Source organism: Streptomyces sp. NBC_00250, from assembly GCF_036192275.1.
In the GTDB taxonomy this organism is placed as follows: Bacteria; Actinomycetota; Actinomycetes; order Streptomycetales; family Streptomycetaceae; genus Streptomyces.
Genome location: NZ_CP108088.1, coordinates 3,640,090 through 3,695,036, shown reverse-complemented (window position 1 = coordinate 3,695,036; position 54,947 = coordinate 3,640,090). Strand labels below are relative to the sequence as shown.

Annotated in this window: 58 protein-coding genes and 1 pseudogene (2 of these 59 only partly in view); 30 read left to right on the top strand and 29 right to left on the bottom strand. The window is 71.0% G+C overall.

Annotation, left to right across the window (positions count from 1 at the left end):
• Window positions 1-790, bottom strand: partial view of a helix-turn-helix domain-containing protein gene (locus OG259_RS16445; protein ID WP_328942966.1) — the 5' portion only. Its footprint begins 314 nt before the window's first position; only the first 790 of its 1,104 coding nucleotides appear in the window; the start codon lies at window positions 788-790; its stop codon lies beyond the left edge, outside the window.
• 111 nt (window positions 791-901) lie between these two features.
• On the opposite strand from OG259_RS16445, the gene OG259_RS41775 reads away from it, so the two are divergent.
• Window positions 902-1,375, top strand: a complete 474-nt coding sequence (locus OG259_RS41775; RefSeq protein WP_443051976.1) for a DUF7848 domain-containing protein — start codon at window positions 902-904, stop codon at window positions 1,373-1,375.
• 256 nt (window positions 1,376-1,631) lie between these two features.
• Complete coding sequence (locus tag OG259_RS16440) at window positions 1,632-1,841, top strand: DUF397 domain-containing protein (protein ID WP_328942965.1); 210 nt, start codon at window positions 1,632-1,634, stop codon at window positions 1,839-1,841.
• A gap of 241 nt (window positions 1,842-2,082) precedes the next feature.
• Here the strand turns inward: OG259_RS16440 and OG259_RS16435 are convergent, their stop codons facing one another.
• On the bottom strand, window positions 2,083-2,316 hold the full coding sequence (locus OG259_RS16435; protein ID WP_328942964.1) for an SCO4848 family membrane protein: 234 nt from the start codon (window positions 2,314-2,316) through the stop codon (window positions 2,083-2,085).
• 61 nt (window positions 2,317-2,377) lie between these two features.
• On the opposite strand from OG259_RS16435, the gene OG259_RS16430 reads away from it, so the two are divergent.
• From OG259_RS16430 to OG259_RS16420, 3 genes are all read left to right on the top strand, one after another.
• Window positions 2,378-2,599, top strand: coding sequence for an SCO4848 family membrane protein (locus tag OG259_RS16430; RefSeq protein ID WP_328947101.1), 222 nt, complete (start codon window positions 2,378-2,380; stop codon window positions 2,597-2,599).
• Between the two features lie 35 nt (window positions 2,600-2,634).
• Complete coding sequence (locus OG259_RS16425) at window positions 2,635-3,927, top strand: metallophosphoesterase (protein WP_328942963.1); 1,293 nt, start codon at window positions 2,635-2,637, stop codon at window positions 3,925-3,927.
• A 193-nt stretch (window positions 3,928-4,120) separates the two neighbouring features.
• Complete coding sequence (locus tag OG259_RS16420; protein WP_328942962.1) at window positions 4,121-5,674, top strand: ABC transporter substrate-binding protein; 1,554 nt, start codon at window positions 4,121-4,123, stop codon at window positions 5,672-5,674.
• A 39-nt stretch (window positions 5,675-5,713) separates the two neighbouring features.
• Here the strand turns inward: OG259_RS16420 and OG259_RS16415 are convergent, their stop codons facing one another.
• The 3 genes from OG259_RS16415 to OG259_RS16405 are packed head-to-tail and all read right to left on the bottom strand — an operon-like array spanning window position 5,714 to window position 7,359.
• Window positions 5,714-6,487, bottom strand: a complete 774-nt coding sequence (locus OG259_RS16415) for a TetR/AcrR family transcriptional regulator (protein WP_328942961.1) — start codon at window positions 6,485-6,487, stop codon at window positions 5,714-5,716.
• A gap of 10 nt (window positions 6,488-6,497) precedes the next feature.
• Window positions 6,498-6,917, bottom strand: a complete 420-nt coding sequence (locus tag OG259_RS16410; protein ID WP_328942960.1) for a thiol-disulfide oxidoreductase DCC family protein — start codon at window positions 6,915-6,917, stop codon at window positions 6,498-6,500.
• Between the two features lie 7 nt (window positions 6,918-6,924).
• Window positions 6,925-7,359 carry a hypothetical protein gene (locus OG259_RS16405; RefSeq protein ID WP_328942959.1) on the bottom strand — a complete coding sequence of 145 codons (435 nt, stop codon included), beginning with the start codon at window positions 7,357-7,359 and terminating at the stop codon, window positions 6,925-6,927.
• Between the two features lie 137 nt (window positions 7,360-7,496).
• Between OG259_RS16405 and OG259_RS16400 the strand changes: the two genes are divergently transcribed.
• A complete protein-coding gene (locus tag OG259_RS16400; protein ID WP_328942958.1) occupies window positions 7,497-8,267 on the top strand; it encodes an alpha/beta fold hydrolase in 771 nt (256 codons plus the stop codon).
• A 109-nt stretch (window positions 8,268-8,376) separates the two neighbouring features.
• Here the strand turns inward: OG259_RS16400 and OG259_RS16395 are convergent, their stop codons facing one another.
• Both OG259_RS16395 and OG259_RS16390 read right to left on the bottom strand, forming a co-directional pair.
• Complete coding sequence (locus tag OG259_RS16395; protein ID WP_328942957.1) at window positions 8,377-9,408, bottom strand: hypothetical protein; 1,032 nt, start codon at window positions 9,406-9,408, stop codon at window positions 8,377-8,379.
• A gap of 36 nt (window positions 9,409-9,444) precedes the next feature.
• On the bottom strand, window positions 9,445-10,662 hold the full coding sequence (locus OG259_RS16390) for an MFS transporter (RefSeq protein ID WP_328942956.1): 1,218 nt from the start codon (window positions 10,660-10,662) through the stop codon (window positions 9,445-9,447).
• A gap of 101 nt (window positions 10,663-10,763) precedes the next feature.
• On the opposite strand from OG259_RS16390, the gene OG259_RS16385 reads away from it, so the two are divergent.
• The gene (locus tag OG259_RS16385) at window positions 10,764-11,303 is read left to right on the top strand and encodes a MarR family winged helix-turn-helix transcriptional regulator (protein ID WP_328942955.1); all 540 of its coding nucleotides are present in this window, start codon (window positions 10,764-10,766) and stop codon (window positions 11,301-11,303) included.
• Window positions 11,304-11,374: 71 nt separating this feature from the next.
• Here the strand turns inward: OG259_RS16385 and OG259_RS16380 are convergent, their stop codons facing one another.
• From OG259_RS16380 to OG259_RS16355, 6 genes are all read right to left on the bottom strand, one after another.
• Window positions 11,375-11,905: a hypothetical protein gene (locus OG259_RS16380; RefSeq protein WP_266895707.1), complete on the bottom strand. Its 531-nt coding sequence runs from the start codon at window positions 11,903-11,905 to the stop codon at window positions 11,375-11,377.
• 84 nt (window positions 11,906-11,989) lie between these two features.
• Complete coding sequence (locus OG259_RS16375; protein ID WP_147980872.1) at window positions 11,990-12,748, bottom strand: succinate dehydrogenase iron-sulfur subunit; 759 nt, start codon at window positions 12,746-12,748, stop codon at window positions 11,990-11,992.
• A complete protein-coding gene (sdhA, locus tag OG259_RS16370) occupies window positions 12,748-14,502 on the bottom strand; it encodes a succinate dehydrogenase flavoprotein subunit (protein WP_328942954.1) in 1,755 nt (584 codons plus the stop codon). Before sdhA ends, OG259_RS16375 begins: the two co-directional genes overlap by 1 nt.
• 25 nt (window positions 14,503-14,527) lie before the next feature.
• Window positions 14,528-15,007 (bottom strand): succinate dehydrogenase hydrophobic membrane anchor subunit, encoded by a 480-nt coding sequence (locus OG259_RS16365; protein WP_266895711.1) that lies wholly within the window; start codon window positions 15,005-15,007, stop codon window positions 14,528-14,530.
• A gap of 8 nt (window positions 15,008-15,015) precedes the next feature.
• The gene (gene sdhC / locus OG259_RS16360) at window positions 15,016-15,396 is read right to left on the bottom strand and encodes a succinate dehydrogenase, cytochrome b556 subunit (protein ID WP_015035721.1); all 381 of its coding nucleotides are present in this window, start codon (window positions 15,394-15,396) and stop codon (window positions 15,016-15,018) included.
• Window positions 15,397-15,588: 192 nt separating this feature from the next.
• Window positions 15,589-16,158 (bottom strand): 2-oxo-4-hydroxy-4-carboxy-5-ureidoimidazoline decarboxylase, encoded by a 570-nt coding sequence (locus tag OG259_RS16355; RefSeq protein WP_443052130.1) that lies wholly within the window; start codon window positions 16,156-16,158, stop codon window positions 15,589-15,591.
• A 237-nt stretch (window positions 16,159-16,395) separates the two neighbouring features.
• On the opposite strand from OG259_RS16355, the gene OG259_RS16350 reads away from it, so the two are divergent.
• From OG259_RS16350 to OG259_RS16340, 3 genes are all read left to right on the top strand, one after another.
• Window positions 16,396-18,030 (top strand): beta-N-acetylhexosaminidase, encoded by a 1,635-nt coding sequence (locus OG259_RS16350; RefSeq protein ID WP_328942953.1) that lies wholly within the window; start codon window positions 16,396-16,398, stop codon window positions 18,028-18,030.
• 87 nt (window positions 18,031-18,117) lie between these two features.
• Entirely contained in the window at window positions 18,118-18,759 is a 642-nt protein-coding gene (locus tag OG259_RS16345) for a DUF4328 domain-containing protein (RefSeq protein WP_328942952.1), read from the top strand.
• A gap of 66 nt (window positions 18,760-18,825) precedes the next feature.
• On the top strand, window positions 18,826-19,386 hold the full coding sequence (locus OG259_RS16340; protein ID WP_328942951.1) for a hypothetical protein: 561 nt from the start codon (window positions 18,826-18,828) through the stop codon (window positions 19,384-19,386).
• 7 nt (window positions 19,387-19,393) lie between these two features.
• Here the strand turns inward: OG259_RS16340 and OG259_RS16335 are convergent, their stop codons facing one another.
• The gene (locus OG259_RS16335) at window positions 19,394-20,137 is read right to left on the bottom strand and encodes a Clp protease N-terminal domain-containing protein (RefSeq protein WP_328942950.1); all 744 of its coding nucleotides are present in this window, start codon (window positions 20,135-20,137) and stop codon (window positions 19,394-19,396) included.
• A 379-nt stretch (window positions 20,138-20,516) separates the two neighbouring features.
• On the opposite strand from OG259_RS16335, the gene OG259_RS16330 reads away from it, so the two are divergent.
• The gene (locus OG259_RS16330) at window positions 20,517-21,206 is read left to right on the top strand and encodes an RNA polymerase sigma factor (protein WP_328942949.1); all 690 of its coding nucleotides are present in this window, start codon (window positions 20,517-20,519) and stop codon (window positions 21,204-21,206) included.
• Window positions 21,206-22,363: a hypothetical protein gene (locus OG259_RS16325; RefSeq protein ID WP_328942948.1), complete on the top strand. Its 1,158-nt coding sequence runs from the start codon at window positions 21,206-21,208 to the stop codon at window positions 22,361-22,363. Before OG259_RS16330 ends, OG259_RS16325 begins: the two co-directional genes overlap by 1 nt.
• A 197-nt stretch (window positions 22,364-22,560) precedes the next feature.
• Here the strand turns inward: OG259_RS16325 and OG259_RS16320 are convergent, their stop codons facing one another.
• Entirely contained in the window at window positions 22,561-23,457 is an 897-nt protein-coding gene (locus OG259_RS16320) for a L,D-transpeptidase family protein (RefSeq protein WP_328942947.1), read from the bottom strand.
• 194 nt (window positions 23,458-23,651) lie between these two features.
• On the opposite strand from OG259_RS16320, the gene OG259_RS16315 reads away from it, so the two are divergent.
• From OG259_RS16315 to OG259_RS16305, 3 genes are read left to right on the top strand one after another with little or no spacing between them, the layout of a single operon-like run.
• On the top strand, window positions 23,652-25,232 hold the full coding sequence (locus OG259_RS16315) for an acyl-CoA mutase large subunit family protein (protein WP_328942946.1): 1,581 nt from the start codon (window positions 23,652-23,654) through the stop codon (window positions 25,230-25,232).
• Between the two features lie 59 nt (window positions 25,233-25,291).
• Window positions 25,292-25,948: a leucine efflux protein LeuE gene (gene leuE, locus OG259_RS16310; protein WP_328942945.1), complete on the top strand. Its 657-nt coding sequence runs from the start codon at window positions 25,292-25,294 to the stop codon at window positions 25,946-25,948.
• A 37-nt stretch (window positions 25,949-25,985) separates the two neighbouring features.
• Window positions 25,986-26,807 carry a MerR family transcriptional regulator gene (locus tag OG259_RS16305; RefSeq protein ID WP_328942944.1) on the top strand — a complete coding sequence of 274 codons (822 nt, stop codon included), beginning with the start codon at window positions 25,986-25,988 and terminating at the stop codon, window positions 26,805-26,807.
• Window positions 26,808-26,890: 83 nt separating this feature from the next.
• Here the strand turns inward: OG259_RS16305 and OG259_RS16300 are convergent, their stop codons facing one another.
• Complete coding sequence (locus tag OG259_RS16300; protein WP_328942943.1) at window positions 26,891-28,231, bottom strand: polysialyltransferase family glycosyltransferase; 1,341 nt, start codon at window positions 28,229-28,231, stop codon at window positions 26,891-26,893.
• Window positions 28,228-29,256 (bottom strand): glycosyltransferase family 2 protein, encoded by a 1,029-nt coding sequence (locus tag OG259_RS16295; RefSeq protein WP_328942942.1) that lies wholly within the window; start codon window positions 29,254-29,256, stop codon window positions 28,228-28,230. The genes OG259_RS16300 and OG259_RS16295 overlap by 4 nt, the downstream gene beginning before the upstream one ends.
• A gap of 219 nt (window positions 29,257-29,475) precedes the next feature.
• Here OG259_RS16295 and OG259_RS16290 point away from each other — a divergent pair, with 219 nt between their 5' ends.
• From OG259_RS16290 to OG259_RS16240, 11 genes are all read left to right on the top strand, one after another.
• Window positions 29,476-30,765, top strand: a complete 1,290-nt coding sequence (locus OG259_RS16290) for a DUF6716 putative glycosyltransferase (protein ID WP_328942941.1) — start codon at window positions 29,476-29,478, stop codon at window positions 30,763-30,765.
• A complete protein-coding gene (locus OG259_RS16285; protein ID WP_328942940.1) occupies window positions 30,765-31,988 on the top strand; it encodes an acylneuraminate cytidylyltransferase in 1,224 nt (407 codons plus the stop codon). The genes OG259_RS16290 and OG259_RS16285 overlap by 1 nt, the downstream gene beginning before the upstream one ends.
• Before the next feature lie 11 nt (window positions 31,989-31,999).
• Window positions 32,000-32,893, top strand: a complete 894-nt coding sequence (locus OG259_RS16280) for an N-acetylneuraminate synthase family protein (protein ID WP_030318398.1) — start codon at window positions 32,000-32,002, stop codon at window positions 32,891-32,893.
• Window positions 32,890-34,110 carry a hypothetical protein gene (locus OG259_RS16275; RefSeq protein WP_328942939.1) on the top strand — a complete coding sequence of 407 codons (1,221 nt, stop codon included), beginning with the start codon at window positions 32,890-32,892 and terminating at the stop codon, window positions 34,108-34,110. The genes OG259_RS16280 and OG259_RS16275 overlap by 4 nt, the downstream gene beginning before the upstream one ends.
• A 116-nt stretch (window positions 34,111-34,226) precedes the next feature.
• Window positions 34,227-35,450, top strand: a complete 1,224-nt coding sequence (locus tag OG259_RS16270) for an amidohydrolase (RefSeq protein WP_328942938.1) — start codon at window positions 34,227-34,229, stop codon at window positions 35,448-35,450.
• Window positions 35,451-35,723: 273 nt separating this feature from the next.
• Window positions 35,724-36,764 carry a BMP family lipoprotein gene (locus OG259_RS16265; RefSeq protein ID WP_328942937.1) on the top strand — a complete coding sequence of 347 codons (1,041 nt, stop codon included), beginning with the start codon at window positions 35,724-35,726 and terminating at the stop codon, window positions 36,762-36,764.
• A 197-nt stretch (window positions 36,765-36,961) separates the two neighbouring features.
• Complete coding sequence (locus tag OG259_RS16260; RefSeq protein ID WP_328947099.1) at window positions 36,962-38,554, top strand: ABC transporter ATP-binding protein; 1,593 nt, start codon at window positions 36,962-36,964, stop codon at window positions 38,552-38,554.
• Window positions 38,551-39,663 carry an ABC transporter permease gene (locus tag OG259_RS16255; protein ID WP_328942936.1) on the top strand — a complete coding sequence of 371 codons (1,113 nt, stop codon included), beginning with the start codon at window positions 38,551-38,553 and terminating at the stop codon, window positions 39,661-39,663. Before OG259_RS16260 ends, OG259_RS16255 begins: the two co-directional genes overlap by 4 nt.
• The gene (locus tag OG259_RS16250) at window positions 39,660-40,949 is read left to right on the top strand and encodes an ABC transporter permease (protein ID WP_328942935.1); all 1,290 of its coding nucleotides are present in this window, start codon (window positions 39,660-39,662) and stop codon (window positions 40,947-40,949) included. Before OG259_RS16255 ends, OG259_RS16250 begins: the two co-directional genes overlap by 4 nt.
• Complete coding sequence (locus tag OG259_RS16245) at window positions 40,946-41,350, top strand: cytidine deaminase (RefSeq protein WP_328942934.1); 405 nt, start codon at window positions 40,946-40,948, stop codon at window positions 41,348-41,350. The genes OG259_RS16250 and OG259_RS16245 overlap by 4 nt, the downstream gene beginning before the upstream one ends.
• An 80-nt stretch (window positions 41,351-41,430) precedes the next feature.
• On the top strand, window positions 41,431-42,708 hold the full coding sequence (locus tag OG259_RS16240; RefSeq protein WP_328942933.1) for a thymidine phosphorylase: 1,278 nt from the start codon (window positions 41,431-41,433) through the stop codon (window positions 42,706-42,708).
• A 98-nt stretch (window positions 42,709-42,806) separates the two neighbouring features.
• Here OG259_RS16240 and OG259_RS16235 read toward each other — a convergent pair whose 3' ends face one another.
• Window positions 42,807-43,463 (bottom strand): HAD family hydrolase, encoded by a 657-nt coding sequence (locus OG259_RS16235; RefSeq protein ID WP_328942932.1) that lies wholly within the window; start codon window positions 43,461-43,463, stop codon window positions 42,807-42,809.
• A gap of 89 nt (window positions 43,464-43,552) precedes the next feature.
• Between OG259_RS16235 and OG259_RS16230 the strand changes: the two genes are divergently transcribed.
• Complete coding sequence (locus OG259_RS16230) at window positions 43,553-43,804, top strand: STAS domain-containing protein (protein WP_328942931.1); 252 nt, start codon at window positions 43,553-43,555, stop codon at window positions 43,802-43,804.
• On the opposite strand, the gene OG259_RS16225 is transcribed toward OG259_RS16230, so the two are convergent.
• From OG259_RS16225 to OG259_RS16215, 3 genes are all read right to left on the bottom strand, one after another.
• Window positions 43,793-44,767, bottom strand: a complete 975-nt coding sequence (locus OG259_RS16225; protein WP_328942930.1) for a sigma-70 family RNA polymerase sigma factor — start codon at window positions 44,765-44,767, stop codon at window positions 43,793-43,795. The two genes, OG259_RS16230 and OG259_RS16225, sit on opposite strands and share 12 nt — an antisense overlap.
• 84 nt (window positions 44,768-44,851) lie before the next feature.
• On the bottom strand, window positions 44,852-45,559 hold the full coding sequence (locus OG259_RS16220; RefSeq protein WP_328942929.1) for a L,D-transpeptidase family protein: 708 nt from the start codon (window positions 45,557-45,559) through the stop codon (window positions 44,852-44,854).
• A 77-nt stretch (window positions 45,560-45,636) separates the two neighbouring features.
• Window positions 45,637-46,929, bottom strand: a complete 1,293-nt coding sequence (locus OG259_RS16215) for an MFS transporter (protein ID WP_328942928.1) — start codon at window positions 46,927-46,929, stop codon at window positions 45,637-45,639.
• A gap of 62 nt (window positions 46,930-46,991) precedes the next feature.
• Here OG259_RS16215 and OG259_RS16210 point away from each other — a divergent pair, with 62 nt between their 5' ends.
• Window positions 46,992-47,990: a LysR family transcriptional regulator gene (locus tag OG259_RS16210; protein WP_328942927.1), complete on the top strand. Its 999-nt coding sequence runs from the start codon at window positions 46,992-46,994 to the stop codon at window positions 47,988-47,990.
• Here the strand turns inward: OG259_RS16210 and OG259_RS16205 are convergent.
• The 4 genes and pseudogenes from OG259_RS16205 to OG259_RS16190 form a co-directional block, all read right to left on the bottom strand.
• Entirely contained in the window at window positions 47,976-48,752 is a 777-nt protein-coding gene (locus OG259_RS16205) for an alpha/beta hydrolase (protein WP_328942926.1), read from the bottom strand. The two genes, OG259_RS16210 and OG259_RS16205, sit on opposite strands and share 15 nt — an antisense overlap.
• Window positions 48,753-48,845: 93 nt before the next feature.
• Window positions 48,846-49,094, bottom strand: a pseudogene (locus OG259_RS16200) (LD-carboxypeptidase); the annotation flags it as partial.
• Between the two features lie 51 nt (window positions 49,095-49,145).
• Window positions 49,146-49,919 carry a GNAT family N-acetyltransferase gene (locus tag OG259_RS16195; RefSeq protein ID WP_328942925.1) on the bottom strand — a complete coding sequence of 258 codons (774 nt, stop codon included), beginning with the start codon at window positions 49,917-49,919 and terminating at the stop codon, window positions 49,146-49,148.
• Window positions 49,920-50,160: 241 nt separating this feature from the next.
• The gene (locus tag OG259_RS16190; protein WP_328942924.1) at window positions 50,161-50,538 is read right to left on the bottom strand and encodes a hypothetical protein; all 378 of its coding nucleotides are present in this window, start codon (window positions 50,536-50,538) and stop codon (window positions 50,161-50,163) included.
• 302 nt (window positions 50,539-50,840) lie between these two features.
• Here OG259_RS16190 and OG259_RS16185 point away from each other — a divergent pair, with 302 nt between their 5' ends.
• Together OG259_RS16185 and OG259_RS16180 are read left to right on the top strand one after the other, a co-directional pair.
• Window positions 50,841-51,995, top strand: coding sequence for an adenosine deaminase (locus OG259_RS16185; protein WP_328942923.1), 1,155 nt, complete (start codon window positions 50,841-50,843; stop codon window positions 51,993-51,995).
• Window positions 51,996-52,168: 173 nt separating this feature from the next.
• On the top strand, window positions 52,169-52,534 hold the full coding sequence (locus OG259_RS16180; RefSeq protein ID WP_328942922.1) for a hypothetical protein: 366 nt from the start codon (window positions 52,169-52,171) through the stop codon (window positions 52,532-52,534).
• An 84-nt stretch (window positions 52,535-52,618) separates the two neighbouring features.
• On the opposite strand, the gene OG259_RS16175 is transcribed toward OG259_RS16180, so the two are convergent.
• The 4 genes from OG259_RS16175 to OG259_RS16160 form a co-directional block, all read right to left on the bottom strand.
• On the bottom strand, window positions 52,619-52,819 hold the full coding sequence (locus OG259_RS16175) for a PspC domain-containing protein (RefSeq protein ID WP_055600943.1): 201 nt from the start codon (window positions 52,817-52,819) through the stop codon (window positions 52,619-52,621).
• Between the two features lie 90 nt (window positions 52,820-52,909).
• Window positions 52,910-53,491 carry a VanZ family protein gene (locus OG259_RS16170; RefSeq protein ID WP_328942921.1) on the bottom strand — a complete coding sequence of 194 codons (582 nt, stop codon included), beginning with the start codon at window positions 53,489-53,491 and terminating at the stop codon, window positions 52,910-52,912.
• An 84-nt stretch (window positions 53,492-53,575) separates the two neighbouring features.
• A complete protein-coding gene (locus tag OG259_RS16165) occupies window positions 53,576-54,187 on the bottom strand; it encodes a hypothetical protein (RefSeq protein WP_328942920.1) in 612 nt (203 codons plus the stop codon).
• Window positions 54,184-54,947: the 3' end of a HAMP domain-containing sensor histidine kinase gene (locus OG259_RS16160; protein ID WP_328942919.1), read on the bottom strand. 766 nt of this gene lie beyond the right edge of the window; the window shows 764 of its 1,530 coding nt (coding positions 767-1,530); its start codon lies off the right edge, out of view — the gene reads right to left on this strand; it ends in the stop codon at window positions 54,184-54,186. Before OG259_RS16160 ends, OG259_RS16165 begins: the two co-directional genes overlap by 4 nt.

Sequence of the window (54,947 nt, the reverse complement as noted above, 5' to 3'; positions counted from 1 at the left end):
CGAAGACGCTGCGTCCCAGGTCAAGCAACTTCCGCGCTCCGTCGGCGTCGCCCCGGATTGCTGCCGCGTGTGCCTTGCCGAAGATGGCGTTCAGAAGCCCGAGTGAAGGCTTGTCGCTGATGGCTAGTGCCTGGTCGGCAAGGATGTCAGCGACGCCAAGGGACGCGCCTTCATACCCAAGAGCGATAGCAGCACGGCCCCGGACCCAGACGCGCGCGTCGTCGTCGCCGGATTGGTCGGCCGCCTGAGCCGCCATGCGGTACCAATGAACCGCCTTCGCCCCATCGGAGCCGGGGAACGTCTTCGCGTACAGAGTCATCAGTCGACTCGCCACCGACCACAGCCGTGGGTTGTCCAACTGCTGCTGTACTAGCACGAGTTCACCGCTGACGCGCCGCTGAATGTCAGCGGCTCCAAGAGACATGTACTCGGTGCCATACGTGGAGAGCTTGGCCTCCCACGCGTCGACCGACGGACCGCCCGTAAGGCGTGCGGCGAACCCTGCGCTAAGCAGGTCGGAGGCGACCACGGGCGCTATCGCTGCGCCGGCGGCGTCAGTCAGGAAGTCGCGACGCTTCACTTCACCCTCTAAAACGGCTAGGGGCACGTCCAGGACGGCCGACAGGCACCGGAGATAGAACGGCCCCGGTGACGCCTTGCAACGCTCCCAGCGGCTGATGTACTCCCGCTCCAGGTTCGTCCCGAAGACGTCGTTGATCGCCGACGCTAGTCGCCCTTGGCTCCATCCGCGAGCCTCGCGAAGATCCTTGATCAGTGCCCCGATCGCCATGAATCCATCTTGCCCCTACAGGTGCCCCTAGACAGCGGCAAACGGGTGACGAGAGCGGCTTGCCCCTAAGGACGCCCCTAGTCCGGCCAGGGTGCCGAGACGAACCTGACAGTGGAAGAGGGGACGGTGCGCAATGCCGGAAGAGCAGTGGCAGCCGACCAAAAGTCGGTACGCGGTCGATGCAGAGGGCCGTATTGGGCGGGTGGTCGAACGGTACGCGGGCAGTGTGTATCTCCGCCCACCGGGCGGCGGACGCGAGTGGACGTCCCCGCCGGAGGAGTTGCGCGCGCCGACGCAGGCGGAGATGAGGCGCGTTCAGATCTTCACCACCCCCGTACCCGCGGCGGAATCGTGAGCGCCGTCAGAGCCGTTCTACGGTTCGCCACGCACCGGATCACCCGTCACCCCGACTCTGAACCGACTGCAACCGCGGAATGTCTGAGTCCTGGCTGTGGCTGGTCCGTTGCCCCGACGTCAGATGTGAAGCATGCCGACGTCGAATGCATGGCTCACACGGGAGCGACGGGGCACGCCATCTTCGCGCGGCGGTATGAGGACGTAGCCGTCGTAGTGCGCGACGAATGAGAGGCGCCGTCGCCGTCACTGTCAGCGCTGCGTCGTGGGTATGCACTGTGGCGCTGCTGGTACTCCGGCTCTAGATTTCCGCCCCTCGTCCCGGCCTCATCTGCGGGGACTGTCCCGGGATGGGGGAGCGGAGCCAGGCCCGTGCTGTCGGTCCTCGCGAAACCTTCGGCACGGAGAGCGGACGGGGGCGTCCGGTGAGGTCGGTTCGTCCCCGTCCGTGCACCACCCCTGATGTTCCGACGAGAGGAGTTCCACCATGGCCAAGCGGCCGGAGTTCGCGTTCGTTAAGACGCAGGCGTGCCGAGACCCGCAGGTGAACAACTGCCCTGAGGTGGCGACCAACGTCCCCGGTATCGTGGCGATCCGCGACAGTCAGAATCCGGACCACGTCCTCACGATGTCCGCGGAGGACTGGACGACGCTGGCGGTCGCCGTCAAGGCCGGCGAGTACGACCTCACCATCTGAGAGGCTCCCATGTCCGAGTGCCCCCGATGCGCCCAAACGGGCCTACAGGACCCGGTGTCGGGGGCGCTTTGGTGCGCGACGTGTGGCAGCTTCTTTGGCCTCCAGCGGCCCGCCTGTGAGGGTCTCAGGAGTGCCCGACTGCACGCTACCCGTACCCCCACTCGTCGACGAGAGCACTGACCCCGACGAGCCCCTGACTGCCCCGGTCGTCCTTCTCCCCCGTGGAGGACGGTCGGGGCTTCTACTTGTTTGCGCGGACCCCCCGCAGCCCAAGAACGCCGATCACGGTCCCTAGGATGAACGACGTGACAGCGAGGGTGAGGTGGACCCAGAAGTACGCGGTCGGGTCGCCGGCGTCGTCGAACGCGAGGCCGCTCCCGTCCTTCCAAAGGTTCTTTGCGAAGGTCACCCAGATCACCCAAGACCACACCCCGAACGCCAGCAGGAACCAGGAGACGCGACGGCTGAGCTTCATGGGCAGTCCTTCGGGGTGGGCATGTCGTTCCCTGCCAGTATCAAACCGTCACCGTGGCGGACTGGAGCCGGGTCTCTGTACGCTAGTGGTTAGTTGCGTATGGATCACTTTCGTCAAGAACCTGTGGAACGACGGGAGTGGCCTCGCGTTCGACGACGCCGGCGACCCGACGGCCTACTTCTGGGTTCATCTGCTGCTTGCCGTCACGTCCTTTGTCCTGGGGACGGTGATCGGAGTGCTCGGGTTGCGTGGGGTGCGTGCCGCGCGCCGCGAAAACGGTTAGAACCGCGCGAGCGGTCTGAAGAGGGGGTCCGGGGCGTGGTCGTCTTCCTGCTGGTCCTGATCGTGGTCCTCGCGCTGCTCGGCGCGGTCCACTGGTACGTGTGGCGGCGCCTCGTGCGCGACGTCACGACGCGCGGGAGCCTGCCGCGCCGCCTCGGCACGGCCGCCGTCGTGGTGCTGCCGCTGCTGTCGTTCGCGGCCCTCGCCTCGTCACGTGCCGGAGCCCCGTTCGCGCTCCAGCAGGTGGTCGCCTGGCCCGGCTTCCTGTGGCTCGCGCTGCTGCTGTACGTGACGCTCGCCCTGGCCGTCGGCGAGGTCGTCCGGCCCCTCCTGCTCCGTCGGCTCACCCGCCGGGCGCAGACGGCGGCTCCGGCTGCCGTCACGGCTCCGGCTCCCGTCACGGCACCGGAGCCGGTCCCGGTCCCGGAGCGCGCGCCCGCCGCTCCCGAGGAGCCGGCCGGACCGGCACCGCGGACGGACCCCGCGCCCACCCCCGCCGACGTCTCCCGTCGGCTGTTCGTCTCCCGGGTCGTCGGCGGCGCCGCGGCCGCCGCCGCCGTCGGAACCGTCGGCTACGGCACGTACGGCGTCCTGCGCGGTCCCCGGATCAAGCGGGTCGCCGTCCCGCTCGCCAAGATCCCGCGCGCCGCGCACGGCTACCGGATCGCCGTCGTCTCCGACATCCACCTCGGCCCGATCCTCGGCCGCGCCCACACCCGGCGCATCGTGGACACGATCAACTCCGCCCAGCCCGATCTGATCGCGATCGTCGGCGACCTCGTCGACGGCACCGTCGAGAACCTCGGCCCCGCCGCCGAGCCGCTCGCCGAGCTGCGTGCCCGGCACGGCTCCTTCTTCGTGACCGGCAACCACGAGTACTTCTCGGGCGCCGACGCCTGGGTCGACCACGTCCGGGAGCTCGGCCTGCGCCCGCTGCGCAACGAGCGGGTGGAGATCGCCGCCGGCTTCGACCTGGCCGGCGTCGACGACGTCGCGGGCGAGAGCGAGGGGCAGGGCCCCGACTTCGCACGGGCCCTCGGCGACCGCGACCGGGCCCGCGCCTCGGTCCTCCTCGCGCACCAGCCGATCGTCGTCCATGACGCCGTACGCCACGGCGTGGACCTCCAGCTCTCCGGCCACACCCACGGCGGTCAGCTCTGGCCCGGCAACTACCTCGCCGAACTGGCCAATCCGACGGTCGCCGGGCTCGAACGGTACGGAGACACCCAGCTGTACGTCTCGCGCGGCGCGGGCGCCTGGGGACCGCCGGTCCGGGTCGGGGCCCCCTCGGACATCACCATCGTCGAACTCGCTTCGAAACAGGCGTAATCGGGGCGAGGTCACTCCCCGCACCGAGCCCGATACGTGCTGCTCATCGACTTAAATTCGCATTTCCCGGACATATACCTGTGGTGTGAAAGTTTTCTCTTCCACTTGTGAAAACGGTGTGATGGGATGACGTCCATCGCGACGTTTCCGGGGGCCGTCGCAGCTGGGGTGGACGAATAAAGGAAGCACGGCAATGCGGTCGACGGTCCGTCTGCGGATCCTCATCACTTGTGGAGTACTGGTGGCCGCCGGAGTGGGGGGCTGGCAACTCCTGCCCTCCGACGGCGGCCGGACCGATCCGATCAGTGTCGGCACAACCGACGCGGTTACTTCACTGGACCCGGCCGGCGCGTACGACGCCGGTTCCTGGGCCATGTACAGCAACGTCTTCCAGTCGTTGCTGACGTTCAAGCCGGGGTTCACGACTCCCGTTCCGGACGCTGCGGAGAACTGCAAGTTCGTGGGCATCAAGCTCACGACGTACCAGTGCACGCTCCGCGACGACCTCTCGTTCTCCAGTGGGCGGAAGATCACCGCCGAGGACGTCAAGTACTCCTTCGAGCGCATGCTGCGCATCAAGACGGACGTCGGCCCGAAGGCCCTGTTCCCGACCCTGGAGAGCGTCTCGGCCGAGGGCCGTACCGTCACCTTCCAGCTGAGCGGCCGCGACGCCACGTTCCCGCTGAAGGTGGCCACGGGCGCCGGTTCGATCGTCGACAAGGACCAGTACCCGGCCGATTCGCTGCGCGCGGGCTCCGCCGTCGACGGCTCGGGGCCGTACGTCCTCAAGGAGTACAAGGAGGGCGAGTCCGCCCTCCTTGAGCCCAACCCGAACTACCGGGGCGCCGTCACCAAGGTCGGCGGACCCGTCCTGGTGAAGTACTTCGCCCAGTCCGCGGACCTCGCCAACGCCTGGAAGGCGAAGGACGTCGAGGTGACGCACCGGCAGCTCCCGCCGGAGTTCGTCTCGAACCTGGACGCCAACGACGGGACGCGGGTCACCGAGGCGGAGAGCGCCGAGATCCGCAACCTCAACTTCAACGTCCGGCCCGGCTCGCCCATGGCCGACAAGGCCGTACGGCAGGCCGTCGCCGCGGTCCTCGACCGGCCGGCGATCACCACCGGCGCCTACAAGGGCACGGTCGAGCCGCTGTACTCCCTCATCCCGCAGGGCTTCGTCGGGCACAGCACCGCGTTCTACGACGCCGATCCCGAGCCGAACGCCAAGAAGGCGAAGAAGCTCCTGAAGGAAGCCGGCATCAAGACCCCGGTCAAGTTCAGCTTCGGCTACCGCGCGGACGCCACCTACGGCGCCGAGACCGCCGAGATCAAGCGACAGCTGGAGGAGACCGGCCTCTTCGATGTCGAGGCCGTCGAGGTCAAGTGGACGGAGTTCCAGAAGGCGTACGCGAAGGGCACCTACGACGCGTACACCGTCGGCTGGCTCCCCGACTTCCCCGACTCCGACAGCTTCACCGCGCCGCTCGTCGGCACCGAGAACACGCTGCACAACGGGTTCTCCAGCAAGCGGATCGACTCCCTGATCGCCTCGACGCAGCAGTTCAGCGACCGCTCCCGGGCGACCTCCGACTTCAAGGAGATCCAGAGCGAGGTCGCGCACGACGTGCCGCTCGTCCCGCTGTGGCAGAAGAAGGACTACGTCCTCGCGACGGAGGCGGTCGCCGGCTCCCAGTACCTGACGGACGGTACGGGCATCTGGCGCCTGTGGGAGCTGAGCTGGATCTAGACCTCGCCGTTACGAGGTCTCCGGCTCCTGCTCCTGCTTCTACTCCGAATCCGACTCCGGCGGCTTCGGGTTGGCCCTCTTCTTGGGCTTGCCGGAGGCCGCCATTCCCGCTGCCGTCGGCATGAAGTCGGAGAGCAGCTCGTGCGTCTCCTTGACCAGCGGGCGCAGGATCCGGAAGCGGGACAGTGAGATCGCGCGGGCCGTGACCGGTGCGAGCCGCTCGACCAGGCGGCGGCTGTTGGCCGCGCCCTCCGAGCGGTCGTACACCCAGAAGAGGACCAGGCCCATCTGCTGGAGCCACAGCAACTGCGGGAGCGCCTCGGCCAGTTCGGGGTCGACCTTCACCGAGGCGCCGGAGATGACCCGCCGGTGGACCTCGATCGCCGCCTCGCGCGGGCCCTCCGATTCGGGCGAGAAGGGGCTGAGCGGGCTGTCCGGGTCGGCGGCGTTCTTGAAGAACTGGGACGCGAACTCGTGGTACGGCCCCGCGATGTCGAGCCAGCCGAGGTAGACCCCCTTGATCCGGGCCGTGAGGTCCTTCTCGCCGCCGGTCAGGATGGGCTCGACGGCCGCCTGGTGTTCCTCGGCGATCCGGTCGTAGAAGCCCTGGACGAGGTGCTCCTTGGACGAGAAGTAGTAGTACGCGTTCCCGACGGAGACCCCGGCCTCCTGGGCGATGGCCCGCATCGTCGTCTTGTCGTAACCGCGCTCCTTGAACAGCCGGAGCGCGGTTTCGAGGATGAGCGTGCGGGTCTGCTCGCTCTTGGGGGCCTTCTTCTCGTCGGCCTTCGTCTCTTCCTTCACGTCCTTCACAGAGCCGAGCCTAACCGGGCGGACCGGGCACCTCGCAGCGCCCGTCCGCGCAGGACCCGTCCTCCTGCCCCGGTCCCTTGAGGGCCGCGCGCCACTTCGCCGCCGTGAGCACGGTCATCCGGGCGAAGGGCTGCCCGGCGGGCGTGGCCAGCCAGTGGGCCTTGGCCCGGTGGTCGGCCAGCGCCCAGAGGCAGGCGATCCAGGCGGAGGTCTCCCGGTAGACCTGGCCCCGGTCCCCGACCACGGTGATCTCCCGCAGGGTCGCGGCGTGGTCGAGGGCCGGGAAGCGGCGCCTGGCCTCCTGGGACCCGGCCGGTACGAGGTCGAGCGGGACGAGCTGCCGCTGGCGCAGCAGCCAGTGCCTGAGGTGCACGCAGAGCGGGCAGTCGGCGTCGTACAGCACGGTCAGTCGTCCCACGGGGGTCGGCACGGCGGGCTCAGCCCTGGGGTGCGGGCGGGGCCCAGGGCCCGGCCTTCGGGGTCTGCGTCCAGCCCTGCGGGCCGACCGGCGGCACCTGCTCGCGCTCCATGACGCCGCGGCGTCGGATCTTGTTGAGGACGTAGACGTTGCCCAGGTGCATCACGCCGAGGACGAGCAGCACGACGCCGAGCTTCACCGAGAGCGCCTCGAAGAGTGCGCGGGCGTCGAGGACGGTGTCGTCCTGGCCCAGGTAGAGGGCGACGAAGCCGAAGTTGACGAGGTAGAAGCCGACCACCAGGAGGTGGTTGACCGCTTCGGCGAGCTTCTCGTTCCCGTGCAGGACGTCCGCGAGGAAGATCCTTCCGTTGCGGCTGAGGGTGCGTGCGACCCAGATGGTCAGGGCCACGCTGATCAGCAGATAGACGATGTACGCGACGACAGTGAGGTCCATGCCCCACCCTCCCTTGAACGCGTTCAAAAGCTGGCGGTCATGACTGTAGACCTCTCTTTGAACGTGTTCAAGTCGCTTGTGGAGGTCCGACGGAAACCGGCTGGCCACCACCCGCCCCGCCGCCTAGGGTCGGGCGGATGACGCTCTCCCACGACGTGGCCGGCAACGGCCCCTCGACCGTCCTCCTGCTGCACTCCGGGGTCTGCGACCGCCGGATGTGGGAGGGGCAGTTCCACGCCCTCGCCGAGGCCGGACACCGGGTCGTCCGCTGCGACCTCCGAGGCTTCGGGGACACCCCCGTCGACGCCCCGCACACCCACGCCGACGACGTCCGCGACCTCCTCGACCACCTCGGCGTCGAGCGGGCCGCCGTCGTCGGTTCCTCCTTCGGCGGCGAGGTCGCCCTCGAACTCGCCGTCCGCCACCCCGGTCATGTCTCCGCCCTCGCCCTGCTCGCCTCCGGCATCCCCGACTTCGAGCCCGGCGAGGAACTGCGGGCCTGGGGCGCGCGCGAGGACGACATGCTCGACGGGGGCGACCTCGACGCCGCCGTCGAGCTCAACGTCGACACCTGGCTCGGCCCCGAGGCCGGACCCGAGGCCCGCGCCCTCGTCCGGGAGATGCAGCGGCGCGCCTTCGACGTCCAGCTCCCCGCCCCCGAGGAGTTCGCCCCCGTCGACGCCGGGGTCACCACGGACGACCTCGCCGGGATCGAGGTCCCGGCCCTCGTCGCCGTCGGAGCCCACGACCTCCCCGACTTCCGGGCGATCGCCGACACCCTCACCCGCGTCCTGCCCGCCGCCCACCGCGTCGACCTCGACTGGGCCGGGCACCTCCCGGCCCTGGAACGCCCGGAGGAGACCGCCCGCCTGCTCGTCACCTTCCTGACGGAGACGGCGAGCCGCTAGGCCGCGTCCGGAAGGTCCCGCCCGGCGGTGTCTTGTCGATCAGGCCGGGCTCGACAAGACACCCCCCTGGCTGGTGACAGGGCCGGGGCCGCTGTGGGTGTCCGGGCGATCAGTCGGGGGAGGCGGCGAGGCTCTCCAGGGCCTCGGTGATCTCCTTGACGACCGGGCGGTTGCGTACCGTCCCCGACAGCCGGCCGAGCCATCGCGCGGCCTCCTCGCCCCGGGCACCCCCGCACGCGTCACCGAGGGCCGCGACGGCCGCGGTGGCCAGGGGCCTGCTGCGGCAGGACCCTCCGGAGCCGTCCGGGCCGGTGCCCGCGTGCAGTGCGACGGCCCCCACGAGCGGGACGACCCAGTCGGCGTCGATGTCGGGCGCCGTCCGGAGCAGGCCGCGCACGAGGGACGTGTTGGTGCTCCCCGCGATGCCCCGGGTGGCCATGACCAAGGGGTCGAGGTCGCTCATACGGTGCTCGGGCTGCGTGGAGATGCCTTCGAGGAGGCGCCGCACCACCTCGTCCCCCCGCGCGGCCTCCGTGAGCAGGACCGCCGCCCGCCGGCGCCACGTCCGCGTGGGACGCGTCCTGTCGAGGAGGGCGCAGTGCCCGAGGAAGGGCGGTACGCCCGCACCCGTGAGCAGCTCCGCGTGCGCGGCGCGCATCGCCGGGCCGTACGCGTCGAGCCCGTCGAGGAGATGGTGGGGGAGTCTGCCGGGCACGAACGGCGGCTCCCGCCGCAGCAGGGCGTCCATCCGGTCCCGTAGCGCCGCGCCCGCGTCACCCCGCAGGGCGGGCGACGACTCGGCCGTCCGTCGCAGCGAGCCCAGCCGGGCCCGGTCGAACTCCTCGGCCTGCTCGGCCGCCGCGAGCGCGATCGGCACCAAGGTCCGGAAAGCGGCCTGGAGTTCGTGCGGTGCGACCTTCGCGTCCTTCCCCACGAGCCGTGCGAGGAGCACGTCCGATTCCTCGGTGCTCCAGTCCAACTCCTGCGCCGACAGCTCGGCGAGGGCCGCGTCCACCCCGCGCTCCGTGCCGCGGCACGCCCGCAGGTGGAGTGCGAGCGCCCGCTCCCGGCGGCCCCGCGCGTCCAGGGTGCCGAGCGGCTCCATGGCCGCTCCAGGGTCTTCCGTCGTGTTCCCCGCCATGCCCACGACGGTAGAGGACCCCACCGACAGCGACGCTCACCTCTGGCGCCGGACCCCCGGCACGAGCGCCGTCGCGGCGCAGCAGCCGCCCACGAGCACGGCCGCCACGAGGAGCGGCACCTCGGGGCCCCAGGTCGAGGCCGCGAGCGGGGCCAGTGTGTAGCCCAGGGGCATGGCGGCGAGGGAGAGCAGCCAGTCGTACGAGGTGACCCGGGCCAGCGCGTGGGCGGGGACCGCTCGTTGGACGGCGGTGTCCCACACGGGGGAGAGGAAGCCGAGCCCGGCCTGTGCGAGCCCGTAGGCCGCGATCGTCAGGGGCGCGGGCGCGGCGACCGCGAGCAGGATCAGCGGCAGGGCGTACGTGGCGAGCCCGAGGTTCGCCGTGAGGACCGGGCGCCGGGGGGTGACCCGGTCGGCGAGCAGGGCCCCGAGGAGGTAGCCGACGGCGCCGACCTGGAGCAGGACGACCCAGGTGGTGCCGCCGCCGAGCCGCTGCACGGCGACGGCGGGGCCGAGGGTCATCAGGACGGCCGCGGCGCCGTTCCAGGCGCTGTGGCCGATCAGGCTGGTCCAGTACCAGTCCCGGGAGCGGACCTCCTGCCAGCCCTCGGCGAGGTCGGCGCGGAGCGAGCGGCGCGGGATCGGCACCCGCTTCACCCGTACCGCCGTCAGGATCAGCGCGCTGACGGCGAAGGTCGCCGCGTCGAGGACGAACGCCCAGCCCGGCCCCACGGTCAGGACCAGGGTGCCCGCGAGTGCGGGACCGCCGAGCCGGGTGGCGCTGCGGGCGACGCTCATCGCCGCGTTGGCCCGGTGCAGCGACTCGGCCGCCACCGTTCCCTTCACCAGGGGGGAGTCGGTCGGCATCGCGAAGGCCCCGGCGGCGCCGCCGAGTGCCTCGGCGACGGCGAGGACGGCCAGGCTCGGTGTACCGCCGAGGAGTTGGATCCCGACGAGCAGCTGGGTGCCGCAGCGCACGAGATCGGTGGTGAGGGCGACCGTGCGGGCGTCGAAGCGGTCGCCGACCACGCCGCCGAGGGGCAGCAGGAGCAGCTTGGGGACCATTGCGCAGCCGAGGACCAGGGCGAGTGCCGTGGTGGAGCCGGTGGCCTCCAGGACGGCGAGGGCGAGGGCGGCGGGGATCGCCGCGTCGCCGAGGAGGGAGAGGGTGCGGCCGGTGAAGAGCAGCCGGAAGGAGCGGGTGCGCAGGGGGTGCGGGGCAGGTGGGGGCGCCGGGGCTGTGGCAGTGGTCATGACACGCAAGGTAGTTCGGTACCGAATGATTCGTCAACGAAATATTAGGGCCCGAAAGAACTCGGGATGGGGGAACGGGGGTGGCGACGTACGATCACCCCATGGCGCAACCCGAGGAACCGCGTACGCCGAGCGAGCCGCGCGACTGGACCGACGACCACGTCGCCCGCTGGCAGCCCGTCCTGCCCGACCTCGACCCCGTCGTCGAAGGCGCCGTCACCCGGATGAAGAAGCTCTCCGTCCACCTCCGCCGGGTCCGGGAGCAGTCCCTCGTCGACTTCGACCTGGAACGCCACGAGTTCGACACCCTGCACAAGATCGCCGGCCGCGGCGGCAGTGCCGCCCCCTCCGAGCTGGCCCAGGACCTCGATCTGGCCCCGGCCTCCGTCTCCGGCCGCCTGGAGGCCCTGGAGAAGCGCGGATTCGTCCGCCGCACCCAGTCCACCACCGACCGGCGCCGGGTCGTCGTCGAGCTCACCGCGGCCGGCCACGAGACCTGGCTCGGCGCGATGGACGTCCTCGGCCACGAGGAGTACCGGCTGCTCGGCGTCCTCACCCCCGAGGAGCGCGACCTCCTCAACGACATGCTGCGCCGCGTCATGGTCGAGGCGGAGTCGACGGAGCCGACCCGCCACTGGTAGCACCGGCCCCTGAGGGCGCCCGGAAACGCCGAAAGGGCGCCCTCGGGCGCCCCCTCGTCGATGACGACCGCTCACATGCTCAGCGACCGCGCGTAGTTGAGCTGACCCATCACCCAGTTGAAGGTGTCCGGGCCGCGTGCCGGGATCATCGTCGAGTGGTGCCGGCCGCCGCTGGTCACCGTGACCTGGATGAAGCCGGTGGTCGTCTTCTCCTTCATCAGCAGGAACAGCAGACCCAGCAGGCAGAAGATGAAGAAGACGATCGCCAGCACGATCGCGACCGTGGGCATCTTCTCCTCGGTCCGCGACATGTCCGTCGCGTTCCACACGGCACCCTTGAGGGGCATCGCACCGGCGGGCGTGATGATCTGGTCGCCGACCACGGTGATGTCACCCAGGCTCAGCACCGGGGCGCCCCCGTGCTGCTGCGGCACGGGCGGCTGCTGCGGCGGCACCGGCACGCCGCCCGGCAGGGTCGGCTGGTACGCCGGAGTCTGCGGGTACTCCGGAGTGTGCGGGTACCCGTAGGCGGGCGTGCCCGGCTGCTGCTGCCCGGGACCCCACTCGTACTCCTCCGACCGGTAAGGGTTCGGTTCGCTCATCAGTCCCCGTCCTTCACAAAGAAAAAGCCCGCTCCTGCACGCCGCAGCGTACAGAAGCGGGCCGAAACACCGAACCAGGAACGGTCAGAAACGACGCGTGATCAGCGCGCGCTTCACTTCCTGGATCGCCTTGGTGACCTCGATGCCACGCGGGCAGGCGTCCGTGCAGTTGAACGTCGTGCGGCAACGCCACACGCCGTCCTTGTCGTTCAGGATCTCCAGGCGCTGCTCACCGGCCTCGTCACGCGAGTCGAAGATGAAGCGGTGCGCGTTGACGATCGCGGCCGGACCGAAGTACTGGCCGTCGTTCCAGAAGACCGGGCAGGACGACGTGCACGCGGCGCACAGGATGCACTTGGTGGTGTCGTCGAAACGCTCGCGGTCCTCGGCGGTCTGCAGACGCTCGCGCGTCGGCTCGTTGCCCTTGGTGACCAGGAACGGCATGACGTCCCGGTACGCCTGGAAGAACGGCTCCATGTCGACCACGAGGTCCTTGAGGACCGTGAGGCCCTTGATGGCCTCGACCGTGATCGGCTTCTCGGGGTTGATGTCCTTGATCAGCGTCTTGCAGGCGAGCCTGTTCTTGCCGTTGATCCGCATCGCGTCCGAGCCGCAGATGCCGTGCGCGCACGAGCGACGGAAGGTCAGCGTGCCGTCGACGTCCCACTTGATCTTGTGGAGGGCGTCGAGCACACGCTCCTTGGGGTCGATCTCGATCTGGAAGTCCTCCCAGACCGACGCGTCCGACACCTCGGGGTTGAAGCGGCGGATCCGCATCGTGACCGTGATGTACGGGGAGGCGGCGGACTCCGCCTCGACCTTGTCCAGTACGGGGGTAGCCATCAGTACTTACGCTCCATCGGCTGGTAGCGGGTCTGGACGACCGGCTTGTAGTCGAGACGGACGGTCTCGGAGCCGTCCTCGCCGACCTCGCGGTACGCCATGGTGTGGCGCATGAAGTTGACGTCGTCGCGGTTCGGGTAGTCCTCGCGGTAGTGACCGCCGCGGGACTCCTTGCGCGCCAGGGCCGAGACGGCCATGACCTCGGCCAGTTCGAGCAGGTTGCCCAGCTCGACGGCCTCCAGGAGGTCCGTGTTGAAGCGCTTGCCCTTGTCCTGGATGGACACGTTCTCGTAGCGCTCGCGCAGTTCGGCGATCTTCTCGACGGCCGTCTTGATGGTCTGCTCCGTACGGAACACCATCACGTTGGCGTCCATCGTCTCCTGGAGCTCACGACGCAGGTCGGCGACCCGCTCGTTGCCCGTGGAGTTGCGCAGCTTCTCGATCTGCGCGACGACGAGGGACTCCGGGTTCTCCGGCAGCTCGACGAAGTCGTGCTTCGCGGAGTACTCGGCCGCGGCGATGCCCGAGCGCTTGCCGAAGACGTTGATGTCGAGCAGCGAGTTGGTGCCGAGGCGGTTGGCGCCGTGCACGGAGACACAGGCGACCTCGCCGGCCGCGTACAGGCCCGGGACGACGGTGGTGTTGTCCGAGAGGACCTCACCCTCGACGTTGGTCGGGATGCCGCCCATGGCGTAGTGCGCGGTGGGCTGGATCGGGATCGGGTCCGTGTACGGCTCGATGCCGAGGTACGTACGCGCGAACTCGGTGATGTCCGGGAGCTTGGCGTCGAGCTGCTCCGGCGGAAGGTGCGTCAGGTCCAGGTAGACGTGGTCGCCCTCGGGACCGCAGCCGCGGCCCTCGCGGATCTCCGTGTAGATGGAGCGGGAGACGACGTCACGGGACGCGAGGTCCTTCATGACCGGCGCGTACTTCTCCATGAAGCGCTCGCCGTCCTTGTTGCGGAGGATGCCGCCCTCACCGCGGGCGCCCTCCGTCAGCAGGATGCCCATGCGCCAGATGCCCGTCGGGTGGAACTGGAAGAACTCCATGTCCTCCAGCGGCAGACCGCGGCGGAAGCAGGCGGCCTGGCCGTCACCGGTCAGGGTGTGGGCGTTGGAGGTCACCTTGAAGAACTTGCCCGTGCCGCCGGAGGCGTAGATCACGGACTTGGCCTGGAAGACGTGGATCTCGCCGGTGGCCAGCTCGTAGGCGACCACACCGGCGGACTTCTTGACGCCGTCCTCCTCGACCAGCAGCTGGTCCAGGACGTAGAACTCGTTGAAGAACTCCACGCCCTCCTTGACGCAGTTCTGGTACAGCGTCTGGAGGATCATGTGGCCGGTGCGGTCCGCGGCGTAGCAGGACCGGCGGACCGGGGCCTCGCCGTGGTTGCGGGAGTGACCGCCGAAGCGGCGCTGGTCGATGGTGCCGTTCGGGGTGCGGTTGAACGGCAGGCCCATCTTCTCCAGGTCGAGGACGGCGTCGATGGCCTCCTTCGCCAGGATCTCGGCGGCGTCCTGGTCGACCAGGTAGTCACCGCCCTTGACCGTGTCGAAGGTGTGCCACTCCCAGTTGTCCTCCTCCACGTTCGCCAGCGCGGCGGCCATGCCGCCCTGCGCGGCGCCCGTGTGGGACCGGGTGGGGTAGAGCTTCGTCAGCACGGCGGTGCGGCTGCGCTTCGTCGACTCGATGGCGGCGCGCATGCCGGCGCCACCGGCGCCGACGATGACGGTGTCGTACTTGTGGATCTTCATGACGTGGATTACCTCAGCCCCGTGCCTAGCGGATGTTCGGGTCGAAGGTGAAGATCACCAGCGTGCCCAGAAGGATGGTGAACACCGTGGCGGTGTACAGCAGGCCCTTGAGCCACAGGCGCGTGTTGGCCCGCTCCGCGTAGTCGTTGATGACGGTACGGAGGCCGTTGGCGCCGTGCAGCATGGCGAGCCAGAGCATCAGCAGGTCCCAGACCTGCCAGAACGGGGACGCCCAGCGGCCGGCCACGAAGGCGAAGCCGATCTTGGAGACGCCGCCGTCGAGGAAGAGCTGGATCAGCAGGTGGCCGAGGACCAGGACGACGAGGACCACGCCCGAGAGGCGCATGAAGAGCCACGCGGCCATCTCGAAGTTGCCACGGGTCGCGCGCGGGGTCTTGCCGGTGCGCTTGCGCGGGGCCTCGATGAACGGCGCGGGGTTGTCCACGTCGTAGTGGGCGCCGCCCTCGACGGGACCGATCGCGGTGGAGGTGGTGTCAGCAGACATATCTGGCGTCAGCTCCCGAACAGTTCACGTGCGGCGTGGCCGAGGACGGGGTACAGCGAGCCCGCCATCAGCACGACCCAGATGCCCACGACGGTCCAGAGCATCTGCTTCTGGTAGCGCGGGCCCTTGGACCAGAAGTCCACGGCGATGACACGGAGACCGTTCAGCGCGTGGAAGAGGATGGCAGCGACGAGGCCGTACTCAAGGAGAGCGACGATCGGCGTCTTGTAGGTCGCGACGACCTCGTCGTACGCCTCGGGAGAGACGCGGACGAGAGCGGTGTCCAGCACGTGTACGAACAGGAAGAAGAAGATGAGGACGCCGGTGACTCGATGAGCCACCCAGCTCCACATTCCTTCCCGGCCGCGGTACAGCGTTCCAGCCGGCACGGAAAAACCCTCCGGGAGCGGGGATCAGGGTCGGCCGGCTTCTCTGTCGGTCTGACCCGGCCGGGTACGGTCCACCGGCCCCGGTCATCGTAGCGACGACTTGTCGGTTCGCTCGCGCGGGGTCCATCGGTGTGATCAAACAGGCACGGACGGGCTATCGCACAGGCCGGAATCGCCGCATTCCGGACGGAATCACAAGCCGGAGTGTCGCGGTGTGAGGCCCTCGGCGAGCCGGAACGCCAGCCGTGCGCGGGAGAGGCGCCTGAGTTCATCGGCGGCGATCACGCGTTCTTCCTCCGGTTCGTTGCCGAGACGTGACCGAATGCCTGCCAATACCTGGTCGAGACGTTCTCCGGGCCGCACTCCGTCGAGGCTGATCACGAACGCGCGTCCGAAGCTGCTCTCGTACGCGGCATGGGCGGCCCGCAGTGCGGTCCGCGCGGCCGGCGGGGCGTCGGGGTGCGGCAGGGCCGAGGACTCGGCGGCCAGGGCCTCGTCGAGGTCCGCGCGGGACAGGTCGTACCCGGCCTCCTCGGCGGCGGCGAGCAGGGCGGCCACGGTGGGATACGGACGGTGCGCCGCCACCCGTTCGGCCCAGCGCCGGCTGTGGCAGCAGGAGAGGAGTACGGCCTCGGCCTCGGCGGGCGAGGCGGCGTTGAAGCCCGCGAGCCCATGGAGCGGGGAGTCCCTGTGCTGGGCGGGTATGGCAGGCGTGTCCGTGGAGCCCGGTTTGCGGCAGGGGGCATGGGTGTCGCTGGTCAGCGTGGGCTCCGGTACTCCGGGACGGGTGGGGCGATCGCGCGGGGGACGGGCGCGATGGGGTGGGTGTGACGCAACGTTACCGACGGGACGAGGGAAGTGTCCGACGGATGCACGAATTTCACCCGGAAGGGAGAGTTTCGGAACAGGCGATGGACGAAAGGGTTCCGGTCCGCCCGCCGTGATGTCCCGCGATGTCCCCCGATTGGCCGGACCGCCCGCCGTACGGGAGGATTCCGAATGATGCGGTACTCCATACGAGGGCCCCACAAGGGCCCCGCACTTCTGGCGACCGCGGTGGCACTGGCCACCGTGGCGGCCTGCTCCAGCGGTTCACCCTCCGGCTCGGGCACGTCCGCCGCCGCCCCCTCCGACACGCCCTCCGGTACGTCCGCGAGCGCGGCGCCCACCAGCGCGCCGCCCAGCCCGACACCCACACCGACCCGGACCTACCCCCTCTCCACCGCGCCCCGCACCATCCCCGCCGTCCGCGACCACCAGGCCGCCCGCGGCCCCGGCTGGAAGCCCGCGGCCCCCGCCGGCGTCGTCATCGCCGCGAACAGCACGGGCCTCGCCGACGAGGGGAAGCTGCTCGCCGGGGAACTCGGCATCCCGTACCGCGGCACCGTCGCCGCCGGGCCGGGGGACGTCGAGCTGGCCCTGGGCGGGACCGGCGCCCCCGAGTCGTACACCCTGACCGTCCGCGACAACCGGGTCCGGATCAGCGGCCCCGACGAGGCCGGCGTCTTCTACGGCACCCGCACCCTCAAGCAGTCGGTGAAGGGCTCCGGCGCGATGCCCGAGGGCGTCGTCGACGACGCGCCCGCCAAGCCCCAGCGCGGACTGAACGTCGACATCGCCCGCAAGTACTTCACCGCCGGCTGGATCGAGGACCGGCTCCGCGAGATGGCCGACCTCAAGCTCAACCAGTTCGGCCTGCACTTCTCCGACGACCAGGGTTTCCGGATCGCCTCCGACAGCCACCCCGAGATCGTCTCCGCCCAGCACCTCAGCAAGGCGGAGGTGCGCCGGATCCTCGCCCTCGCGCAGAGCCTGCACATCACCGTCGTGCCCGAGATCGACTCGCCCGGACACCTCGGCGCCGTCCTGCGCGCCCACCCGGACCTCCAGCTGCGCAACGTCCAGGGGGTCCCGCGCCAAGGCGCCATCGACATCTCGAAGCCGGCCTCGGCGCGGATCGTGGACGATCTGCTGCGCGAGTACTCCGCCCTCTTCCCCGGCGGCTGGTTCCACGTCGGCGCCGACGAGTACCAGGCGCTGACCGTCCGCAGCCCCTCCACCTCGTACCCGCAGCTCGCCACGGCCGCCCGGCAGAAGTACGGGCCCCAGGCCGGTGTCCAGGACCTGGCGGAGGGCTGGCTGAACGACCGCGCGGCGGTTGTCCGTGGCGAGGGCAAGGTGGCGAAGGCCTGGAACGACGGCTTCTTCCGCGGCGGCGTCGTCACCGCCGACCAGCGCATCGAGGTCGAGTACTGGACCGGCAAGGAGATCGGCGCCCGCCCGCCCGCCGAGTACCTGGCCGAGGGCCGCAAGGTCGTGAACCTCAACGACGAGTACCTGTACTACGTCCTCGGCGAGCCGAACCAGTTCACGTACCCCACGGGCCGCCGCATCTACGAGCAGTGGACCCCCCTGGTCCTGCGCGGCACGACACCGGTCGCCGCCCGGTACGCCCCCCAGATCCTGGGCGCCCGGCTCGCGGTCTGGTGCGACTTGTCGGCGGCCCAGACACAGACCCAGGTGGCGGCCGGCATCCGCATGCCCCTGACGGCCCTCTCCCAGAAGGTCTGGGACGCCAGGACGCCGACCCTGACGTGGGACCGGTTCACGGCACTGGCGACGCAGGTGCGGTGATCTCCGTCGTGGACGCGACCGGTCCGGATCGCGTACGTTCCCCCGGCGGCGGCCGCCCGGTCGCCACAGGATCCCGGGGGGGACCACATGCTCACGCTGCGCAATCCGAACGGCCTTTCCCATGCCGTCGTGGCCCTGCTCGGGGGCAACATCTTCTTCGACGTCCTGCTCGGTCTCGCCGACGTCCGTGATCTGGCGGCCGACGAGACGGAGTACTTCGATTCGACGAGGTTCGGGCCGCTCGACCTGAACCTGGTGTACAGCCTGTCGTTCACGCTCTACGTGGCGACGGGGATCGTCTTCATCATCTGGTTCCACCGACTGCGGAAGAACGCCGAAGTCTGGGCCGGTGACCTGCAGACCCGGAAGCCGGGCTACGCCATCGGAGGCTGGTTCATTCCGATCGGCAACTTCTGGATCCCCCGGGCGGTCGCCGTGGAGATCTGGCGGGCCAGCCGCTGGGAGCCGTACGCCGCCGACGGCAAGCGGGAGCTGACGCTGCTCAACACCTGGTGGACGTGCTGGATCGTCGGCACCGTCGTGAACTGGACCTCCGGCCAGATGTTCAAGACGGCGGAGACCACCGGCGACTACGACGCCGCGAGCCGGTGGTCCCTCGCCGGCTTCGGCCTCGACATCGTCGCCGCCGTCCTCGCCATCCTCGTCGTCCGCCGTCTGACCTCTATGCAGCACGCCAAGGCCACTGGCATGATTCCGGCCGCGCAGTGACGAAAAAGCGCTGTCCGGCGCAGTAGTGGACGTACTGCGTCCGTATCTGGTGGCGAGGAGGCGTCCATGACGTCGGTGACGGGCCGGAGCCTGCTGGAACTGATCGACGGGGCCGATGAGCGCGGCCTGGCCGCGGCCGGGCTCGCCTGCCTCGACCGCTGCCTCCCGCTGCTCGCCGGCGACCGGGGCGACGCCCTGCGGCCCGTGTGGGCGGCCGTCGCGCGCGGCGACGGCGACGCCTGGGGCGAGGCCGTCGCCAAGGCCCGCGTCGAGCTGGACGCCGACGGTACGGAGGACGCCCGGGCCGTACGCCGGATGCTGGCGGAGGCCCCGGCCGCCTGGACGGCCGAGGCCCTGCGCGCCTGGGCCGGTGCGTGCTCCGTCACCGCCCTCGCCCTGCACGGGCGGTACGACGCGGCCGAGGCGCCCGACGGTCTCGTCGAGCGCTGCCGCGCCGGGGACGCCGGTGGTGCGGGACCGCTGCTCGCCGGAGAACTCCGCCGCCAGCAGTCCGTCCTCGAATCGGTCGCCCACGGCCCGACCGGACTGCGCCGGGCCCGTGAACTCTCCGTCGAGGGCGGCCGGGTGCTGCGCGCGGTCGTCTCGCGCCGGGCCCGCACCGCCTGAGGCACTCCTAGGAAGCCTCCTCCGGGGCCGCGATCGTCGCCGAGGCGATCGTCTCGGCGATCTGCTGCTCCGCAGTGGCCTTGTCGAGGCCGAGGTCGGTCAGCACGCCCGCACCGTCCTCGTGTTCGAGGAGGGCGAGCAGGATGTGCTCGGTGCCGACGTAGTGGTGGCCGAGGCGCAGCGCCTCGCGGAACGTCAGCTCCAGGACCTTCTTCGACGCCGCGTCGAACGGGACGAGCGCGGGCATCTCGGCGGCGGCCGGCGGCAGGGTCGCCTTGGCGGCCTCACGGACCTGGTCGGCGGTCACGCCCCGCGAGGCGATCCAGAGCGCCGCGAGCCCCTCGGGCTCGGCGAGCAGGCCGAGCGTCAGGTGGGCGGGGAGGATCTCGTCGTTCTCGGCGCTCCTGGCCTCGTTCTGGGAGGAGACGACGACGTTCCGCGCCCGGGGGGTGAAGCGGCCGAACCCCGCGCTCGCGTCCATCTTCTCCGCGTCCGGGTCCTTGGGGACGAAACGCTTCTGGGCCGCCTGGCGGGTGACGCCCATGCTGCGGCCGATGTCGGTCCAGGAGGCGCCCGAGCGCCGGGCCTGGTCCACGAAGTGGCCGATGAGGTGATCGGCGATATCGCCGAGGTGGTCCGCCGCGATGACCGCGTCGGAGAGCTGGTCCAGGGCGTCGGGGTGGACCTTCTTGATCGCGTCGATGAGCTCGTCGAGACGGACAGGGACATTCATGCCGACTGGATTCGTCATGAGGCAACCCTAGGTTGACAGTCCTGGACTGTCAACCATCGGTTGACACCCTGAAAATGGAGGGAATCAGGGGAAAAAGGGAGACGGCCGGGGTCGCCACCCCCCACAGGAGAGACCCCGGCCGTCGTCCACGGAGCCGCAGCACGGCTCCGTACTCCTTTCAGCGCCAGGGGTGCGGTTTCTGTCACACCGCGCGCAGCGCGACTTTGCCGGAGGCATCGCGCACACCACCGCTCGAAGGTTGCAAGTTGTACAAAGACCCCGGACCGCGTGGACGCGACGCCGCGACACGACGTAGCGTGCAGGTGCGCGAGGCAGCGTGGCGGTGGTGACCAGCCGCGATGAAGCGACGACGCGACCGACGAACAGGGTTTGGGGAGTGCTGGGGGACGACGCGGAGCTGACGACCGCGGTGCTCGCTGCTCAGGACGGGGACGAGAACGCCTTCCGTACTGTGTATCGCGCCGTGCATCCACGGTTGCTCGGCTACATACGCACACTGGTCGGCGACACCGAGGCCGAGGACGTCGCCTCGGAAGCCTGGCTTCAGATCGCCCGCGACCTCGACCGCTTCGACGGCGACGCGGACCGCTTCCGTGGCTGGGCGGCCCGGATCGCCCGCAACCGCGCCCTCGACCACGTCAGGATGCGCGGCAGGCGCCCCGCCGTCGGCGCCGACGAGACCGAACTCACCGACAAGCCGGCAACGTCCGACACCGCGGGCGAAGCCCTGGAGGCACTGGCCACCGGCCACACCATGCAGTTGATCGCCCAGCTCCCGCAGGACCAGGCCGAGGCCGTCGTCCTGCGCGTCGTCGTCGGCCTCGACGCCAAGACCGCCGCCGACACCCTGGGGAAACGCCCCGGAGCCGTCCGTACCGCCGCCCACCGCGGCCTCAAGAAGCTCGCCGAACTCCTCGGCGTCGACGGAGAGGCGACCGGTCCCGACGGCACCGGCGAGGACGTCGTCCCGCTGGACGGTGTGCCTCCGCAACGCGGGCGCGTGCCGGGGTCCGTGACCCCCGGCGGTGTGACGCAATCACGTCCGCGTACGCAGAAGGACATGTGATGGCCGACGAGCGGTACCAGTGGCTCGACCAGGAGGCCGCGGAGCGGCTGCTCCGCGGCGAGTCGGTCGATGCCGTCGACGACCACGCGCGTTCCCAGGCCGAGCGGCTCGCGGGAGCCCTCGACGCGGCTCGCACCCCGGCGGTCCTCCCGGCCGCGCACGCCGAACTTCCGGGCGAGGCCGCCGCGCTCGCCGCCTTCCGCGCCGCCGCCGCCGAGCGCGCCGCCGCCCCCGTCGCCGCGGGGCCGGCCGGCCGCACCGAGCGCGCCGAACTCGGCCGGGTGCGGCTCGCCGCCGCCCCTTCCGCTGCCCCGAGCCGCCGCTGGGGACGTTCCTTCCGGTACGGACTCGCCGCCGCGGTCGCCGCCGTCACCGTCGGAGGGGTCGCCGTCGCCGCGGGAACGGGTGTGCTGCCGATGGTGGGTCCCGCGCCCGCCAGCTCCGTCACGGCGGGGGAGACCACCGACCCGCTCGTCTCGGAGGACCCCGGCATACGCCAGGACCCCGAGGCACCCCCGACGCGGCCGGGCGGCGACGACCCCACGCCCGGCGCGTCCCCCACGGCCGGCGATGACACCGGCACCTCGGCGCCGCCCACCGGAGGCCCCGACGGCCACGGCACGGACACCCGGGGACCGGGCACCCCGAAGCCGGGCACGAGCACCCCGGGCGCGAGCACCGGCACGACGGGGCCGGGCGGCAAGGACAAGGAGACCGGCGGCACGGGCGGCGACCCGGGCGGTACGAACTCCTGGGAGCGGGTGGCCAAGGCCTGCCGTGAGTACCGGTCCGGGAAGCTCGACGCCACCGGCCGGCAGGGGCTCATGAACACCCTGCGCGCGGGCGAGACCCTGCGCCGCTACTGCGACCGCATCCTCGGCGGCGCCACGGGCACGCCCGAGGACGGCACCAAGGACGGCGGCAAGGACAGCGGCAACGACGACTCGAAGGACTCCGACGGCGACGCCAAGGACGACGGCAAGCCCAGCGACGGGCGCGACGGCGACAGCGGCGACTCGCGCGGCGACACCGATGGCAGCGGCGGCGGCAAGGACCGCCGCGACACGGCACTGCCCTGGGCCCCGGACTCCGCCCGGCTCACCGCCCCGCTTCCCCTCGGGATCGGCGTCAGCGCACGCGTTCCGCTCCCGGTGTAACACTTCTCGGCCCGTCGGCGCAGTACTGAGTGAGCCGACTGGTCATCGGCCGCGCAGTGAGCCGGGGTTCCCCCCGTACCTACGGCTCCGCGCACTCGGCGCGGGTGGGGCACGTTCCCCCGGTCCCACCCGCGCCCTCTCCCTCTCCCTCCCGGGTCACCGGTCGAGCCCCTCCCGGATCTCCCGGATCTCCCGGATCACCAGTGGACGACGACCTTGTCGCCGACCTTCACCTGGTCGAAGAGGGTCGTGAGCTTGACCCGGTCCCGGACGTTGACGCAGCCGTGCGAGGCCCCGTTGTAGCCGCGGGCCGCGAAGTCCGCCGAGTAGTGCACCGCCTGGCCACGGCTGAAGTACATCGAGAGCGGCATCGGCGTGTGGTAGAGCCGCGACCAGTCCTGACGGACCTTGCGCTCGACGGTGAACGTGCCCTCACGGGTCGGGGTGTTCTCCGAGCCGAAGCGGACGTCCATCGCCGAGACGACCTTGCCGTCGATCATCCAGGCGAGGGTCCGGCTCTCCTTGCTGATGCAGAGCACCCGGCCGGTCATGCACCGCGCGTCGGGGGTGTCGAGCTGGTTGGTGGTCGACGGCTTCAACTCGTCGGCGGTCGGCTTCCGGCTCGCGCCGAGCAGCCCCTGCCAGGTCGCCTCGTCGACCGAGCCCGTCCGGGGCAGACCCTGCTTCTTCTGGAAGGCCTTGACCGAGCCGGCCGTCATGGTCCCGTAGAAACCGGTGGGTGCCCGGTCGAAGTACCCGAGCTGGCGCAGCCGCGCCTGCAGCTCGCGGACCTGCTCGTTCTCGTCCCCGTCACCCATCAGGACGTCGGGCGCCGGCGTCCCGGTGGGGGCATCGGTGGGCGCGTAGGTGGGCTCCGCCGTCGTGCCCGAGGGGGACGGGGCCTTGCCGTCCTCGGTCGGGGCATCGGTGGGGGTGCCGGACGCGGCCGGTGCGGGCGCGGAGGTCGTCGGCCCCTTCGTCGGGCTCGCGGAACCGCCTCCGGAGCCGGCCGCCTGGGCCGTACAGCCCGCGGCGAGGGCCACCGAGGCCGCTGCCAGAACCGCTCTGCGTATGACGGAAGAAGACCGCTTCATTTTTGCCCCCCGGGACGAGTCGTGTGTACGTAGGGATGCATCCCGCGCGTGTGCGGTTGCGCAGGTGGGTCACGATCCGCGCATGCTGTGAGGAAGGTCCCAGCGAGCTGCTCTCCAGGGCTCGGACACCCGCCGCTACAGTCCGTCGCGAGGGCCAGTACCGCTGAGTAACAAGCTATCGGGAGGCACGGTCAATGACGCGCGAGTCGGAGTCGGGACTGCCCATCGAGCCGGTCTACGGACCGGGGGCCCTGGAGGGCTGGGACCCGGCCGGGAAGCTGGGTGAGCCGGGTGGGTATCCCTTCACGCGTGGTGTGTACCCGTCGATGTACACGGGCCGGCCGTGGACGATGCGCCAGTACGCGGGTTTCGGTACGGCGGTGGAGTCCAACGCCCGGTACAAGCAGCTGATCGCGAACGGCACGATGGGTCTGTCGGTGGCGTTCGACCTGCCGACGCAGATGGGCCACGACTCCGACGCGCCGATCTCCTCGGGCGAGGTCGGGAAGGTGGGGGTGGCGATCGACTCGGTCGACGACATGCGGATCCTGTTCGACGGCATCCCGCTGGACAAGGTCTCGACGTCGATGACCATCAACGCCCCCGCCGCCCTGCTCCTCCTCATGTACCAGCTCGTCGGTGAGGAACAGGGCGTTCCGGCCGAGAGGCTGACGGGCACGATCCAGAACGACGTGCTGAAGGAGTACATCGCGCGGGGCACGTACATCTTCCCGCCGAAGCCGTCGCTGCGGCTGATCGCGGACATCTTCAAGTACTGCCGCAGTGAGATCCCGAAGTGGAACACGATCTCGATCTCGGGCTATCACATGGCGGAGGCGGGGGCCTCGCCCGCGCAGGAGATCGCGTTCACCCTGGCCGACGGCATCGAGTACGTCCGCACGGCGGTCGCGGCGGGCATGGACGTGGACGACTTCGCGCCGCGGCTCTCCTTCTTCTTCGTGGCGCGCACGACGATCCTGGAGGAGGTCGCGAAGTTCCGGGCGGCCCGCCGGATCTGGGCGCGGGTCATGAAGGAGGAGTTCGGCGCGAGGAACCCCAAGTCGCTGATGCTCCGTTTCCACACCCAGACCGCCGGTGTGCAGCTGACCGCGCAGCAGCCCGAGGTCAACCTCGTCCGCGTCGCCGTCCAGGGCCTGGCGGCCGTCCTGGGCGGGACGCAGTCCCTGCACACCAACTCCTTCGACGAGGCCATCGCCCTGCCCACGGACAAGTCCGCCCGCCTGGCCCTGCGCACCCAGCAGGTCCTCGCCTACGAGACGGACGTGACCGCCACCGTCGACCCGTTCGCCGGCTCGTACGTCGTCGAGAAGATGACCGACGACGTGGAAGCGGCGGCCCTGGACCTGATGGGCCGGGTCGAGGAGATGGGCGGGGCGGTCAACGCGATCGAGCACGGTTTCCAGAAGAGCGAGATCGAGCGCTCCGCCTACCGGATCGCGCAGGAGACCGACAGCGGCGAACGGGTCGTGGTCGGCGTCAACCGCTACACGATCGACGTCGAGGAACCCTACGAGCCGCTCCGCGTCGACCCCGCCATCGAGGCCCAGCAGGCCGAACGCCTCACCACACTGCGCGCCGAGCGGGATCAGACGGCGGTGGACGCCGCGCTCGCCGCACTGAAGAAGGCGGCCGAAGGCACCGACAACGTGCTCTACCCGATGAAGGACGCCCTCAAGGCCCGCGCCACCGTCGGCGAGGTCTGCCACGCACTCCGCGACGTCTGGGGCACCTACAGCCCGACCGACGCGTTCTGATCTTCCGCGATACGAAACACACGGGCGGAGTGTCGTACTGACATGCGACACTCCGCTTCATGCTGGGTGTCACCGATCTTCCGACCTATCTCGTGGGCCTCGTCCTCATCATTCTTCTGCCGGGGCCGAACTCGCTGTACGTGCTGTCCGTCGCCGCCCGTAAGGGCACCCGGACCGGGTACAAGGCCGCCGCCGGCGTCTTCACCGGCGACGCGGTCCTGATGACGCTGGCCGCGCTCGGCGCGGCCTCGCTCCTCCAGACCACGCCGCTGCTCTTCATGATCGTGAAGTACGCGGGCGCGGGCTATCTGGCCTGGATGGCGTACGGGATGCTGCGCTCGGCCTGGGCGATGTGGCGCTCGCGCGGGGAGACGGTGACCGAGGAGCCCGAGCAGGTGCAGGCGGCGCCGGGGGAGAACCCGTACCGCAGGGCGCTCATCATCAGCCTGTTCAACCCGAAGGCGATCCTCTTCCTCATCTCCTTCTTCGTGCAGTTCGTGGACCCCGCGTACGCCTACCCGGCCCTCTCCTTCCTGGTGCTCGGCACCCTGCTGGAGATCGGCAGCTTCCTCTACCTGACGATGCTGATATTCGGCGGCACCCGACTCGCCGCCGCGTTCCGGCGCCGCAGGCGCCTCTCGGCGGGAGCCACCTCCGCCGCCGGCGCGCTCTTCCTCGGCTTCGCCGCGAAGCTCTCCCTCAGCAGCGCCGCTTGACCCTCACACCGTGTGAGGGCGTGTCGTAGGGGGCGTCATGTTCACCATCGGAGACTTCGCCCGGCACGGGCGGGTGTCGGTCCGGATGCTGCGTCACTACGACGCCATCGGACTGCTGCACCCGGCCCGGGTCGACCCGCACACGGGCTACCGCTTCTACACGGCCGACCAGCTCGCCCTGCTCAACCGTGTCATCGCGCTCAAGGACCTCGGCTTCACCCTCGAACAGGTGGGGGCGATCCTCGACGAGACGATCGACGCGGACGAGCTGCGGGGCATGCTGCGTCTGCGCCAGGCCGAGCTGGAAGAGGCCCTGGCGGCGTCGCGGGCCCGGCTCGCCCAGGTCGGCGCGCGGCTCCGAGCCATCGAGAGCGAGGGACGCATGTCCACCCAGGACGTCGTCGTCAAGAAGATCCCCGCCGTCCGGATCGCCGAACTGAGCGCGGTCGCCGCGAGCTTCGGCCCGCACGACATCAGCCCGGTCATCGGGCCCCTGTACGACGAGCTGTGCGGCCGCCTGGAGGCGGCCGGGATCACCGGGTTCGGCCCGGGGATCGCGTACTACGAGGACGCGGGCAAGGGGGACGGCTCGGTCCTCGTGCACGCGGGCATGACCGTCCCGGAGGGGACGGTCGTGGCGGGTGTCGAGGTGCACGTGCTGCCCGGCATCGAGGAGGCGGCGACCGTCGTCCACCGGGGTTCGATGGACACGATCCTGCCGACCGCCCAGACGCTGGCCCGCTGGATCGAGGCCAACGGGTACGAGACGCGGCACTACGCGCGTGAGCTGTACCTGGAGTGCCCCGAGGACCGTTCGCAGTGGGTGACGGAGATCCAGGAGGCGATCGTCCGCGCCTGACGCCGGACACGCCTCCCCTACGCGCCTGCGGGCCCGGGTCCCCCGCACGGGGCCCGGGCCCGCCGCTTTCCGCCGCGGCGTCGCTACCTCTTCAGCGCCTTCCGCAGCCGCAGTGCGCGCCGCGCCAGGCGGCGGACCCTCGGGTGCCGGGGGAGCGGGATGCCGCCGGGCAGGTTCAGTACCGTGAGGCGGCGGCGGGTGAAGTGGTGCCGGGTGCGCTCGGCGAACGGGCCGGACAGGTGCCGTACCGCCGGCTCCCGCAGCTCCGGCCGGATCTTCGGCTGCATCGCGAAGCCGACGGCCGCGACCAGGTCGTTCAGCCGGGCCGTGGTGATCGCGTCCTCCCCGCCGTCCTCCGTCCCGCCCTCGGCGCCGTCCTCCAGAGCCGGCACGACCGCGTCCACGACGGTGAGCGGGATGCGGTTGCTGTTCTGGAACGGGGTGAGCCGCTCCAGCAGGTCGCGCGTCCCGACCCGGGCGACCGGCAGTCCGTAGAAGGTCTGCGCGGTGAGCAGCGCCGTGGAGAAGCAGCCGACGACGAGGGCGGGCCGCAGCTCGCGGTAGAGCACTTCGGCGAGCACGGGCCGGTCCTCGACGGCCAGTTCGGCGCCGAGCGCCGCCGCCTCCTGCGCCAGGGCCTTCGACCAGGTGTCGGGGGCCGTCGGGTGCGGCTTGAAGACGAGCCGGCGGTGGCCCCGGGCGACCGCGCCCCGGACCATCCGCAGGTGCAGCTCCTCCTCCTCGGCGACGGTCAGCAGATGGAGCGCCGCCAGGTACTGGCCGAGGAGCAGCGCGGGCCCGTCCCCGGAGCCGGCGGTGGCGGCGGGCCCGGCCAGCTCGTCGACGCACTTGGTGAACGCCTCCGTCGGTACGGCCTCCGGCACCGCCCCGAACTCGGCGAGCAGCAGCGGCGCGAGCCCGGGGACGAGGTCCAGGTGGAGCAGCCGGCCGACGCGCCCGCCGATCTGCGGGTCGATCTTGTTGCGGGTCGGCCCGTAGCTCATCAGACCGTCCGCGTACACGGTGATCGGCGCGTCGGGCAGCAGCTGGGCGATGGCGAGCGCGGGCGTCACCTGGAGCGATTCCAGGGCGAGTTCGACGCGGTCGTCGCCGAGCTTCCAGAGCTTGCGCAGATGGCGCTGGAGGAGCGGCAGATCACTGGCCCGGGGGGTCCAGCCGGCCGGGTGGAGCGGGGAGATCGTCTCGTTCCACGACAGGACGGAGTCGAAGCGGCGGCGCAGGTGCGCGAAGCCCTCGGCCTCGTCGAGGGCCGGGGTGGTCTCCGGTACGGCCGCGTTGTTGGTGACGAGGAGGATCCGGCGGTCGGCGGGGCCGAAGCTGCCGCTGTCCATGGCGGCGGCGAGGGTCACCGCCCCGTAGAGGGTGGAGGCGCAGAAGATCTGGGTGGTGCGGCGGGTGCTCACGCGGCCACCTCCGCGGAGGCCGGGCCGGTACCGGCGCCCGGGCCCGCGCCCGGTGTCGGCGGCGGTGCCGGACGGCGTCGCCGCAGTTTGCGCAGCATCGTCGCGCGGTCCCCGCCCATGGCCGTCAGAGCTTCGTCGAGGACGTCCTGCGGCATGCGCCGCAGCGCGCCCGCGCTCATCGCCTTCAACTGGCGGGCCACATCGGGTTCGAAGCGTTCTATCGATCCGACGTGATGGGCGATCACCGCGCAATAGGTGCGGACGGCCTTCGGGAGAAGAAGGTCCGCGTCCGGGTCCTGTGCGGTTTCCTCGATCACCTGGTCGAAAGCGCGAATGAAATCCAATTGCCGTATGTCGCCGATCTGGGTGAGGGAGGTCGACACTCCGCGCCGGTAGAACACGCCGAGTTCACCGATCGCGGCGAACGATTCCGCCTCGCGGTGCAGTTTCCAGATCCACGGCCGGTCCTCGGCGGTCCGCAGCCCGTGCGGGAAGTGCAGCAGGCCGCGGTCCAGGAGTCGCCGGTGGTAGATCCCCGCCCAGGCGTACGGGTAGTCGACCGAGGTCGTGCGGTGCGCCGGAAGGATCGCGTCCCGCGGGTTCAGCACCTCGCCGCGCCGGGGGACCGGCGCGCGGCGGATGCCGCGGTTCCTGCCGGTGACGGAGACGTGGTCGGTGCGCAGGAAGTCGCAGCCGAGTTCCTCGGCGGCGGCGACCAGGCGGGAGTAGTAGCCGGGGGCGAGCCAGTCGTCCCCGTCGAGGAAGGTGAGGTACTCGCCGCGAGCGGCGTCGAGGCCGGTGTTCCGGGCCGTGGCGAGGCCCTCGTTGTGCGCGTGCCTGATCAGGACGGCACCCGGGATCTCGCGCGCGGCCCGTTCGAGGAGCTCCGGGGTCCCGTCCGACGAGCAGTCGTCGACAAGCAGGAACTCGAAGTCCTCTCGGGCGTTGGCCCGCAGGCTCGTGAGGGTGTCGGGGGCGTATGTCTGCACGTTGAAGAACGGCACGACGACGGAGAGCTTGACCACGCGGTTGACGCTAGGTGCCGACCCGGCATTCCCACCGACCGGTGGGCAGCCTTTCGGTGAACACCAAGCGGCGGGCCGATTAACCGCCTTTACCGGCGGAGGAAATCGGCCCCCTTACGTCCGGTTCCCGACCCACTTCAACAGGAGGAGAGGCTCTGTTCACCGTTTGTTGTGGCTCAGTTGGGCCGAAAAGCGGAATGCCCTTCTAGCGTCCTCGGCGTGCCAGCAAGTACCAGAGAAGCGGTACGGGTCGCCGTACTCGCCGACTCCGACACCCGGTGGAAATGGGGCGCCCTCACGGCGCGCCGCATCACCACGGCGACCGCCGAACCCACCGGATTCGTCCTGCGCGGACGGGCCACCCCCACCGAACGCCAGCTCGCCGAGACCGGGGTGTCCACGACGACCCCGCGCGAGGTGACGGGCGCGGAGTTCCTGCGCGCGGTACGGGACGCGGAGGCGCGCGGCGAGGGTTACGACGTCGTCGTGCTCGCCCTCGTCGGCGGCACCGTCCGGGCCGTCCTCCAGGGCCTGGCCGATCTGGGCCTGGAACGGCGCCCCGTGATCGTCACCGGCTACGTCGGGGTCGTCTACGAGAAGCTGACCGACGGTCTGCTGCTGCGCCACGGCGCCGATGTCGTCCTCGCCAACTCCCGTCACGACGCGGAGCGTTTCCGCGCGGTGTACGAAGGAGTGGGCGCCGGAGCCGACTCGGTCGTCGAGGCGGCGCTGCCCTTCCTCGGCGGCGCCCCGCACAGCCCCGAGGCCGGCCGCGACACCCTGGTCTTCGCCGCCCAGCCGTCCGTGCCGGTCACTCGGACCGAACGCGCCTACGTCCTGCGGCGACTGATCGGGCACGCCCGGCTCCACCCGGACCGCGAGGTGCTCCTCAAGCTCCGCTCCAAGCCGGGCGAACACACCACACACCTGGAGGAGTTCCCGTTCCAGAAGCTGGTCCGCGAGCTCGACCCGCCGGCCAACTTCAAGCTCGTGTACGGGCACATGGGCGAGGTCCTCGACCGCACCGACCTGCTCGTCACGGTCTCCTCCACGGCCGCCCTCGAAGCCCTCCACCGACGCATCCCCACCGCGATCCTCACCGACCTCGGGGTCCGCGAGGCGCTCGGCAACCACCACTTCGTCGGCTCCGGCCTGCTCGCCTCCTTCGACCGGCTCGACAAGGGGCTCGCCCCGACGCCCGACGAGACCTGGCTCGCCCGGCAGGGCGTCGCCGCCGACGGCTCGTACGAGGGCGCCTTCGACGCGGCCCGCGACCGGGTCACCGAGCTCCTGGCGCTCCCCGCGCTGCCCCCGATCACCCCCTACTACACAACGGAGACGGCCCCCGGCTACCTGCCCGGGATCCTCGCCCGCCACCGCCTGGACGTCACCGCGCCGGAGCCCCGCGAGAGCGGCCTGCGCAGGGTCGTCCGGGAGGCCGCGCGGGGCGCGTACCGCCACGGCGTGCAACGCGTCGCCCCCGTCATCCGCCGCCTGGGAGAACTCTGATGTCCGCCACCGCCACACCGGCCGCGAAGCCGGCCACGGAGCCCACCGCCGTGCTCGCCGTGATCCCCGCGAGGGGCGGCTCGAAGGGCGTGCCCGCCAAGAACCTCGCCCCGGTGGCCGGAGTCCCCCTGGTGGCCCGCGCCGTCCGGGCCTGCCTCGGCGCCCGCCCCGTCACCCACGTCGTGGTCTCCACCGACGACGCCGGCATCGCCGCCGCCGCCCGCACCGCGGGGGCCGAGGCCGTGCAGCGCCCCGCCGAGATCGCCGGCGACACCGCCACCAGCGAGGCCGCCGTCCTGCACGCCATGGACGTCTTCGAGGCCACCCACGGCCGCCCGGCCGACGTGGTCCTCCTCGTCCAGTGCACCAGCCCCTTCCTCGGCTCCGCCGAGGTCGCCGAGACCGTCGAGCGCATCACCTCCGGCGCCGCCGACACCGCCTTCACGGCCGCCCCGACGCACGGCTTCCTCTGGCGCGAGACGGTCGAGGACGGCGCCACCGGCGTCAACCACGACAAGGCGCACCGCCCCCGCCGCCAGGACCGGGAGCCCGAGTACCTGGAGACCGGCGCCGTCTACGCCATGGACGCGGCCGGCTTCCGTACCCACAAGCACCGCTTCTTCGGCCGTACGGCGCTCGTCGTCACCGACCCCGCCCGGGTCCTGGAGATCGACGACCCGCACGACCTGGCCCGCGCCCGCGTCCTCGCGCCGCTCCTCGACACCCCGGCCACCCCCGGATTCGCGGACGTCGACGCCGTCGTCCTCGACTTCGACGGCACGCAGACCGACGACCGGGTCCACCTGGACGCCGAGGGACGCGAGTTCGTCTCCGCGCACCGCGGCGACGGCCTGGGCATCGCGGCCCTGCGCCGCGCCGGACTGCCCGTCCTCATCCTCTCCACCGAGCAGAACGCCGTCGTCGCCGCCCGCGCCCGCAAGCTCAAGATCCCCGTCCTGCACGGCATCGACCGCAAGGACCGGGCTCTCAAGGAGTGGTGCGAGGCCGAAGGCATCGACCCGCAGCGCGTGCTCTACGCCGGAAACGACGTCAACGACCTTCCCTGCTTCCACCTCGTCGGCTGGCCCGTCGCGGTGAGCAGCGCCCACGACTCCGTACGGGCCGCGGCCCGCGCGGTCACCGTCACCCCGGGCGGCTCCGGCGCGATCCGCGAGATCGCCGCCTGGCTCCTCGGACCCGAGCTCAACACCCCCAACTCCTAAGGATCAGCACCATGAACACCCGTATCCGCACCCTCGGCGACAAGACCGCAGGCCCGGGCCACTCCGTCTACATCACCGGCGAGATCGGCATCAACCACAACGGTGACCTCGACAACGCCTTCGCGCTGATCGACGTGGCCGCCGAGGCCGGCTGCGACGCCGTCAAGTTCCAGAAGCGGACCCCCGAGATCTGCACCCCGCGCGACCAGTGGGACATCGAGCGGGACACCCCCTGGGGCCGCATGACCTACATCGACTACCGTCACCGCGTCGAGTTCGACGAGACCCAGTACCGCGCCATCGACGAGCACTGCAAGAAGCGCGGCATCGACTGGTTCGCCTCCCCGTGGGACACCGAGGCCGTCGCCTTCCTGGAGAAGTTCGACGTCCCCGCCCACAAGGTCGCCTCCGCCTCCCTCACCGACGACGAGCTGCTGCGCTCGCTGCGCGCCACCGGCCGCACCGTCATCCTCTCCACCGGCATGTCGACCCCGGCGCAGATCCGCCACGCCGTCGAGGTCCTCGGCAGCGCGAACATCCTGCTCTGCCACGCCACCTCGACCTACCCGGCCAAGGCCGAGGAGCTCAACCTGCGCGTCATCCAGACCCTGCAGGAGGAGTACCCCAACGTCCCGATCGGCTACTCCGGCCACGAGACCGGCCTCCAGACCACGCTGGCCGCCGTCGCCCTCGGCGCCACCTTCGTCGAGCGCCACATCACCCTCGACCGCGCCATGTGGGGCTCCGACCAGGCCGCCTCCGTCGAGCCCCAGGGCCTGCAGCGCCTGGTCCGCGACATCCGCACCATCGAGGCCGCCCTCGGCGACGGCGTCAAGAAGGTCTACGAGTCGGAGCTCGGCCCGATGAAGAAGCTCCGCCGGGTCCAGGGGCTCGTCGCCGCATGACCGGGCAGCTGGCGTTCGTCGAGAGCCCGGTCCAGCTCCTCAACGTCCTGGAATGGGCGCACACCCAGGCACCCGCCACCGGTGCGCCCTCCGCGGCACCCGCCGGCGCGCACGGCTCGGCGGACGCCGTGCCCGCCGCCGCGGCCACCGCGGCGCCCGACTCCACGGCCGCCGACGCGTCCGTGCGGGCGCCCCGCTCGACGGACGCCACCCAGGGTGCGGCACAGGCCGCACCCGCCCTGACGGTCGTCGTCCTCTCGCCGACCGACCCCATGTCGCGGGGCCAGCTGCGCCGCATGGCCCAGCTGGCCCGCGACGAGGGCCTCACCGTCCACTGGCAGGAGGCCCGCGGCGGCCGGGGCTCGCTCGTCCGCACCCTGCGGGAGCTCGCCCGGCCGCTGCGCTCGGCGGAGCGGGTGATCATCGGGGACCCGTTCTCCCGGTACGTCCAGCTCCTCCTCACCCTCTTCGCCCCCCGGCACCTGACCGTGGTCGACGACGGCACCGCCACCATGGAGTACGCCGCCCAGATCGGCCGGGGCGAACGCCTGGTGCGCTGGCACCGCAAGGGCAGCGCCCTCGACCCGCGCGAGCTGGTGCTCGCCCCGGTGACCTCGTTCGCCAAGCGGCGCCTCGCCCCGAACCGGGGCCGCACGGTCGAGATCTTCACCTCGCTGCCGGTCGAGGCCCCCGAGGGCATCACGGTCACCGAGAACTCCTACGCCTGGACCCGGACCCGCTTCGGCCCGCCGCTGCTCACCGGCGGCGCGGACCTGGTGGGCACCTCGCTGGTCGAGACGGGGGTGGTCGACGCCGACCACTACGACCGGGTGGTGGCGGAGCTCGCCCGCACCCACGGTGCCACCCGCTACTTCGCGCACCGCAGGGAGAGCGCCGAGAAGCTGCACCGGATCGCGGTCGAGACGGGTCTGCAGGTGGTCCGGCCCGAGCTGCCCCTGGAGCTGATCGCACGGCGCGGCCCCATCGGCCGTACGGTCGTCAGCTTCCCGTCCACGGTCGTGCACACCCTGCCGCTGGCCCTCGCCGGGACCGGGGTGAAGGTCGCGGTCTGCGAGATCGCGCCCGAGTGGCTGCGGGAGACCGCCTCGCCGCGCGCCCAGGGCTTCCTGTCCGGAGTGGCGGGCACGGCGGCCCACGAGGTCGACCGGCTCACGTCACGGGCGGCGAGCCAGACCGATCGGCTCGAATTCGGCTGAGCGTACCCATATGGAACGGCCTTCATGCCTGAGAAACCGAGATTCTTTCCCCTAACGGGCTGAACTTTTCGTGATCAACGGGCAGTTGACCTCTCCGGAGGCCTACCCTTCAAAGGGTGAACCAGTTGAAGTCCCGTGAGCCAGGCTCCGCCACCCTGCCCGGAACGCTGTCCGAACCCCTGCGCGTCGAACTGATCGCGTTCCGCAGGGACTTGCACATGCACCCCGAGCTCGGGAACCAGGAGTTCCGTACGACCGCAGCGCTCAAGGCCCGCCTGGAGGCGGCCGGCCTCGCGCCGAAGGTCCTGCCGGGCAACACCGGACTCATCTGTGACATCGGCACCCCGGACCCCGGTCGGCCCATGCTCGCGATCCGCGCCGACCTCGACGCGCTGCCCATCCCCGACGCCAAGACCGTCGCCTACCGCTCCACCGTGGCCAACCGCGCCCACGCCTGCGGACACGACGTCCACACCACCACCGTCCTCGGCGCCGGACTCGTCCTCGCCGAGCTCGACCGGCAGGGGCTCCTCCCCGCCGCCGTACGGCTCGTCTTCCAGCCCGCCGAAGAGGTCCTCCCAGGCGGTGCCGCCGACGCCGTCGAGGCCGGCGTCCTGGACGGGGTCGGCCGGATCATCGCCGTCCACTGCGACCCCAGGGTGGACGCCGGGAAGATCGGGCTCCGCACCGGCCCCATCACCTCCGCCTGCGACCGGCTCGAAGTCACCCTCGACGGGCCCGGCGGCCACACCGCCCGCCCGCACCTCACCACCGACCTCGTCACCGCCGCCGCCCGGGTGGCCACCGACGTCCCCGCCGTCCTGTCCCGCCGTGTCGACGCCCGCTCGGGACTCTCGGTCACCTGGGGCCGCATCGAGTCCGGCCACGCCTGCAACGTCATCCCGCAGCACGCCGAGCTCTCCGGCACCGTCCGCTGCCTCGACCTGCCCACCTGGCGGGAGGCGCCCGACCTGGTGCACGCGGCCATCGACGAGATCGCGACCCTGCACCGGGCCAAGTCGACCGTCACCTACGTCCGGGGCGTCCCCCCGGTCGTCAACGACCCGGCCGTCACCGACCTCCTCCAGGCCGCGATGACCGCCCGCCGCGGACCGTACGCGATCGAGGACACCGAGCAGAGCCTCGGCGGCGAGGACTTCTCCTGGTACCTGGAGCACGTACCCGGCGCGATGGCCCGCCTCGGCGTGCGCACCCCCGGCGACACCCGCGTCCGCGACCTCCACGCGGGCGACTTCGACGTGGACGAGCGCTGCATCGAGGCGGCGGTGGAACTCTTCACCGCCGCCGCCCTGCTCGACGCGGGCTCCGGCCGGGCCTGACGGCCCGTGTGGACGAAGGGGGGCGCCGGGTTCCGGCGCCCCCCTTCGTGCCTTTCGATCCCGTTGCTCCCAGGGTGGAACGGGCCCCCGAACCTTGCGGGTCACACGGGGTTGCGACTTGTGCGCGACGCGTGGACGCGTAACGTGACTATGGTTCGCGTCGATCCGGTAACGACTCATGAACGGGTCTTTAACTGACATCTACGCGCGTTACGATCGCCCGAAACCAGCGCCGCAAGAGGCGCTTTCGGTCAGTCTTGAAGGGACCTCCTCGTGCGCCGGGTATCCAAGATCACCGCCGCGTGTGCTGTCACTGCGGCTCTCGCTCTCACTGCCACCGCCTGCGGGGAGTCCTCCACCGAGGACACGGGCTCCGACTCGGGCACCATCAAGGTCGGTATGGCCTACGACGTCGGTGGTCGTGGCGACAACTCCTTCAACGACTCGGCCGCCCGCGGCCTCGACAAGGCCAAGGCCGACCTCGGTGTCGAGACCAAGGAGCTCACCGCCAAGACCGGTGAGACCCCGGCCGACCGCGAGCAGCGCCTCGCCTCCCTGGCCGAGGGCGGCTTCAACCCGGTCATCGGTGTCGGCTTCGCCTACAAGGACGCGATCGACAAGGTCGCGGCCAAGTTCCCGAAGACCACGTTCGGCCTGGTCGACTCGGTCTCCGAGGCGAAGAACGTCGACTCGATCGTCTTCACCGAGGAGCAGGGCTCGTACCTCGCCGGTGTCGCGGCCGCCCTCAAGTCCAAGGACGGCAAGATCGGCTTCATCGGCGGTGTCGACACCCCGCTGATCAAGAAGTTCGCCGCCGGCTTCCAGCAGGGTGTCAAGGACACCAACCCGGACGCCTCGGTCACGATCCAGTACCTCTCCACCGGTACGGACTTCTCCGGCTTCGGTGCCCCGGACAAGGGCAAGGCCGCCGCCAAGGGCATGCTCGACAAGGGCATCGACGTCATCTACGCCGCCGCGGGCGGCTCGGGTGCCGGTGCCATCGAGGCCGTCGCCGCCAAGCCGGGCACCTGGGCGATCGGTGTCGACTCGGACCAGGCCAAGGACCCGGCCCTGTCCAAGTACGCCGGCTCGATCATGACCTCGATGGTCAAGAACGTCGACACCGGTGTCTTCGAGCTCATCAAGTCCGTCCAGGACGGCAAGCCGGCGACCGGCACGCACGTCTACTCGCTGGCTGAGAACGGTGTCTCCCTGACCACCACCGGTGGCCACCTCACCGACATCCAGGCCAAGCTCGACGAGGCCAAGAAGAAGATCATCGACGGTCAGATCAAGGTCAACACGACCCTCTGACACACGTCGGAGGGGGGCCCGGAGAGCGGCTTCGGCCGACACTCCGGGCCCCTTTCACACGTCTGCCCGCGGGCAGTTGAACGATTTTCCAATAGCTACGCGCGTAGCGTGCGCCGTACAGGGTATTTTTCGCCACCGACAGCGCCTGCGCACCGGCCTCATCCCCTCCTCACGCTCCCTGCCTAGGAGAGTGCGTCATCAAAGCCTCCAGCCCCAGCAGTCCCAACGCCGTAGAACTCCGCGGCATCACCAAGCGTTTCCCAGGAGTCGTGGCCAACCACGACATCGACATCACCGTGCGCCGCGGCACCGTGCACGCCCTCGTGGGCGAGAACGGCGCGGGCAAGTCGACCCTGATGAAGATCCTCTACGGCATGCAGAAGCCGGACGAGGGCACCATCACGGTCGACGGCGAGCTGGTGACGTTCCACAACCCCGGAGACGCCATCGCCCGCGGTGTCGGCATGGTGCACCAGCACTTCATGCTCGCGGACAACCTCACCGTCCTCGAGAACGTCGTTCTCGGCTCCGAGAAGCTGTACGGCATCGGTGACAGGGCCCGCGCCAAGATCAAGGAGATCTCCGACGCGTACGGCCTCGGCATCCGCCCGAACGCCCTCATGGAGGACCTCGGTGTGGCCGACCGCCAGCGCGTGGAGATCCTCAAGGTCCTCTACCGCGGTGCCCGCACCCTGATCCTCGACGAGCCGACCGCCGTGCTCGTCCCGCAGGAGGTCGACGCGCTCTTCGACAACCTGCGCGAGCTCAAGGCCGAGGGCCTCACGGTCATCTTCATCTCGCACAAGCTGGGCGAGGTGCTGTCCGTCGCCGACGAGATCACCGTCATCCGGCGCGGCACCACGGTCGGCACCGCCGACCCGAAGCAGACCACCACCAAGCAGCTCGCCGAGCTGATGGTCGGGGCCGAGCTGCCCTCCCCGGAGACCCGCGAGTCCACGGTGACCGACGTGCCGATGCTGACGGTCCAGGACCTGTCGCTGAGCGCCGTCGACCCCGACGGCGTGGTCCGCGCGGTCCTCGGCGGCATCACCTTCACCATCCACAAGGGTGAGGTGCTCGGCATCGCCGGCGTCGAGGGCAACGGCCAGTCCGAACTCGTCGACACGATCATGGGCATGCGCAACGCCGACCGCGGTGTGGTGACCCTGGACGGCGCCGACATCTCCGCCGCGCCGACGCGCAAGCGGCGCGAGGACGGCATCGGCTGCATCCCCGAGGACCGCCACCGGCACGGGCTGCTCCTGGAGGCCCCCCTCTGGGAGAACCGCATCCTCGGCCATGTCACCGAGAAGCCCAACTCCAAGGGCGCCATCCTCGACATCAAGGCCGCCCGCAAGGACACGGAGCGGATCGTCCGCGACTACGACGTCCGTACCCCCGGTATCGACGTCACCGCGGCCTCCCTCTCCGGCGGGAACCAGCAGAAGCTGATCGTCGGCCGCGAGATGAGCCACGACCCCAAGCTGCTGATCGCCGCACACCCCACCCGGGGCGTGGACGTCGGCGCGCAGGCGCAGATCTGGGACCAGATCCGCGAAGCGCGCCGTGGCGGCCTTGCGGTCCTGCTGATCTCCGCCGACCTGGACGAGCTGATCGGCCTCTCCGACACCCTGCGCGTGATGTACCGCGGGCGGCTCGTCGCGGACGCCGACCCGGCGACGGTCACCCCGGAGGAACTGGGCTCGGCCATGACCGGCGCCGCCGCCGGTCACCTTGAGCACGATGAGAGCCCTGAGGGCACCGACGGCCCGGAGGACGAGGCCCGATGAAGAAGTTCGACAAGGAGCGGCTGCTCCTGGGCATCGCGGCGCCGCTGCTCGCGATCGTCGCCGCGTTCCTGATCACCGCGCTGGTGCTCGCGGCCACCGGCAAGGAGCCGTTCAGCGCCTTCGGGATCATGTTCGACTACGGCATCAAGTCGGACAGCCAGGTCTACATCATCAACAAGGCGACGACGTACTACCTGGCGGGCGTCGCGGTGGCCATCGGCTTCCGCATGAACCTGTTCAACATCGGCGTCGACGGCCAGTACCGTCTCGCCGCCTTCTTCGCCGCCGCCGTCGGTGGCGCGCTGACCCTCCCGGGCATCGTCCAGATCCCGCTGATCATCATCACCGCGATGATCGTCGGCGCCATGTGGGCGGGCATCGCGGGTGTCCTCAAGACCACCCGAGGGGTCAGCGAGGTCGTCTCCACGATCATGCTGAACTTCATCGCGACCGCGATCATCGGCTACCTGCTCCAGCCCGGCCGCCTCGGCCACCTGGACGCGGCCGGCACCAAGGTGGCGACGACCCCGCTCCCGGAGTCCTCGCACTTCTTCGAGTTCCCGACCACGCCGACCCCGATCTACGGCTTCGTCGTCGTCGCGGCCATCGCGGGCATCGGTTACTGGTTCACCCTCTCCCGCACCCGGTTCGGCTTCGACCTGCGCACCGTCGGCCAGTCCGAGACGGCTGCGTCGGCCAGCGGTGTCAACGTCAAGAAGATGATCGTCACGTCCATGCTGATCTCCGGCGGCATGGCCGGTCTGATCGGTATGCCGACGCTGCTCAACGACTCGTACGAGTTCGGCGGCGACTTCCCCGTCGGCATCGGCTTCACCGGTATCGCCATCGCCCTGCTCGGCCGGAACCACCCGATCGGCATCGCGCTCTCCGCGATCCTCTGGGCGTTCCTGGAGCGCGGCGGCCAGCAGCTGGAGTTCGAGAACTACGACCGGGAGATCGTCGGCGTCATGCAGGGCGTGATCGTCCTCTGCGTCGTCATCGCCTACGAGGTCGTCCGTCGCTACGGCCTCAAGCGCCAGCAGCGACAGGTCGGCGAGAAGCTCGCGGCCCAGGCCCGTTCCAACGACACGACGGAGGTGTCGGCGTGAGCGCCACGGCGACTTCCACCCCGCCGCCCGCGGCGCCCAAGGCGGCCGGCGGCAAGGGCGGCCGTACCCGCCTCTCCCTCCCCTGGATCCTGCTGATCGTCGCGGGCGGGCTCCTGGCCCTGTCCGCCGTGCGGGTCATCACCGGGGCACAGGACCTCACCTCGGCCGGCCAGATCGGCGCCGCGCTCTCGCTCGCGGTGCCGATCGGACTCGCCGGTCTCGGCGGTCTGTGGTCCGAGCGCGCGGGCGTGGTCAACATCGGCCTCGAAGGCATGATGATCCTCGGCACCTTCTTCGGTGCCTGGGCCGGCTGGCAGACCAGCCCCTGGATCGGCATCCTCGCCGGCATCCTGGGCGGCATGTTCGGCGGTCTGCTGCACGCGGTCGCCACGGTCACCTTCGGTGTCGACCACATCATCTCCGGCATCGCGATCAACATCCTGGCCGTCGGTGTCACGACCTACTTCGCCAAGCTGTGGTTCAACTCCGGTGAGGCGTCGGCCAAGGGAGGCAGCCCCAAGCAGTCCCCGCCGGCCGAGGAGATCACCTCGGTCTCGATTCCGGGTCTCTCCGACTGGCTGGCCGACATCGAGAAGCACGAGTGGTTCCTGGTCTCGGACATCGCCGGCATCCTCGGCGGCCTGGTCACCAACATCTCGCTGGTCACGATCATCGCCGTGCTGCTGATCATCGGCACGTTCTTCGTGCTGTGGAAGACCTCGTTCGGTCTGCGCCTGCGCTCCTGCGGTGAGAACCCGATCGCGGCCGAGTCGCTCGGCGTCAACGTGTACAAGTACAAGTACATCGCCGTGATCGTCTCCGGCGGTCTCGCCGGTCTCGGCGGCGCGTTCCTGTCGCTCGTCACCTCGCACATCTACAACGAGGGCCAGACCGGCGGCCGTGGTTACATCGGCCTCGCCGCGATGATCTTCGGTAACTGGCGTCCCGGCGGCCTCGCCATGGGTGCCGGCCTGTTCGGCTACGCCGACGCGCTCCAGCTGCGCAGCGGCGGCCAGTCCGTGCACGCGCTGCTCCTGCTGCTCTTCGCCATCCTCGTGGCCCTCGCGGCCTGGAAGGCGTACCAGAAGCGCTGGATCACCTCCTCGATCGCCGTCGTCATCGGTGTCGGCGTCTTCATCTGGTACCTGGGCACCGACACGGTCCCGGTCGAGTTCGTCAGCGCCACCCCGTACGTGGTCACCCTGCTGGTCCTCTCGCTCTCCGCGCAGCGCCTGCGGATGCCGAAGGCCGACGGCATGCGGTACCGCAAGGGCCAGGGCAAGTGACGAGCGCCCTCACCGAGGCCGACTGGGAGGCCCTGCGGGTCACGGCCCGCGAGGCCATGTCCCACGCGTACGCCCCGTACTCGGGCTACCCGGTCGGCGCGGCGGCCCGCGTCGACGACGGGCGGACGGTCTCCGGCTGCAACGTGGAGAACGCCTCGTTCGGCCTCGGCCTGTGCGCCGAGTGCGGGCTCGTCTCGGAGCTCCAGGCGACCGGCGGCGGGCGCCTCACCCACTTCGTGTGTGTGGACGGCCAGGGTGAGTGCCTGGTGCCGTGCGGCCGGTGCCGGCAGCTGCTGTTCGAGTTCGGGGGCCCCGAGCTCGTACTGGAGACGCCCACCGGGTTCCTGACTCTGGCCGAGATGCTGCCGCAGGCGTTCGGCCCGGACCACCTCAGGAAGTAAACCTCGGAGCGGCCCTTCCGGCACGATGGGAAGGGCCGCTCCTCCTTTCCCCCTCTATGCGCGTAGAAAGAGGCACCACCATGGACGTCATCTCCGTCATCCGCACGAAGCGGGACAAGGGCGAGCTGAGCCCGGAGCAGATCGACTGGGTCATCGACGCCTACACCCGCGGTGCGGTCGCCGACGAGCAGATGTCCGCCCTGGCCATGGCCATCCTGCTGAACGGCATGAACCGCGCGGAGATCGCCCGCTGGACGGCGGCCATGATCGCGAGCGGCGAGCGCATGGAGTTCTCCTCCCTCTCCCGGCCGACCGCCGACAAGCACTCCACCGGCGGCGTCGGCGACAAGATCACCCTCCCGCTCGCCCCGCTCGTCGCCGCCTGCGGGGCGGCCGTCCCGCAGCTCTCCGGCCGCGGCCTCGGCCACACCGGCGGCACCCTCGACAAGCTGGAGTCCATCCCCGGCTGGCGCGCCCTGCTCTCCAACGAGGAGATGCTGCACGTCCTCGACACCACCGGCGCGGTGATCTGCGCGGCCGGCGACGGCCTGGCCCCCGCCGACAAGAAGCTGTACGCGCTCCGCGACGTCACGGGCACCGTGGAAGCGATTCCCCTCATCGCCTCCTCGATCATGTCGAAGAAGATCGCCGAGGGCACCGGCTCCCTGGTCCTCGACGTCAAGGTCGGCACCGGCGCCTTCATGAAGAACATCGAGGACGCCCGCGAGCTCGCCTCCACGATGGTGGGCCTCGGCACCGACAGCGGCGTGAAGACGGTCGCGCTGCTCACCGACATGTCCACCCCGCTCGGCCTCACCGCCGGCAACGCCCTTGAGGTCCGCGAGTCCGTCGAGGTCCTCGCCGGCGGCGGCCCGGCGGACGTCGTCGAGCTGACGATCGCGCTCGCCCGCGAGATGCTCGCCGCGGCCGGCATCAAGGACGCGGACCCGGCGAAGGCGCTGGCCGACGGCTCGGCGATGGACCACTGGCGCCGGATGATCGCGGCCCAGGGCGGCGACCCGGACGCGGCCCTCCCGGTCGCCCGCGAGCAGCACGTCGTCACCGCCCCGTCCTCCGGCGTCCTGACCCGCCTCGACGCCTACGACATCGGCATCGCCGCCTGGCGCCTGGGCGCGGGCCGCGCCCGCAAGGAGGACCCGGTGCAGGCCGGCGCGGGCGTCGAACTCCACGCCAAGCCGGGCGACACGGTCACGGCGGGCCAGCCGCTGGTGACCCTCCACACGGACACCCCGGAGAAGTTCGACTACGCCCTGAAGTCCCTGACCGCGGCCTGGGACATCGCCCCCGAGGGCACGCCCTTCACCCCGAACCCGATCGTCCTGGACCGCATCGCCTAGGACCTCGACGACCCTGGGTAGGCGCCCCTGACACGTTCAGGTGAACGGGACCGGTGGACCCCCACCGGTCCCGTTCGGCATGCGGGCACCGGTGCTGACTAGAGCGTCGAGCCCAGCAGCCCCGGCAGCTCCCGCATGTCGTCGAAGACCACCGTGCGGGGGCCCGTCAGGCGGTCCGGTGCGGTCAGGCCGCCGGTGTACCCGAAGGCGCGCATGCCTGCGGCGCGGGCGGCCTGGACGCCGTAGGGGCTGTCCTCGACGACCGCGCAGCGCTCCGGCGGGACGCCCATCGTGGCGGCTGCGTGGAGGAAGAGGTCCGGGGCCGGCTTGCCGTGGGTGACGTCGCGGGCGCTGAACATGCGGCCTTCGAAGCGGTCGAGCAGTCCGGCGCGGCCGAGGTTCTTGCGGATGCTGGGGTGGCTGCCGTTGGAGGCGAGGCAGTAGGGGAGCGGCAGGGTGTCCAGGACGTCCGTGATGCCCTCCACGGCCGTCAGTTCCGCGTCCAGGGCGTCCTCGTACCGCTGCTTGAAGGGGGACTGCCAGCCGGGTTCGAGGGGGCGGCCCCTGCGCTCCTCCACGAGGGAGGTGAGCATCGCGTGCGAGGAACCGACGAAGTAGTCGACCACCTCCGCCTCGGTGAACTCCGCTCCGAGGCTCGCGAACACCTCCCGGTCCACCCTGCAGTAGATCTTCTCGCTGTCCACCAGAACGCCGTCACAGTCGAAGATCACCAGTTCGACAGGCTCGTGAGTCATGATCGGGAGCCTATGCCGCGGTCCGGTACCGATGAGTTCCGGTCCGTCCTCCGGTCACCAGGCATGTGGACACCAGTCAACCGCTTGTCGTGACCCTGACCGCCCGCCCCACCGGGGACGAGGTGGCGCGTCTCTGTGCCGAGCTCGGGGCCGCCCCGCCCGGGGAAGTGGTCTGCGAGGTCGGCGCGCTCGCGCCCGCCGACCTCGCCGCCGTCGACGCCCTCGCCCGGCTGAAGCTCGCCGCCGGGCGGAGGGGGCACCGGATCCGCTTCCACGGAGCGGGGCCCGACCTGCGGGCCCTGCTCCTGCTCACCGGTCTCGGCCCGGCCCTAGGCCTCTAGGCGGGCCGGCAGGTCGAAGAGCGGGAACCAGCGCTCGGTGTCCAGGAAGAAGTCCATCCCGGCGACCTTGCCGTCGCGGAGCTCCAGGACGATGAGCGCCCACGGGCTGAAGCCGCCCGTCGACGGGTCCGGGTGGTACTGGGCGAAGGCGGGGGAGCCGTTCGCCACGGTCGGCACCAGCTTCGAGCCGGCGCACACCTCGCCGACGCCCAGCATCCAGCCGACGATGTCGTCGTGACCCTGCAGCCAGAGGTCGTACGGCGGCATGGACATGGTCGCGTCCTCGTGGAGGAGCGCGGTGAGCGCCTTCATGTCGTAGCCCTCGAACGCGGCGACATAACGCTCCAGGAGCGCCTTCTGCTCCTCGTCCAGGGGGTTCGCCGTGTCGGAGGTGGCCGGCGCCTGCTCGGCCAGTGTCGCGCGGGCCCGCTGCAGGGCGCTGTTGACCGAGGCGACGGAGGTGTCGAGGAGCTCGGCGACCTCGGCGGCCTTCCAGGCGAGCACCTCGCGCAGGATGAGCACCGCCCGCTGCTTGGGCGGCAGATGCTGGAGCGCGGCCACGAACGCGAGCCGCACGGTCTCCCGGGAGACGGCCGTCTCCGCCGGGTCGGCGACCGAGGGCAGGACCCGCCCGTCGGGAACGGGCTCCAGCCAGGTGATCTCCGGCTGCTTGACGAGCTGGGCCTGGGCCACGGGCGTCGGCGAGGTCAGATCCATCGGCCGTGCCCTCCGGTTGCCCGCGTTCAGCGCGTCCAGGCAGACGTTGGTGGCGATCCGGTAGAGCCAGGACCGCAGTGAGGAGCGCCCCTCGAAGGAGTCGATGGCCTTCCAGGCCCGCACCATGGTGTCCTGCACCGCGTCCTCGGCCTCGAAGGAGGACCCGAGCATCCGGTAGCAGTAACCGGTCAGCTCCCGGCGGTACTTGTCGAGTTCGTCGGTCGTCGCGGTCGCGGCGTCACTCATCGGGTCCACACCCCACTCACCCCTCACCGGCACCCGTTCGGTGCCGGTGAGAGGGAAGCTACCGCAGCGGACTGACAGTCGGGGTCAGGTTCCCGGCTTGCGCCCGTAGATGAAGACGTCGTCGCCGTTCCTGAGCAGGTTCCAGTACGCCTTGGCGTCCGCGGAGCGCATGTTGACGCAGCCGCCCGAGCCCGGCGGGTTCCACATGGACTTGGTCGTCGAGTGGAAGGCCTGCCCGCCGTCGAAGAACTGCGAGTACGGCATGGAGACGTGGTACAGCGTCGACCAGTGGTTGATGTTCCGCCAGTAGATCTTCTTCGACCCGGTACGGGTCTCGGTGCCGTCCTTGCCCGTACGGACCGGCACGGGGCCGTACTTGAGGCGGGAGCCGTCCTGGATCCAGGACAGCTGGCGGGTGAGGTCGACGCAGGCGATCCGGCCCCGGTTGGTCGGACACTTGCGGTCCTTGTTGGGGTTGGACCCCGCCGCCTTCTGCTGGTTCATCGTGCTCATCGTGCGCCAGGTGATCGTCCCGGCGTACCCCGCGGTCGGGGTGATGCCGTGCTTCTTCTGGAAGGCCTGGATGGCCTTGCAGTCGGCGAGCGACTGGCGTCCGTCGACCGGGCGGCCGAGGAACTTCTCCACCTGCTTCTGGTACGGGCCCGTCGTCACGTTGCAGGACGCCGCCTGCGCCGGAGCCGCACCGAGCGCGATCGTCATCGGCAGCACCAGCGAGGTGAGGCCGGCCGCGATGCCCGCTCTTCTGCCTATTCGGCCCGTGATTCGCTTCATGATCGTCAACTCCCCCTTGAGTCCTATCTGTCAGGACGTCCGGGGGAGCGACTCAGTTGCAGGGGATTCGGCCGGAATCAGCAGGACGCGGCGAGCCGTCCCTGCCGTCCCTGCCGTGCCTCCACGCGCGCGCTGTGACTGCCGTACAGGGTCACCGAGACGACGCCGAGGACCGCGACGAGACCGATCAGCACCGTGCCGGCCCACCCGCCCGCGTGGAACGCGATCGCGCCGAGCGTGCCGCCCGCGCTGCTGCCCAGGTAGTACGCGGACTGGTAGAGCGCCGAGGCCTGCGCGCGGCCCGTCGTGGCCGTACGGCTCACCGAGGAGGAGGCGACCGCGTGGCCCGCGAAGAAGCCGGCGGTGATCAGGACGAGGCCCGCGAGGACCGCCGGCAGCGCGTCGGAGAGCGAGAGCAGCAGGCCCGCGGCCGTGGTGGAGACCGCCAGGTAGAGCGCCCCGCGCCGGCCGAGCCGGCCGACGAGCCGGCCCGCGGCGGCCGAGGAGACCGTACCGACCAGGTAGATCAGGAAGATGGAGCCGATCACGCCCTGCGGCAGCGAGAACGGGGCCTCGACCAGGCGGTAGCCGATCACCGTGTACACCGCGCCGAACACCGTCATGAACAGCGCGCCGATCACGTAGAGCCGCATCAGCAGCGGGTCCGCGAGGTGCGTCCGTACGGTCCGGGCGAGCGCCTTCGGGTTGAGCGTGCCGGGCGTGAAGTGCCGTGCCTTCGGCAGCAGCGCCCGGAAGGCCAGCGCGCACAGCAGGGAGGTCAGGCCGACGGCGGCCAGTCCCGCCCGCCAGCCCCACATCTGCGCCACCCAGCCGGTCACCAGGCGGCCGCTCATGCCGCCGATGGAGTTGCCCGCCACGAACAGGCCGATCGCGGCGATCAGCGCCTTGGGGCGGACCTCCTCGGCGAGGAAGGCCATCGCGGAGGCCGGGAGCCCGGCGAGCGCGGCGCCCTGGATCGCGCGGAGGGCGATCAGGGACTCCAGGTTCGGGGCGAGCGGCACGAGGAGGGCGATGCCGACCGCGACCGTCAGGGAGGCGATCATCATCGCGCGCCGGCCGAAGCGCTCCGAGAGGGCACTGAGCGGCAGCACACACAGGGCGAGGGCGCCGGTCGCGGCCGAGACCGTCCAGGAGGCGGCGGAGGCGGTGGCACCGAACTCGGCCGAGATGGCCGGGAGGAGGGCCTGTGTGGAGTAGAGGAGCGCGAAGGCGGCGAGACCGGCGGCGAAGAGCGCGAGGCTCAACCGGCGGTAGCCGGGGGCGCCGGGGGCGAGGCGGGTGTCGGCAGGGGCGAGGCGGGTGTCGGCGGACGCGTGGGTGGCGGCCGCCTTGGTACTGGCGGAAGGCATGTGACGAACCTAGGACGCCCTGTTTCATGCGTCCAATGCACGGAACTGCTGTAATCGTTCCCATGGTGCATGAGTACAGGTCACAGCCTCGCCTGTCACCGAACAGTAACGAAGAAGACATGGGACTGCTGCTCGCGCCGCGGCTCGCGTACTTCGCCGCCGTCGCCCGGCACGAGCACGTGACCAGGGCCGCGGCCGAGATGGGCGTCCCGCAGTCCACCCTCTCCCGGGCGATGGTCCGGCTCGAACAGGACCTCGGCGTCACCCTCTTCGCCCGCCGCGGCCGCACGGTCTCCCTCACGCCGGCCGGGCGCCGCTTCCTCACCGCCGCCGAGCGGGCCCTCGCCGAGGTCGAGCGGGCCGCCGACACCGTACGCGCCGACGCCGACCCCACCGCGGGCCGCGTCGCCTTCGGCTTCCTCCACACCATGGGCTCCGAGACCGTCCCCGGCCTCATCCGCGCCTTCCGCGTCGACCATCCCCGGATCCGCTTCACCCTCGTCCAGAACTACGGCGAGGCCATGATCGAACGGCTCCGGGCCGGCGACCTCGACCTCTGCCTGACCTCCCCGGTCCCCGACGCCCCGGACCTGGTCGCCCGCCGCCTCGACGAACAGCGGCTCCGGCTCGTCGTCCCCGACGACCACCGGCTCGCGGGCCGCAAGCGCGTCCGCCTCGCCGAGGCGGCCGAAGAGACCTTCGTGACCCTGGAACCGGGGTACGGGCTCCGCCGCATCACCGACGACCTGTGCACGGAGGCCGGGTTCAAGCCCCGGATCGCCTTCGAGGGCGAGGAGGCCGAGACCCTGCGCGGCCTGGTCGCCGCCGGCCTCGGCGTCGCCCTGCTGCCCCCGCCGGCGGTGCCGCGCCCCGGCGTCGTCGAACTCACCGTCACCGCCCCGCGCGCGGTCCGCGAGATCGGCGTCGCCTGGCTCGACGGCCACCCGGACACCGCCCCGGTGGCCGCCTTCAAGAAGTTCCTGCTGAGCCGCAGGGGGCACCTGCTCCCGAAGGAACCCGCGGCGCCCCTGCTCCCGAAGGACCTCTCACCTCCGGAGTGAGCCCCCGAAGCCCGCCGCGAGCGGCATCCGCAGGCCGAGCGGCGGAGGAGCGGCCATCGCGTCGGTCACCGGCCGCGTGACCGGCCGGGCGAAGAGCGCGCCGAGGACGAAGTCGGCGGCGAGGGCCCGCACCTCGTCCGCGTACTGACGCAGCGCGTGACCGTCCGAGTGCACCTCGAACCGGCAGGTGTCGCGGTTCGACTTCTTGGCCCGCTCGGCGAACCGGAACGACAGCTCAGGGTCCGTACGCGCGTCGTTCGTGCCGTGGACGAGCAGCACCCGGCGCCCCACCAACTGCCGTACGGCCTCCGGCGCCGCCGCCATGTCGTCCTCCGGCAGCCACGGGGCGAGCGCCAGGACCGCGCCGACCGCGGCGTGCCCGGCGGCCCGCAGCGCCGCCCGGCCGCCGAGTCCGTGGCCGACGAGACAGACCGGGACGTCGCCGTAGCGCCGCACGGCCTCGGCGACCGCCCAGGAGGCGTCCTCCGCGAGGTTCGCGTCGGCCCCGTTCCAGCCGCGCCCCCGATAGCGCACGACATGGGCGACGAGGTTGTCGGCCCGGCCCGCCCGGACGAGAGAGCGCCCGAGCGGCAGCATCGCCGCATGGGCCCGCGTGGAGGCGCGCCGCCCCGACACCGGTTCGCCGTCCGGAAGCAGCAGCACCACGCCGCCCACCGCCGCCGACGTGCGTGAACCTCCAACAGGCCGACCGAGCCGGGGTCTCCGGGCGTCGGGCGGCCCCACGAGTGCGAAGTGCGCCATGACAGAACAGTCTCAGAAGGAGAGGTGTACGCCAGTCGTACGTGCGGTCTCTGTTACGTATCGCCCGGCGGGGCACCGCCGTTCGGCCGGAGTTCAGTACGTGACGGTGATGCGTCGGGCGGGGCCGTCGACGCGGATCGGACCACCGCAGGGGATCACTTGCTGTGGGTCGGTGTGTCCGAAGTCCACGTCGAAGACCGCCATGGTCTCGGGCGCGTACTCACCCAACGCCCTGAGCACCGCCTCGCGTTGGGCCTTCCGGTACGCGACTCGGGCCGGCGCGTCGAGGGGCTGCCCGAAGCTCCAGCTCTTGGCCCGGGCCACCAGGACGAGAGGACGGCGACCTTGTCGCCGGGCCGTGGCTTGGGCGGGTACGCGGGCGTCGACATGCGGCTACGCCTTCTCGAAGCAGTGGACGGTGTCGACGACGGCGAAGCCCTTCCGCCCGTACCAGCGGTGCGGCCACTTCGCCTTGTTCGCGCTCAGGAAGCGGAGGTCGCAGCCGGCCTCGGCCGCCAGATGCAGTGCCGTGTCGACGACCCGTCCGGCGTGGCCCTGCCCGAGGTGCTTCTCGGCGGTGACCAGGTCCTCGATGCGGGCGACCCCGGCCGTCGGGTCGAGATACAGGTCGGCCCAGGACGCCACCTCGCCGTCCTCGGTGTACACGGCGAGGAACCGTACGTCCTCGGCCGCCCCGAGCCGGGCGGCCCGACGTTCCACCAGGTGGTGGACCTGCTCGTCGGATATCCCCGGCACGAACCGGTGCCAGGCCTCCGAGGCCGGCGCGCGCAGCTCCTCCAGACCCACGTGCCGAGCCCCGCCGTGCGCCGGGACCGGGCCGGTGTGCCGCATGAGGTAAATGGCCGCGTGGGTGTAACCGGCCCGCTCCAGCGGGCCCCGGCAGGCCGCCGCGACCTCGTCGTCGATGACGTACACCAGCCGGTACGGGAGATGGCCGAGCAGCTCCTCGGCCCGCTCGGGCAGCGCCTCGGGGTCGGTCGATCCGTCGACCAGCAGGTGGTTGTTGCCCCGGGAATGGGTGTACCGGTCGTCGAGCGCGGCGAAGCCGCCGGGGAATTCGACGACCCGGGCGGCCTGGCGACGGTGGAAGGCGGACAAGGCGGCGTGGATACGCGGCAGTTCGGGGCCGGTCGGTCGGGGAGTCATTCCGCCAGCCTAGGAGTCGCCCGGTCGACGCGGCGGGCCTTTTTCGCCTGCGCGGGGAGAGCGGAGAGCAGCGGGGAGAGGGCGGACGTCGCGTGGGAGCCGCGGCGATCCGACCGTGGCCGGGCGGCCCGGGTGGCGGGGGGAACGATCGCCACCCGGGCTGCCGGGCGACCTCGGCGGCGGTCGTGTGCCTCACGGGGCGCCGCTTCCTCGATCAGTTCGGCGGGCAGTCGCCGACGCGCTACCGGGTGGGCGCGGGCAGGGTGGTCTTGGCGGCGGTGGCCTTCGTGCCGGTCGCGCCCTTCGTGGCGGTCACGCCCTTGGCGGCGGTGGTCCCACTGGTGCTGGTGGGGCCGAGGAGACCGGTCGGACCGAGGAGACCCGACGGACCGAGGAGACCGTTCGGGCCGAGCAGCCCGTTCTCGCCGCTGAGAGAGATATCCCCCAGGATCTCCGGAGCGTAGTTCACCTCCTGGCTGCAGGAGCCGAACGTGCTGTTCTGGCAGCTGTGGTCCAGGCTCTGGTTCGACTGGTCGGTGTCGGCCTGCGAGGTGCCGATCATGCCGAGCGACAGGGCGCCCGCGGAGAGTACGACGAGCAGGCCACGCATGTATCGCATGCCTCGTCCTTTCTGGGTCCGGCGGGTTTCGGCTCCCGCCGTGATCGCCCCACGTAACCGCGAGCGGACGGGACCCGGCGTGTTCCGAGGAGTCGGTGTCGTCTCAACAGCCTAAAAAGTCGTATACGCGGAGGACTGAACGCGAGTCTGAACGCGGGGTCCGGCCATGGGGTCTGAGCACGGGTTCCTCTCCCTCGACGTGCAGGTGACGCGGCATCAGAGCGTCGGCGGGTGAGGGAACATCGGTGGCGGACGCCGCGCCACAGGGCGCGCTCTACGCGCGTAGGGGCTAGCATGCGGAAATGACGAGCCAGACCCCCAGCGTCCCCACCGCGGACCAGATCCGCCGTGCCCCGAAGGTGCTGCTCCACGACCACCTCGACGGCGGACTGCGCCCCGGCACGATCATCGAACTCGCCCGGGAGCAGGGCTATCAGCAGCTCCCCGAGACGGAGCCCGACAAGCTCGGCATCTGGTTCCGCGAAGCCGCCGACTCCGGGTCCCTGGAGCGGTACCTGGAGACCTTCGCGCACACCTGCGCCGTCATGCAGACCCGTGACGCCCTCTTCCGCGTCGCCGCCGAGTGCGCCGTCGACCTCGCCGAGGACGGCGTCGTGTACGCGGAGGTGCGCTACGCCCCCGAGCAGCACCTGGAGGCCGGCCTCACCCTGGAAGAGGTCGTCGAGGCCGTCAACGAGGGCTTCCGGGAGGGCGAGCGGCAGGCCAGGGCCAACGGTCACCGCATCCGTGTCGGTGCCCTGCTCACCGCCATGCGGCACGCCGCCCGCGCCCTGGAGATCGCCGAACTCGCCAACCGCTACCGGGACACCGGCGTCGTCGGCTTCGACATCGCGGGCGCCGAGGCCGGCTACCCGCCCACGCGTCACCTCGACGCCTTCGAGTACCTCAAGCGGGAGAACAACCACTTCACGATCCACGCGGGCGAGGCCTTCGGGCTGCCCTCCATCTGGCAGGCGCTCCAGTGGTGCGGGGCCGACCGGCTCGGGCACGGCGTCCGGATCATCGACGACATCGAGGTCGCCGACGACGGCTCGGTGACCCTCGGCCGGCTCGCCGCCTACGTCCGCGACAAGCGCATCCCGTTGGAGATGTGCCCCTCGTCCAACCTCCAGACCGGCGCCGCGGCCTCGTTCGCCGAGCACCCCATCGGTCTGCTCCGCAAGCTGCACTTCCGGGCCACGGTCAACACCGACAACCGGCTCATGAGCGGGACCAGCATGAGCCGGGAATTCGAGCTGCTGACCGAGGCGTTCGATTACACGCTCGATGACATGCTGTGGTTCACGGTCAATGCGATGAAATCAGCGTTCATTCCTTTCGATGAACGCCTCGCCATGATCAACGAGGTCATCAAGCCCGGATATGCCGAGCTGAAGTCCGAATGGCTGTTCCAGCAGACCGCTACGACCAGCGAGTCTTCCCGTATCGCGGGCTGAACACCACCCCGTCGAGGGGAGCCGAGCGGCCGGGGAAAGCGCGACACCCGGCCGCTTTCCGGTGTTTGCGGACCGGTCGATCACTGGTTAGGTTGCAGAGCCGCTCTGCATTCCCAGGATTTCCCCGCCCGGCTTTCCCGGAAGCCCCCGGATTCCCCAAGGAAGATTTTCAGATGAAGCAGTCTGCCGCCAAGAAGCTCGGTGTCGCCGCTCTCGGTGCCGCTTTCGCCGCTGCCGCCGCCGGCACGGCCTCCGCCGCCCCGGTCGCGCCCGCCACCCCCGACGCGCTCGGCCTGGTGACCCAGACCGTGCCGCTGGGGGACGGCCTCACCGAGCTCCCCGACGGCGCCGCCGAGTCCCTCGGTGCCGGTCAGGGCGCCCTCGGCCAGGGCCTCGACCAGGGTGTGAAGACCCTCCCGGCCGCCGCCGGCCAGGCCACCCAGAGCCTCCCGCTCGACGCCGCCGCCGGTGGCCTCGGCGCCACCCCGCTGGGCGGCCTGCTCGGCGGCCTGCCGCTGCAGGGCCTGCCGCTCGGCTGACCCCCCGGGCCGTACCCGGCTCTCCGTACGCCGAAGGGGCGCGCACCCGGTCTCCCGGGTACGCGCCCCTTCGGCGTGGGTCGGTCACCAGGCGGTGGTGGCCTTCCGCTCGTCCGGCATGAAGATCCACAGGGCGATGTAGATCAGGAACTGCGGGCCGGGAAGCAGACACGAGACCAGGAAGATCAGACGCATCGTGTTCGCGGAGATGCCGAAGCGCCGGGCCAGGCCCGCGCACACTCCGCCGATCACGCGTCCGTCACGGGGGCGGGTCAGTGCGGCCATGGTGGGCTCCTTCGGAGTTTGTCCGGGAGCCGCTCCGTCGGGCTCCCGATGACTCCATGGTGCCGCCGGACGGGGGTTCGGGGCGTCGGTCTACCGGGCGATCGGGACCCTGGTAATCGTCGGGGTCGCACCCTGAGACCCCTCGTTCCGCAGCAGGGGGGAACCCCGACCCGGCCCGGTACCCGGGGAGGACTCCGTCCGTCCCGCGTCCGACCTGCGGCGCAGCCAGGTGCGGCCGGCCGGGACGAAGAGGAGATGGGCGAGCGCCACCCCGGCGGTGTTCAGGAGGACCGAGTCCACGTCCACGACCTGACCCGGTACGGCGGTCTGCAGGAGTTCCACGGCGAGCGACACCAGGGCCCCGGCCGCGGTCGTACGGGCCAGCGAGGCCCACCCGGAGACATGGAGCCGGCCGTCGGCCATCGGGAGCAGGATCCCGAGCGGGGCCAGGAGCAGCAGGCCCTCGCCGATCAGCCGGACGGCCTCGACGGTACCGAGGGCGAGATCGGCCCGGAGGCCGTTCAGCGGGACGGTGTTCGGCGCGGTCACCCAGGCCACGTCCCGTGGGCGCAGGCTGACCCAGGCGACGAGCAGCAGATGCGCGAGGACGAGGACGAACCCCGCCACGCGGACGACCACGGCGGCACTGCCGCCCGAACCTTGACGCTGCACGCCCCCCAAGACGCCCCCGACGGCGGAATCGGTTCCGCCGAGGCGGCGCGAGCCCCCACGCGCCCGAAACCTCCGTGCGGGGCGTCAGCCCTGCGGCGGGGCCGTCGGCGGAGTCGATTCCGGGCGTTCCCGGAGTTCCGGGGTACAGCGGTAGCGCTTCGGGGCGTACGCGCCCGGGCCGCCGAGCAGGACCGTCTGCTCGCCCGCGCCCGCCGAGCTCGCCGCGAAGGTGCAGACCAGCTGCGACAGGGCCGTCGGCGCCAGGTCCTCCGGCTGGCGGCTCAGCCGCAGCGTGTCCGCCGGGTCGCCCCGGCGGCCGCCGGTCACCACCAGCGGGCCGCGCACCGCCGTCGTGAACCCGGCCCGCTGTTCGCTCTCCGAGGGCTCGGCGAGCAGCTGCGCGAGCAGCCCCCGCGCCGTGCGCACCGGGTCGCCGCCCGCCTTCTCCTCCGGCAGCGGCGACCGCCGGTCCACCGCCTCCAGCTGCGAGCCGCAGACCAGGAACGCCCGGACCGGCACGCCCTGCACCGCCGTCCCCGTCGTCCCCTCCTCGGTCACGCTGCACGGGACCCGGGACGGGGCCGCGCCCGCGTCCACCGGGACCGACGTGGTCCTGATCCCGCAGCCGGTGGCCAGCGCGGTGAGCGCGACGAGCCCGGCCACCACGGCCGTACGCCCCACAGTGCGGCGCTTCACTCTTCCTCCACTTCGCCCTGGCTGCTGCGGGTCTGCACCTCGCGCGTGATGCCCGACGCGTCCAGGGGCAGCCGCAGCACGAACACCGCGCCGTCCACCGCCCCGTCCTCGCCGGTCGAGTTCGCGGCGGTGATCGAACCGCCGTGGATCAGCGCGTTCTCCATGGCGATCGACAGACCGAGTCCGCTGCCGTCGGACCGGGGCCGGGACGCGCTCGCCTTGTAGAAGCGGTCGAAGACGTGCGGCAGGACCTCTTCGGGGATGCCGGGGCCGTGGTCGCGCACCGCGATGACCAGCTCGTCGTCCTCCGTGCGCACCGAGACCCGGACCGGCGAACCGCCGTGCTTCAGCGCGTTCCCGATCAGGTTCGCCAGGATCACGTCGAGCCGGCGCGGGTCGAGCGGCGCCACGATCCCGCGCTCGGCGTCCAGGTCGACCGCGTCGAGCCACGCGCGCGCGTCGATGCACGCGGTGATCTGGTCGGCGATGTCCACCTCGTCGAGGACGAGCCGGGCGGTGCCCGCGTCGAAGCGGGTCACCTCCATCAGGTTCTCCACCAGGTTGTTGAGGCGGTGGGTCTCGCTGACCACGAGCGCCACCGCCGGGGCGATCATCGGGTCGAGGGAGTCCTGCTCGTCCTCCAGGACCTCCGTGACGGCCGTGAGGGCGGTCAGCGGGGTCCGCAGCTCGTGCGACATGTCGGCCACGAACCGCCGGGAGGACTCCTCCCGGGCGCTCATGTCCGCGACCTTCTTCTGCA

Excerpts from the sequence above, each read along its gene's own strand:
- OG259_RS16440 (WP_328942965.1), top strand. The coding sequence starts at position 1,632 with ATGGCCAAGCGGCCGGAGTTCGCGTTCGTTAAGACGCAGGCGTGCCGA.
- OG259_RS16435 (WP_328942964.1), bottom strand. The coding sequence starts at position 2,316 with ATGAAGCTCAGCCGTCGCGTCTCCTGGTTCCTGCTGGCGTTCGGGGTG.
- OG259_RS16420 (WP_328942962.1), top strand. The coding sequence starts at position 4,121 with ATGCGGTCGACGGTCCGTCTGCGGATCCTCATCACTTGTGGAGTACTG.
- OG259_RS16405 (WP_328942959.1), bottom strand. The coding sequence starts at position 7,359 with ATGGACCTCACTGTCGTCGCGTACATCGTCTATCTGCTGATCAGCGTG.
- OG259_RS16400 (WP_328942958.1), top strand. The coding sequence starts at position 7,497 with ATGACGCTCTCCCACGACGTGGCCGGCAACGGCCCCTCGACCGTCCTC.
- OG259_RS16395 (WP_328942957.1), bottom strand. The coding sequence starts at position 9,408 with ATGGCGGGGAACACGACGGAAGACCCTGGAGCGGCCATGGAGCCGCTC.
- OG259_RS16390 (WP_328942956.1), bottom strand. The coding sequence starts at position 10,662 with ATGACCACTGCCACAGCCCCGGCGCCCCCACCTGCCCCGCACCCCCTG.
- OG259_RS16385 (WP_328942955.1), top strand. The coding sequence starts at position 10,764 with ATGGCGCAACCCGAGGAACCGCGTACGCCGAGCGAGCCGCGCGACTGG.
- OG259_RS16380 (WP_266895707.1), bottom strand. The coding sequence starts at position 11,905 with ATGAGCGAACCGAACCCTTACCGGTCGGAGGAGTACGAGTGGGGTCCC.
- OG259_RS16375 (WP_147980872.1), bottom strand. The coding sequence starts at position 12,748 with ATGGCTACCCCCGTACTGGACAAGGTCGAGGCGGAGTCCGCCGCCTCC.
- sdhA (WP_328942954.1), bottom strand. The coding sequence starts at position 14,502 with ATGAAGATCCACAAGTACGACACCGTCATCGTCGGCGCCGGTGGCGCC.
- OG259_RS16365 (WP_266895711.1), bottom strand. The coding sequence starts at position 15,007 with ATGTCTGCTGACACCACCTCCACCGCGATCGGTCCCGTCGAGGGCGGC.
- OG259_RS16350 (WP_328942953.1), top strand. The coding sequence starts at position 16,396 with ATGATGCGGTACTCCATACGAGGGCCCCACAAGGGCCCCGCACTTCTG.
- OG259_RS16345 (WP_328942952.1), top strand. The coding sequence starts at position 18,118 with ATGCTCACGCTGCGCAATCCGAACGGCCTTTCCCATGCCGTCGTGGCC.
- OG259_RS16340 (WP_328942951.1), top strand. The coding sequence starts at position 18,826 with ATGACGTCGGTGACGGGCCGGAGCCTGCTGGAACTGATCGACGGGGCC.
- OG259_RS16335 (WP_328942950.1), bottom strand. The coding sequence starts at position 20,137 with ATGACGAATCCAGTCGGCATGAATGTCCCTGTCCGTCTCGACGAGCTC.
- OG259_RS16325 (WP_328942948.1), top strand. The coding sequence starts at position 21,206 with ATGGCCGACGAGCGGTACCAGTGGCTCGACCAGGAGGCCGCGGAGCGG.
- OG259_RS16320 (WP_328942947.1), bottom strand. The coding sequence starts at position 23,457 with ATGAAGCGGTCTTCTTCCGTCATACGCAGAGCGGTTCTGGCAGCGGCC.
- OG259_RS16315 (WP_328942946.1), top strand. The coding sequence starts at position 23,652 with ATGACGCGCGAGTCGGAGTCGGGACTGCCCATCGAGCCGGTCTACGGA.
- leuE (WP_328942945.1), top strand. The coding sequence starts at position 25,292 with ATGCTGGGTGTCACCGATCTTCCGACCTATCTCGTGGGCCTCGTCCTC.
- OG259_RS16305 (WP_328942944.1), top strand. The coding sequence starts at position 25,986 with ATGTTCACCATCGGAGACTTCGCCCGGCACGGGCGGGTGTCGGTCCGG.
- OG259_RS16285 (WP_328942940.1), top strand. The coding sequence starts at position 30,765 with ATGTCCGCCACCGCCACACCGGCCGCGAAGCCGGCCACGGAGCCCACC.
- OG259_RS16280 (WP_030318398.1), top strand. The coding sequence starts at position 32,000 with ATGAACACCCGTATCCGCACCCTCGGCGACAAGACCGCAGGCCCGGGC.
- OG259_RS16275 (WP_328942939.1), top strand. The coding sequence starts at position 32,890 with ATGACCGGGCAGCTGGCGTTCGTCGAGAGCCCGGTCCAGCTCCTCAAC.
- OG259_RS16255 (WP_328942936.1), top strand. The coding sequence starts at position 38,551 with ATGAAGAAGTTCGACAAGGAGCGGCTGCTCCTGGGCATCGCGGCGCCG.
- OG259_RS16240 (WP_328942933.1), top strand. The coding sequence starts at position 41,431 with ATGGACGTCATCTCCGTCATCCGCACGAAGCGGGACAAGGGCGAGCTG.
- OG259_RS16235 (WP_328942932.1), bottom strand. The coding sequence starts at position 43,463 with ATGACTCACGAGCCTGTCGAACTGGTGATCTTCGACTGTGACGGCGTT.
- OG259_RS16225 (WP_328942930.1), bottom strand. The coding sequence starts at position 44,767 with ATGAGTGACGCCGCGACCGCGACGACCGACGAACTCGACAAGTACCGC.
- OG259_RS16220 (WP_328942929.1), bottom strand. The coding sequence starts at position 45,559 with ATGAAGCGAATCACGGGCCGAATAGGCAGAAGAGCGGGCATCGCGGCC.
- OG259_RS16215 (WP_328942928.1), bottom strand. The coding sequence starts at position 46,929 with ATGCCTTCCGCCAGTACCAAGGCGGCCGCCACCCACGCGTCCGCCGAC.
- OG259_RS16210 (WP_328942927.1), top strand. The coding sequence starts at position 46,992 with ATGGTGCATGAGTACAGGTCACAGCCTCGCCTGTCACCGAACAGTAAC.
- OG259_RS16205 (WP_328942926.1), bottom strand. The coding sequence starts at position 48,752 with ATGGCGCACTTCGCACTCGTGGGGCCGCCCGACGCCCGGAGACCCCGG.
- OG259_RS16195 (WP_328942925.1), bottom strand. The coding sequence starts at position 49,919 with ATGACTCCCCGACCGACCGGCCCCGAACTGCCGCGTATCCACGCCGCC.
- OG259_RS16190 (WP_328942924.1), bottom strand. The coding sequence starts at position 50,538 with ATGCGATACATGCGTGGCCTGCTCGTCGTACTCTCCGCGGGCGCCCTG.
- OG259_RS16185 (WP_328942923.1), top strand. The coding sequence starts at position 50,841 with ATGACGAGCCAGACCCCCAGCGTCCCCACCGCGGACCAGATCCGCCGT.
- OG259_RS16180 (WP_328942922.1), top strand. The coding sequence starts at position 52,169 with ATGAAGCAGTCTGCCGCCAAGAAGCTCGGTGTCGCCGCTCTCGGTGCC.
- OG259_RS16175 (WP_055600943.1), bottom strand. The coding sequence starts at position 52,819 with ATGGCCGCACTGACCCGCCCCCGTGACGGACGCGTGATCGGCGGAGTG.